Origin of the sequence: Albidovulum sediminicola (assembly GCF_025751575.1) — a bacterium.
In the GTDB taxonomy this organism is placed as follows: Bacteria; Pseudomonadota; Alphaproteobacteria; order Rhodobacterales; family Rhodobacteraceae; genus Albidovulum; species Albidovulum sediminicola.
Genome location: NZ_JAOWLA010000008.1, coordinates 1 through 56,293, shown reverse-complemented (window position 1 = coordinate 56,293; position 56,293 = coordinate 1). Strand labels below are relative to the sequence as shown.

Annotated in this window: 51 protein-coding genes, 1 tRNA gene, 5 pseudogenes and 2 riboswitches (1 of these 59 cut by a window edge); of the genes and pseudogenes, 18 read left to right on the top strand and 39 right to left on the bottom strand. The window is 63.7% G+C overall.

Annotation, left to right across the window (positions count from 1 at the left end; genetic code table 11):
• The 5 genes from OE647_RS09910 to OE647_RS09890 all read right to left on the bottom strand — a co-directional run.
• Positions 1–39: the start of an aldose epimerase family protein gene (locus OE647_RS09910; RefSeq protein ID WP_263721571.1), read on the bottom strand. 978 nt of this gene lie to the left of the window's left edge; the window shows 39 of its 1,017 coding nt (coding positions 1–39); it begins with the start codon at positions 37–39; its stop codon lies beyond the left edge, outside the window.
• A 90-nt stretch (positions 40–129) separates the two neighbouring features.
• Positions 130–1,485: a TRAP transporter large permease gene (locus OE647_RS09905; protein ID WP_263721570.1), complete on the bottom strand. Its 1,356-nt coding sequence runs from the start codon at positions 1,483–1,485 to the stop codon at positions 130–132.
• A 3-nt stretch (positions 1,486–1,488) separates the two neighbouring features.
• Entirely contained in the window at positions 1,489–2,814 is a 1,326-nt protein-coding gene (locus tag OE647_RS09900; RefSeq protein WP_263721569.1) for a TRAP transporter small permease subunit, read from the bottom strand.
• An 81-nt stretch (positions 2,815–2,895) separates the two neighbouring features.
• Positions 2,896–3,996 carry a TRAP transporter substrate-binding protein DctP gene (gene dctP, locus OE647_RS09895; RefSeq protein ID WP_263721568.1) on the bottom strand — a complete coding sequence of 367 codons (1,101 nt, stop codon included), beginning with the start codon at positions 3,994–3,996 and terminating at the stop codon, positions 2,896–2,898.
• A gap of 269 nt (positions 3,997–4,265) precedes the next feature.
• A complete protein-coding gene (locus OE647_RS09890) occupies positions 4,266–4,874 on the bottom strand; it encodes a response regulator transcription factor (RefSeq protein ID WP_263721567.1) in 609 nt (202 codons plus the stop codon).
• 207 nt (positions 4,875–5,081) lie between these two features.
• Between OE647_RS09890 and OE647_RS09885 the strand changes: the two genes are divergently transcribed.
• The 4 genes and pseudogenes from OE647_RS09885 to OE647_RS09870 form a co-directional block, all read left to right on the top strand.
• Entirely contained in the window at positions 5,082–5,606 is a 525-nt protein-coding gene (locus OE647_RS09885) for a putative pterin-binding protein (protein WP_263721566.1), read from the top strand.
• A gap of 56 nt (positions 5,607–5,662) precedes the next feature.
• The gene (locus OE647_RS09880) at positions 5,663–8,326 is read left to right on the top strand and encodes a hybrid sensor histidine kinase/response regulator (protein ID WP_263721565.1); all 2,664 of its coding nucleotides are present in this window, start codon (positions 5,663–5,665) and stop codon (positions 8,324–8,326) included.
• A gap of 147 nt (positions 8,327–8,473) precedes the next feature.
• Positions 8,474–8,740 (top strand): annotated as a pseudogene (locus OE647_RS09875) (IS3 family transposase); the annotation flags it as partial.
• 284 nt (positions 8,741–9,024) lie between these two features.
• Positions 9,025–9,288 (top strand): annotated as a pseudogene (locus OE647_RS09870) (integrase core domain-containing protein); the annotation flags it as partial.
• Between the two features lie 179 nt (positions 9,289–9,467).
• Here the strand turns inward: OE647_RS09870 and OE647_RS09865 are convergent.
• The 4 genes and pseudogenes from OE647_RS09865 to OE647_RS09850 all read right to left on the bottom strand — a co-directional run bounded on the left by OE647_RS09865 (position 9,468) and on the right by OE647_RS09850 (position 14,376).
• Positions 9,468–11,315, bottom strand: coding sequence for a heavy metal translocating P-type ATPase (locus OE647_RS09865; protein ID WP_263721564.1), 1,848 nt, complete (start codon positions 11,313–11,315; stop codon positions 9,468–9,470).
• A gap of 108 nt (positions 11,316–11,423) precedes the next feature.
• Entirely contained in the window at positions 11,424–12,170 is a 747-nt protein-coding gene (locus OE647_RS09860) for a maleate cis-trans isomerase family protein (protein ID WP_263721563.1), read from the bottom strand.
• Positions 12,167–13,337: pseudogene (locus OE647_RS09855) on the bottom strand (M24 family metallopeptidase). Before OE647_RS09855 ends, OE647_RS09860 begins: the two are co-directional and overlap by 4 nt.
• A complete protein-coding gene (locus tag OE647_RS09850) occupies positions 13,330–14,376 on the bottom strand; it encodes a pyridoxal-phosphate dependent enzyme (RefSeq protein WP_263721562.1) in 1,047 nt (348 codons plus the stop codon). The pseudogene OE647_RS09855 and the gene OE647_RS09850 overlap by 8 nt, the downstream one beginning before the upstream one ends.
• A 174-nt stretch (positions 14,377–14,550) precedes the next feature.
• On the opposite strand from OE647_RS09850, the gene OE647_RS09845 reads away from it, so the two are divergent.
• Positions 14,551–15,015, top strand: coding sequence for an Lrp/AsnC family transcriptional regulator (locus tag OE647_RS09845; RefSeq protein ID WP_263721561.1), 465 nt, complete (start codon positions 14,551–14,553; stop codon positions 15,013–15,015).
• 15 nt (positions 15,016–15,030) lie between these two features.
• Here OE647_RS09845 and metG read toward each other — a convergent pair whose 3' ends face one another.
• The 8 genes from metG to OE647_RS09805 form a co-directional block, all read right to left on the bottom strand.
• Entirely contained in the window at positions 15,031–16,749 is a 1,719-nt protein-coding gene (gene metG / locus OE647_RS09840; RefSeq protein WP_263721560.1) for a methionine--tRNA ligase, read from the bottom strand.
• Positions 16,750–16,912: 163 nt separating this feature from the next.
• Complete coding sequence (locus OE647_RS09835; protein WP_263721559.1) at positions 16,913–18,136, bottom strand: MFS transporter; 1,224 nt, start codon at positions 18,134–18,136, stop codon at positions 16,913–16,915.
• A 78-nt stretch (positions 18,137–18,214) separates the two neighbouring features.
• Positions 18,215–18,838, bottom strand: a complete 624-nt coding sequence (locus OE647_RS09830; RefSeq protein WP_263721558.1) for a YceI family protein — start codon at positions 18,836–18,838, stop codon at positions 18,215–18,217.
• A 5-nt stretch (positions 18,839–18,843) separates the two neighbouring features.
• Positions 18,844–19,788, bottom strand: coding sequence for a 1-phosphofructokinase family hexose kinase (locus OE647_RS09825; protein ID WP_263721557.1), 945 nt, complete (start codon positions 19,786–19,788; stop codon positions 18,844–18,846).
• Positions 19,789–19,860: 72 nt separating this feature from the next.
• Positions 19,861–20,790 (bottom strand): MBL fold metallo-hydrolase, encoded by a 930-nt coding sequence (locus tag OE647_RS09820; protein ID WP_263721556.1) that lies wholly within the window; start codon positions 20,788–20,790, stop codon positions 19,861–19,863.
• A gap of 86 nt (positions 20,791–20,876) precedes the next feature.
• Positions 20,877–21,593, bottom strand: a complete 717-nt coding sequence (locus OE647_RS09815) for an LrgB family protein (protein WP_263721555.1) — start codon at positions 21,591–21,593, stop codon at positions 20,877–20,879.
• A complete protein-coding gene (locus OE647_RS09810) occupies positions 21,586–21,939 on the bottom strand; it encodes a CidA/LrgA family protein (protein WP_263721554.1) in 354 nt (117 codons plus the stop codon). Before OE647_RS09810 ends, OE647_RS09815 begins: the two co-directional genes overlap by 8 nt.
• Positions 21,940–22,000: 61 nt before the next feature.
• Positions 22,001–22,408 carry a metallopeptidase family protein gene (locus tag OE647_RS09805; RefSeq protein WP_263721553.1) on the bottom strand — a complete coding sequence of 136 codons (408 nt, stop codon included), beginning with the start codon at positions 22,406–22,408 and terminating at the stop codon, positions 22,001–22,003.
• Between the two features lie 78 nt (positions 22,409–22,486).
• On the opposite strand from OE647_RS09805, the gene gltX reads away from it, so the two are divergent.
• A complete protein-coding gene (gene gltX, locus OE647_RS09800) occupies positions 22,487–23,809 on the top strand; it encodes a glutamate--tRNA ligase (RefSeq protein ID WP_263721552.1) in 1,323 nt (440 codons plus the stop codon).
• 16 nt (positions 23,810–23,825) lie between these two features.
• Here the strand turns inward: gltX and OE647_RS09795 are convergent, their stop codons facing one another.
• Positions 23,826–24,779: a LysR family transcriptional regulator gene (locus OE647_RS09795; protein ID WP_263721551.1), complete on the bottom strand. Its 954-nt coding sequence runs from the start codon at positions 24,777–24,779 to the stop codon at positions 23,826–23,828.
• Between the two features lie 125 nt (positions 24,780–24,904).
• Between OE647_RS09795 and OE647_RS09790 the strand changes: the two genes are divergently transcribed.
• Positions 24,905–25,192, top strand: a complete 288-nt coding sequence (locus OE647_RS09790; RefSeq protein ID WP_263721550.1) for a YdhR family protein — start codon at positions 24,905–24,907, stop codon at positions 25,190–25,192.
• 7 nt (positions 25,193–25,199) lie between these two features.
• On the opposite strand, the gene OE647_RS09785 is transcribed toward OE647_RS09790, so the two are convergent.
• The gene (locus tag OE647_RS09785; protein ID WP_412174944.1) at positions 25,200–25,766 is read right to left on the bottom strand and encodes a gamma-glutamylcyclotransferase family protein; all 567 of its coding nucleotides are present in this window, start codon (positions 25,764–25,766) and stop codon (positions 25,200–25,202) included.
• A 125-nt stretch (positions 25,767–25,891) separates the two neighbouring features.
• Positions 25,892–25,990: riboswitch (glycine riboswitch) on the top strand.
• Positions 25,991–26,138: 148 nt separating this feature from the next.
• Here OE647_RS09785 and gcvT point away from each other — a divergent pair.
• From gcvT to OE647_RS09755, 6 genes are all read left to right on the top strand, one after another.
• A complete protein-coding gene (gene gcvT / locus OE647_RS09780; protein WP_263721548.1) occupies positions 26,139–27,266 on the top strand; it encodes a glycine cleavage system aminomethyltransferase GcvT in 1,128 nt (375 codons plus the stop codon).
• Between the two features lie 18 nt (positions 27,267–27,284).
• Entirely contained in the window at positions 27,285–27,644 is a 360-nt protein-coding gene (gene gcvH, locus OE647_RS09775; protein ID WP_263721547.1) for a glycine cleavage system protein GcvH, read from the top strand.
• A 12-nt stretch (positions 27,645–27,656) separates the two neighbouring features.
• Positions 27,657–30,506: an aminomethyl-transferring glycine dehydrogenase gene (gcvP, locus tag OE647_RS09770; protein WP_263721546.1), complete on the top strand. Its 2,850-nt coding sequence runs from the start codon at positions 27,657–27,659 to the stop codon at positions 30,504–30,506.
• 225 nt (positions 30,507–30,731) lie between these two features.
• Complete coding sequence (locus OE647_RS09765; protein WP_263721545.1) at positions 30,732–31,049, top strand: DUF3775 domain-containing protein; 318 nt, start codon at positions 30,732–30,734, stop codon at positions 31,047–31,049.
• Between the two features lie 62 nt (positions 31,050–31,111).
• Positions 31,112–31,558 carry a thioredoxin TrxC gene (gene trxC, locus OE647_RS09760; protein WP_263721544.1) on the top strand — a complete coding sequence of 149 codons (447 nt, stop codon included), beginning with the start codon at positions 31,112–31,114 and terminating at the stop codon, positions 31,556–31,558.
• Between the two features lie 73 nt (positions 31,559–31,631).
• Positions 31,632–31,707: transfer RNA gene (locus OE647_RS09755), tRNA-Ala, on the top strand.
• A 339-nt stretch (positions 31,708–32,046) separates the two neighbouring features.
• On the opposite strand, the gene OE647_RS09750 is transcribed toward OE647_RS09755, so the two are convergent.
• On the bottom strand, positions 32,047–33,831 hold the full coding sequence (locus OE647_RS09750; RefSeq protein WP_263721543.1) for a hypothetical protein: 1,785 nt from the start codon (positions 33,829–33,831) through the stop codon (positions 32,047–32,049).
• Positions 33,832–34,005: 174 nt separating this feature from the next.
• Between OE647_RS09750 and OE647_RS09745 the strand changes: the two genes are divergently transcribed.
• The gene (locus OE647_RS09745) at positions 34,006–34,215 is read left to right on the top strand and encodes a hypothetical protein (protein WP_263721542.1); all 210 of its coding nucleotides are present in this window, start codon (positions 34,006–34,008) and stop codon (positions 34,213–34,215) included.
• Between the two features lie 335 nt (positions 34,216–34,550).
• Here OE647_RS09745 and OE647_RS20240 read toward each other — a convergent pair.
• The 15 genes and pseudogenes from OE647_RS20240 to OE647_RS09675 form a co-directional block, all read right to left on the bottom strand.
• A pseudogene (locus OE647_RS20240) lies at positions 34,551–34,652 on the bottom strand (IS481 family transposase); the annotation flags it as partial.
• Positions 34,653–34,709: 57 nt separating this feature from the next.
• Positions 34,710–35,417 carry a hypothetical protein gene (locus tag OE647_RS09740; protein WP_263721541.1) on the bottom strand — a complete coding sequence of 236 codons (708 nt, stop codon included), beginning with the start codon at positions 35,415–35,417 and terminating at the stop codon, positions 34,710–34,712.
• An 810-nt stretch (positions 35,418–36,227) separates the two neighbouring features.
• On the bottom strand, positions 36,228–39,359 hold the full coding sequence (locus OE647_RS09735; protein ID WP_263721540.1) for a type I restriction endonuclease subunit R: 3,132 nt from the start codon (positions 39,357–39,359) through the stop codon (positions 36,228–36,230).
• Positions 39,360–39,368: 9 nt separating this feature from the next.
• Positions 39,369–39,995 (bottom strand): NYN domain-containing protein, encoded by a 627-nt coding sequence (locus tag OE647_RS09730; protein WP_263721539.1) that lies wholly within the window; start codon positions 39,993–39,995, stop codon positions 39,369–39,371.
• 157 nt (positions 39,996–40,152) lie between these two features.
• Positions 40,153–40,308, bottom strand: coding sequence for a hypothetical protein (locus tag OE647_RS09725; protein WP_263721538.1), 156 nt, complete (start codon positions 40,306–40,308; stop codon positions 40,153–40,155).
• Positions 40,305–41,201: a DUF6615 family protein gene (locus tag OE647_RS09720; protein ID WP_263721537.1), complete on the bottom strand. Its 897-nt coding sequence runs from the start codon at positions 41,199–41,201 to the stop codon at positions 40,305–40,307. Before OE647_RS09720 ends, OE647_RS09725 begins: the two co-directional genes overlap by 4 nt.
• Before the next feature lie 2 nt (positions 41,202–41,203).
• Complete coding sequence (locus OE647_RS09715) at positions 41,204–41,605, bottom strand: hypothetical protein (protein ID WP_263721536.1); 402 nt, start codon at positions 41,603–41,605, stop codon at positions 41,204–41,206.
• Complete coding sequence (locus OE647_RS09710; RefSeq protein WP_263721535.1) at positions 41,602–42,891, bottom strand: restriction endonuclease subunit S; 1,290 nt, start codon at positions 42,889–42,891, stop codon at positions 41,602–41,604. Before OE647_RS09710 ends, OE647_RS09715 begins: the two co-directional genes overlap by 4 nt.
• Positions 42,884–44,425 carry a class I SAM-dependent DNA methyltransferase gene (locus OE647_RS09705; RefSeq protein WP_263721534.1) on the bottom strand — a complete coding sequence of 514 codons (1,542 nt, stop codon included), beginning with the start codon at positions 44,423–44,425 and terminating at the stop codon, positions 42,884–42,886. The genes OE647_RS09710 and OE647_RS09705 overlap by 8 nt, the downstream gene beginning before the upstream one ends.
• A gap of 586 nt (positions 44,426–45,011) precedes the next feature.
• Positions 45,012–45,167, bottom strand: a complete 156-nt coding sequence (locus OE647_RS09700) for a hypothetical protein (protein WP_263721533.1) — start codon at positions 45,165–45,167, stop codon at positions 45,012–45,014.
• Complete coding sequence (locus tag OE647_RS09695; RefSeq protein WP_263721532.1) at positions 45,168–45,500, bottom strand: hypothetical protein; 333 nt, start codon at positions 45,498–45,500, stop codon at positions 45,168–45,170. It abuts the gene before it with no gap.
• A gap of 88 nt (positions 45,501–45,588) precedes the next feature.
• Complete coding sequence (locus tag OE647_RS09690; RefSeq protein ID WP_263721531.1) at positions 45,589–46,461, bottom strand: hypothetical protein; 873 nt, start codon at positions 46,459–46,461, stop codon at positions 45,589–45,591.
• Positions 46,454–47,170, bottom strand: coding sequence for a hypothetical protein (locus tag OE647_RS09685; RefSeq protein WP_263721530.1), 717 nt, complete (start codon positions 47,168–47,170; stop codon positions 46,454–46,456). The genes OE647_RS09690 and OE647_RS09685 overlap by 8 nt, the downstream gene beginning before the upstream one ends.
• 11 nt (positions 47,171–47,181) lie before the next feature.
• The gene (locus tag OE647_RS09680; RefSeq protein ID WP_318527943.1) at positions 47,182–47,418 is read right to left on the bottom strand and encodes a helix-turn-helix transcriptional regulator; all 237 of its coding nucleotides are present in this window, start codon (positions 47,416–47,418) and stop codon (positions 47,182–47,184) included.
• 534 nt (positions 47,419–47,952) lie between these two features.
• The gene (locus OE647_RS09675) at positions 47,953–49,149 is read right to left on the bottom strand and encodes a tyrosine-type recombinase/integrase (RefSeq protein WP_263721529.1); all 1,197 of its coding nucleotides are present in this window, start codon (positions 49,147–49,149) and stop codon (positions 47,953–47,955) included.
• A 257-nt stretch (positions 49,150–49,406) separates the two neighbouring features.
• Here OE647_RS09675 and OE647_RS20170 point away from each other — a divergent pair, with 257 nt between their 5' ends.
• A complete protein-coding gene (locus OE647_RS20170) occupies positions 49,407–49,736 on the top strand; it encodes a DUF6538 domain-containing protein (RefSeq protein ID WP_412174943.1) in 330 nt (109 codons plus the stop codon).
• Positions 49,737–49,888: 152 nt separating this feature from the next.
• Here OE647_RS20170 and OE647_RS09670 read toward each other — a convergent pair whose 3' ends face one another.
• The 4 genes from OE647_RS09670 to OE647_RS09655 all read right to left on the bottom strand — a co-directional run bounded on the left by OE647_RS09670 (position 49,889) and on the right by OE647_RS09655 (position 54,004).
• Complete coding sequence (locus OE647_RS09670) at positions 49,889–51,181, bottom strand: TRAP transporter large permease (RefSeq protein ID WP_263721528.1); 1,293 nt, start codon at positions 51,179–51,181, stop codon at positions 49,889–49,891.
• Positions 51,178–51,678, bottom strand: coding sequence for a TRAP transporter small permease (locus OE647_RS09665; protein ID WP_263721527.1), 501 nt, complete (start codon positions 51,676–51,678; stop codon positions 51,178–51,180). The genes OE647_RS09670 and OE647_RS09665 overlap by 4 nt, the downstream gene beginning before the upstream one ends.
• A gap of 66 nt (positions 51,679–51,744) precedes the next feature.
• Positions 51,745–52,782 carry a TRAP transporter substrate-binding protein gene (locus OE647_RS09660; protein WP_263721526.1) on the bottom strand — a complete coding sequence of 346 codons (1,038 nt, stop codon included), beginning with the start codon at positions 52,780–52,782 and terminating at the stop codon, positions 51,745–51,747.
• Between the two features lie 31 nt (positions 52,783–52,813).
• Positions 52,814–54,004 carry an amidohydrolase gene (locus OE647_RS09655; RefSeq protein WP_263721525.1) on the bottom strand — a complete coding sequence of 397 codons (1,191 nt, stop codon included), beginning with the start codon at positions 54,002–54,004 and terminating at the stop codon, positions 52,814–52,816.
• Between the two features lie 97 nt (positions 54,005–54,101).
• Between OE647_RS09655 and OE647_RS09650 the strand changes: the two genes are divergently transcribed.
• The 3 genes and pseudogenes from OE647_RS09650 to OE647_RS09640 all read left to right on the top strand — a co-directional run.
• Positions 54,102–54,641, top strand: a complete 540-nt coding sequence (locus OE647_RS09650; RefSeq protein WP_263721524.1) for a MarR family winged helix-turn-helix transcriptional regulator — start codon at positions 54,102–54,104, stop codon at positions 54,639–54,641.
• A 49-nt stretch (positions 54,642–54,690) separates the two neighbouring features.
• Positions 54,691–54,776: riboswitch (glycine riboswitch) on the top strand.
• Positions 54,777–54,877: 101 nt separating this feature from the next.
• Positions 54,878–56,161, top strand: coding sequence for a D-amino acid dehydrogenase (locus tag OE647_RS09645; RefSeq protein ID WP_263721523.1), 1,284 nt, complete (start codon positions 54,878–54,880; stop codon positions 56,159–56,161).
• Positions 56,161–56,293: pseudogene (locus OE647_RS09640) on the top strand (threonine/serine dehydratase); the annotation flags it as partial. The gene OE647_RS09645 and the pseudogene OE647_RS09640, both read left to right, overlap by 1 nt.

Here is a 56,293-nt window from a genome sequence, read left to right as displayed (position 1 = left end):
GCCGTCGGGCAGGGTCGCGAGCCGCTCGGTCATGCTCATTTTACGCGCCCCCTTGGCCCCTGAAACGAAAACCCCGGCGCAGGGTACTGCCTGCGCCGGGGGAATGTCGCCCGCATTCGTGCGCTGGGCCTAGCCGTAGACTAGGTTTGGCAGGAATGTGATGACCTGCGGGAAGAACATGCAGATCAGGAGCCCCAGGATCTGCAGGAGCAGGAAGGGGATCGCCGAGCGGAAGATGTCGCTCATCGGGATCGAGTCCGGGGCCACCCCGCGCAGGTAGAAGAGCGCATAGCCGAAGGGCGGCGACAGGAAGCTCATCTGCATGTTCACGAGGTAAAGCACCCCGAACCACAGCACCAGGTCGTCGGTGTTGTCGAAGCCGAAGGCGGCCGCGCCCAGCGACTTGATGATTGGCACGAAGATCGGCACGCAGAGCAGCAGGATCCCCACCCAGTCGAGGAACATGCCCAGCACGATCAGGATGATCTGCATCACGATCAGGATGCCCCAGGGGCCTAGGCCCATGCCCTGCATGGTCTCCTGCACGAACTCCTGCCCGCCTTCCAGCACGTAGAGCCCGACGAAGATGGTCGCGCCGAACATGATCCAGATCACCATGGCGCTGGCCTTGAGCGTGGTCAGGCAGGCCTCGCGGATGGTGGCCCAGTCAAGCCGGCGGTGGATGGCCGCGACGATGAAGGCGCCGAAGGTGCCGATGCCGGCGGCCTCCACGGGCGTCGCCACGCCCGAGAAGATCACCCCCAGCACCACGACGATCAGGCTGATCGGCGCCGACATCTTGCCCAGGAGGTGGAACTTCTCCCGCGTGCTGACCCGCTCCTCGATCGGGATCGGCGGGCCGAGGCGCGGGTTGATGTAGCTGCGGATGGTCACGTAGAGGATATAGAGCCCCGACAGCATCAGGCCGGGGATGACCGCGCCGATGAACAACTCGCCCACCGACTGCTCGGCCACGACCGCGTAGATGATGGCCAGGATCGAGGGCGGGATCAGGATGCCGAGCGTGCCGCCCGCCATGATCGCGCCCATGGCGATCTTGGGATCGTAACCGCGCTTGAGCATCGCCGGAAGCGCGATGATGCCCATGGTCACGACCGCCGCGCCGATCACGCCGACCATCGCGGCAAGGATCGTCGAGGCGAGGATCGTGGCGGAGGCCAGCCCCCCCTTCACGCCGCCAAGCACCTTGTAGATCACGTCGAACATGTCGTTGATGATCCCTGCTCGTTCGAGCATGGCGGCCATGAATATGAACAGGGGAATGGCCGAAAGCTGATAGTTCGTCATCAGCGGGAAGATCCGGCTTGGCACGATGTTCAGCGCGCGCGCGTCCCCCAGGATGAAGAGGAAGACGCAGGCCAGGCCGCCGGTGACGAAGGCAAGGGGCAGCCCCGCCATCAGCAGCACCAGCAGCGAGCCGAACATGATGAGCGTGAGGAGCTCGATTGAAATGTCCAGTCCCATGCCTCAGGCCCCTTTCGCGATCACGCGGATGTCTTTGGAAAGCTTGGAGACGCCCTGGAGGACCAGCAGAACGCCGCCCACGAACATCATCCATTTCATCGGCCAGAGCGGCACTTCCCATTCGTTGAAGCTGATTTCACCCCAGCGGATCGCCGGATCGGTCCAGTCGCGCAGCGACAACCCGCCCAGCATCTCGCCGAAGCCGATCTGGCCCCGCGCCCAGTCCGACACGACCGAGTTGCCCGAGGGTACCGCGATGGCGTCGAAGGCGAAGATGTAGGAGGTCACCAGAAGCGTACCGGCGAAGATGAAGAAGAAGATCGAGGTGAAGAGATCGGTCCAGGCCTTCCGGCGCGGCGACATCGGCGCATAGAAGATGTCGACCCGCACATGGCCCTCGGTCATCATCGCGTAGGACCCGGCGATCAGGTACTGCATCCCGAACATCAGGTACATCGATTCATGCGCCCAGTTCGTGGGGGAGTTGAAGACATAGCGGCTGATGACCTCGAAATAGTAGACGAAGACTGCGATCACCGCCCAGTAGCTGACGAACTCACCGGCATAGAGCGACAGCTTGTCGATCCAGTTTTCCGCCCACTCATGGTCGGGCTTGCGCGCGTCGGGGTCGATCTGCGCGGCCTTTGCGGCGGTCTCGGCGTCGATGATGGTTTCCTCGGGCAGTTCAAGGGCCACCGCTTCGTTGGCCTTGCGCACGAGACCGGGGATCAGCAGCGCGTCCAACGCCACGAAGGCGAGGATCAGGTAGAAGGTGTAGCGCGCCGCGTTGGCCCAGAAGGCCCGCTTGTCGGTCGCCGCCACGGCGATGGGCTGGGCCTCTGCCAGTTCTTCCTCTGCCGCGACGATCCGGTCGCGCCCGGTCGCAATCGCGTCCTCGGCCCGCTTCAGCCGGCGCTCGGCGCTTTTCTTGGCGAAGGAGTCGGGCTCCGCGGCCTCCACCTCGGCCTTCAGCGCGGCGATGTCGGCCTCCGCGGCCTCGACGCGAGGGGCTTCGCGCTCAATCACGCGCTCGGCGATGCGGACGTGGTTGGTCGCGTCCGACAGGGCCGCCCGCGCGTCGCGTTCGGCCGCGTTGCTCCACAGCACGAAGAGGAAGACGGGGATGAAGACAAGGCCGAGCAGGCTGCGCAGGTAGAACCTGTGTAACCCGAGGATGCCCCCGGTCACGAGGATCAGATAGGCCAGCGCGCTGCTGTAATTCTTCTGCGTTTGGCGGGTGCGCCGCGCCAGGATCATTCCCGCTATGGGGAAAAGGAGCAGCCCGAGCCAATAGGCCCAGTGGGGCAGGGTGAAGTCGATGTTGGGCATTGCGGTGTCCTGATGCTGGGCCGCCATATGGCAAGGCCGGGCCGCGGCGTTCCCGCCCGGCCCGGCCGCTATGCTTGGGGATCAGAGATCGAGCGTCAGGCCCTCGATCTGTTCCGGCGTGACGTAGCCGAGCGAGCCGGACATCATGTAGTCAAGCTGGATCTTAAAGACCCGGGCCGCGTCCTTGTCACGGTTGGCGTATTTGAACCAGATCGGCACGGCCACCTCGGTCAGAAGCTCCACGTCGTCCTGGGTCAGGCGCGTGACCTCGGTCCCGTCGGCGGCGAACTTCGCCCAGGCTTCCTGGTCGGCCTTCTGGATCGCGGCGTGATGCATGTCGGAGTAGACGTGGGTTTCCATCTCCACGAACTGCTGCATCGCGGGCGACAGCGCGTCCCAGGACGATTGCGACACGGTGATGTCCATGATGTCGACCGGCTGGTAGACCGACATGAAGCCCGGAGGCCCCATCGAGATGTATTTCGTCACCTGGCTGAAGCCGAGCGCGTAGTTCACCGCCGGGCCCACATAGTCGGCCACGTCGATCGTGCCCTTCTCCAGCGCGGGGAAGATCTCCGAGCCCGGAAGAACCGTGGTTTCTGCCCCGATCTCGGTAAAGACATCAGCAACCATGCCGCCCGGAAGGCGCATCTTGCGGCCGCGGAAGTCGTCGATCGAGCGGATCGGCACTTTCGAGTGAATGATGTTCGGCCCGTGGTGCACGGGGCCGACGAAATGCATGCCCTGCGCCTTGTAAAGCTCGCGCGCGATCTCAAGCCCGCCGAGCCCGTAGTAGAACACGTCGAATTCATGCGGATTGCGCAGGCCGAGCGGATAGGACGTCAGGAACGTCGCCGCCGGAATGATGCCCTGCGCGTAGATCGTGAAGGGGTTCACGGCGTCAAGCACGCCGTTCTTCACCGCGTCGTAAAGCTGGAAGTCGCCGACGACGTCGTTCGCGCCGAAGGGCTGGAATGCCAGCTCTCCCCCGGTCTTTTCGACGATGGTCGCGCACCAGTCCTTGAAGATCTGCAGACCCGCACCGCCAGGCCACGATGTCTGGATCTTCCAGGTCGTGCCGTTGGCTTGCGCCGAGGCGATGTGGGGTGCGGCCAGTGTCGAAGCGCCAGCCGCAGCGAAGGCCCGAAGCGCGCCTCTGCGAGTGGTGGTCTTGATGGTCATCCTCTTTCCTCCCGTTGTTGCCTTCAAGTTCTGTCGTGGTCGTCAAGGACTCCGGCTTGTGTCGCCCTCCGGTATTGGTAACATTACTTTACCATTTGTCTACCACTCAAATTCGGCATCCGGCATATTTTATCGCGTTGCGATGGTATGTCGCGCCGAGGCGGAGGCCGCCAAGAACTTGCCCTCGCCGCAGCTAAAGGGCGTCAGGACCCGTCCGGGCCGGATTGGAAAGGTTTGTGGGCGCCGGGACTGGCCCGGCGCATGACCGATCAGAAGGCGAAGAGGCCCCTGTCGCGGGCGATCATCGCCGCATGGGTGCGATTGTTGGCGTCAAGCTTGCGGCAGATGCTTTTCACATGCGCCTTGATGGTGACTTCCTGCACGCCGAGTTCCAGCGCGATGATCTTGTTCGGCTTGCCGTCGCACACGCATCTGAGAACGCTGAGTTCCCGTGGCGAGAAGATGTCGCTGCCAGCCTGGTTTTCCTGGGTCATGAAATCGAAGGGCGCATAGACCTCGCCCGCGGCCATGAACCGGATGGCTTGCACCAGGGATTTCGCGCTGAGCGTCTTGGGCACGAAGCCGGAGGCGCCCGAAGCGATCGCCGCTTCGACCGTATGGCGCGACACGTTGCCGGACATCAGCGCGACGGCGCCATCCCGGTTGGCCGCGATCACACGCTCCAGCCCCTCAAGCCCGTTCATGCCCGGCATGTTGTAGTCCAGCAGAACGCAATCGAAGGTCCCCTCGGTGGCGATCAACCCCAGCGCCGCTTCAAGGTCGCTGGCGGCGCGAACATCCATGTCGTCATGGCCGGCGATGAAGGCAGCAAGCGTCTCAAGGACAAGGGCGTGGTCGTCTGCAATAATGATCTTCATGACTTTTGCGCTTGCTGGCTCGGCGTGGGTGGTCGTTCGACTATTCGTTACAATGCGTTTGTTCTTATGCTGGATGCAAGCATGCGTCCGGATTGCCGCACCGTCAGTATCGATAAATACTATACTTAAGAGGTGTTGCTTTCACGAATGGAAAATGTTCCGCAGGGTAAACACCCAATTTCTCCAGCCTTGGAAGGAGAAACCGTCATGAACATGGCTGTTCCACGCTTGCTATGTTGTGGGTTTTTCGCGTTCGGCGCAGCTCAGATCGCCTCTGCGGACATCCCGGCGCCGCTGGAAGTGCCGACGGGTGAGGTGATTCTGGAGGTTTGCGGGAACATCACGGTACACAATCAGGGGGATTGCGCCGTCTTCGACGTGGAAACGCTGAAGGCCATCGGCCATGTGCACCTGGAAACCTCGACGATCTGGACCGAGGGCGTTCAGCGTTTCGACGGCGTGCGGCTGAAGGATCTGCTCCAGCGGGTGGGCGCGCAGGGCAAGTCCGTGTGGGCGAGCGCGGCCAACGATTATGGCGCCGACATTCCCGTGACCGACGCGACCGAGGATGGCCCGATCCTAGCCTATATGCTCAACAACGAGGAGATGTCGTTGCGTGACATGGGACCGCTCTGGGTGATCTATCCCTATGATCATGATAGCAAGTTCCGGTCCGACCTCATCTATTCCCGCAGCGTCTGGCAGCTTGTCAGCATGGAAGTGCGCGAATAGGCTCGTCCGGAAGCGACCGCGGGGGCCCCGTGAGGACCCAAGGGGCGAGGAAGCTGATGACACAGGGCGCCATGGACCAGAAACCATCACCGCCTCCTGTCCCGATGGGTTTCGTCTGGCGGATGGCCCGCTTCGTGCGCGCCTGTTTCCACAACGTCACGCTCTGGGCCGCCTCGGTGGTGATCCTTTGCGCGTTGGTCATCGCCTTCCTGATCCAGAGCGTCGTGCTGGACCTCGAACAGCACCGCTCCGCCGTGGAGGACCGCGTGCTGTGGAACATCTCGCAAAGCGAGGTGGAGATGACGACGCTTCAACTGGCGATCGCGAACAGCATGAAAACCCCCGACGCCGCCCGCCTGACGCAGCTGCGCCGGGCGTTCGACATCTTCTACGCACGGGTGTCGACGGTGGAGGAAGGGACGGGGTTTGCCGACCTGCGCAAGGACCCGCAGTTCGCGCTTGGGTTGGCGCAGGCCCGGAAATATGTCGCGACCGCTGTGCGGCTCATCGATTCCCCGAACGAGGATCTGATCGCGTCGCTGCCGGCGCTTGAGATAATGACCGAGGAGGTGCGACGCTATGTGCGGCAGATGTCGCTCGACACGGTGCGTAACCGCACGGTCTTTGCCGACGGCATTCGCGCGCAGCTGGTGACCACGCTGCTCCGGCTCGGGGGCTTCGCGGTGCTGCTGATCGCCGCGCTCCTGCTCAGCACATTGTTCGTGCTGCGGTTGTCGCGCAGTGCCGACCAGCGCGCGCAGCGCATCGGCGAGACGAACTCCCGCATCGAGGAGATCTTGTCGCGCACCAACCGGGCGGTCATCACGGTGGACAATCAGGGGGCGGTCCTCGACTTCAACCTCGCCGCCGAAGGAATGTTCGGCCTGCCGCGGGGCGAGGTCCTGGGCCGGGCCCTAGGCCAGGTTCCGCTTGACCCCGGGATCAAGCGTGCGATCGGGCGGCTCCTGTCAGGCTCGCCGGACCCCGACGAGACCGGCGAGGCGTTGGCCGAAAGCCTCAAATACGCGACCCGTGCCGATGGAAGCCAGTTCCCGGTCGAGGTGTCCATGTCCGTGATCGAGAGCCCGGCCGGGCGCAGCGTGCTGGTCTGGGTCACCGATATCACCCCGCGCTTACGCCGCGAGCAGCAATTGAACGAGGCGCTGGAACGGGCGGTTGCGGGCGAAACCGCCAAGGCCCGGATGCTCAATGTCATGAGCCATGAGGTCCGGACGCCGCTCAACGGCCTGATCGGGGCCCTGCAGGTTCTGGACGATACGATCCTGACCGCCCGCCAGCGCAAGATCGTCGGTACGATGAACACGTCCAGCGAGATCCTGCTCAACCACGTCAACTCGGTTCTCGAAATCTCCCAGATCGACGCGGGCAACCTGTCCTCGGCGCATGAACCCTTCGATCTGAAAGAGGTGGCGCAGCAGGTGGTGGAAAACCAGATCCACGCCGCAAGGAGCCGCGAGAACGTGCTGGTGATTGACGACATGTCCGGGATGACCATGCAGTTCCTGGGGGATGCCAAGCGTATTCGTCAGATCCTGATCAACCTCGTCAGCAATGCCAACAAGTTCACCCAGGCCGGCGAGATCAGGATCCGCCTGCGCACGGGGGAGGTGGGGGATGAAGCGGGGCTTGCCCGGATCGAGGTCTGCGATACCGGTATGGGCATTGCCGAGGAAAACCTCGAACGGATCTTCGAGGACTTCGTGACCATCGACACGAGCTATGAGCGGCGCACGGAAGGCACCGGGCTTGGTCTGGGGCTTTGCCGCCGCCTGGCGGCGATGATGGACGGTACCCTGACCGTCGAAAGCGAGATCGGCCAGGGAAGCGTCTTTCGCCTGACGCTGCCGCTGGTTCCGCTGGGGCCGGAAAGCGCCTCCCTGGGGGCGGTGCCGTCGCCCGAAGGTCCCGCCGCGCCGCAGGTTCTGCCCAGGTCGCTCAAGGTCCTTCTGGCGGAGGACAACCCGATCAACATGGAAATCCTGAGCGACATGCTCACCTCGGACGGCCATCGGGTCTATTGCGCAAGGGACGGACAGGAGGCGGTCGAGCGCGCGCAGGCGCGCGCCTTCGACGTCATCCTTATGGACATCAGCATGCCGCGTCAGAACGGGGTCGAGGCGACCAAGCTCATCCGCGAAGGCGACGGTCCCTGCAAGCAAGTCCCTATCCTGGCCGTGACCGCGCATGCGCAGCAGTCCGAGATCGACAAGTTCCTGCGGGCGGGGATGACGGCCACCATCGTCAAGCCGGTGTCGCGGGCGCGCCTGCGCCAGGCGCTGGCCAGTCCCGACATCCTCTCGGTGCCCGGCCCGAAGGACCGGGGCGCGCTTGTCGATCGGGATACGCTGACGGACCTGATCGATGCGCTTGGTCCCGAGCGTGTCACCCGGCTTGTGACCGAGGTTGACGCCGCCGTCGCGCGTTTCGCCGATGCCCTGGCCGGGCGGGCCACTGAACGCGCGGTCGCGGACGGCCTGTCGGAGGAGGCGCACAAGCTTGCCGGGGCGGTCGCGCTGGTGGGGGCGGCCGCCGTCAGGGAACATCTTGTCGCGCTGGAACATCTTCTGGCCGGGGCGGACGGCGGTGAGGCTGAATTGCACGCCCACGATCCCGCGCTCGTCGCGACCTGGCAGGCCACCAAGGCCGCGATCACCGAGACGCTGGGGCAGGCCGATCAACTCCGCGCGATGCGCGCCTGACACAACGCGCGCCCCGCAGGGTACGGGCGGCCACGCTGGATCAAAGCCCCAGGGCACTTTCGATGGCCGCAATCTGCGAGGGACGATCGACTGGAATGCCTCCTCCGAACTGGTCCGACGCTATGTTTGGGAAACGGAGGACTGAGAATGGCGAACAAGCGCCACAAGCCCGAGGGATACTCTCAGAATCTGCCCCAGGTCGATCTGCCTGTCGGCCAGGGGATGCAACGTGTGGATGCGATCCGAGCGGTTTGCAAAACCGAGCAGACCGATTGCCGGTGGCGCAAGCACAATGGCGGAAAGGGAATTGACCAACTGAAGGAACTCAAACGGCTGCAGAAGGAGAATGTGCGGCTTGGAAAGGCCGTCCCGGATCTGACGCTGAACAAGCTGATCCTCGCGGAGGCTGCCCGGGAAGCTGTAGGACGGCGTCAGCAAAACCTCTGAACCCCGCCCGTCGGCGTGCTTTTCCGGGAGCGCCGAGCAGAACCTCGTGCCGGTACTTCGAGATGTAGATGGCGACAAGAAGGGGCGGAACAGGGGTAGTTTTGGGGGCGGTCATGGCCGGTCTCCTTTGCCGCGCGGTTCGCAAAACCACTTTAGAGACCTGAGATCCGGCTATCGCCACCGGCCGCGCAAATTGGGGGCCGCCCAGGCAGCCAGAGCCTTCTGAAACCACCAGCTTCCTGACGTGCTATGGCCCCGCGTTCGCCGCTCAAGCGGCTCGGGACCGGATCGCAGCCGTCGGCGCCAGGACGGCCTTCATCGAGCGGGGGAGCCCGTGGGTGAATGGCTATGCCGAGAGCTTCAATGCCTGGCTGCGCGACGCGCTGCTGTACAGGGAAATCTTCTACTCGCTCAGGGCAGCACAGATCCTCATCGAGGGCTGGAGAAAGCGCTCCAACATCAAGCGACTCCACAGCGCCTTGGGGTACCGACCACCGGTGCCGGAAACTGTCGTCCAGATGGACCCCGCGCATGTCATGCACCAACAAACAGATCGGATCAGTCAGATCGGGCTACCCACATTTGCACATGCATATGTAGTGAAACCTCTGCAACCGGGTGAACACAAAGCGCCCGCTGGGCGCGGGTTGAGGCAATTGGCGCTGGAATGAGGGTGCGGCCAGAAGGCGCGGCGCTAGGCCACCCCGGCCGGAGAGATGCGCAGGGCCCGCAGGGCGTTCAGGATGACCGCGACGTCAATCACTTCCTGAAGCAGCGCGCCCTCGACCGGCGTCAGGTAGCCCAACGCGGCGGCGATCATGCCCAGGACCGACAGGCCAATCCCGGCGACGACGCTTTGAATGGCGATCAGCCGCGCCCGCCGGGCGATTTCGAGCCCCGGGCCCAGGCGGTCGATCCGATCGACCAGAAGCACCACGTCCGCGGCCTCGGCCGAGGCCGCGGCGCCGCGTGCGCCCATCGCGACGCCGACATCCGCTGCGGCCAGCGCCGGGGCGTCGTTGACTCCGTCGCCGACCATCATGACAGGACCGTTCTTGCGTTCGCTCAGCACCAGCAGCACCTTCTGATCCGGCGTCAGCCCCGCCCGCACCCCGTCGAGCCCAAGCCCCTGGGTCACGGTCTCCGCGACCTCCGCCCGGTCGCCGGTGGCCAGAAGGATGCGCCCGATCCCCTCGTGCCGAAGTCGCTGCAGCATGTCGGGCGCCTCGGCGCGCAGCGGGTCGGACATGATGAGATGCCCGGCCATCTGCCCGTCCAGCGCGACGGCGACAAGGACCGAACCCGCCGCGATATGCGGGTCGGTGCCCGGCATGCGCCCGACCCGGCGCGCCACGAAGTCGTCCCCCCCGACGATCACCTCGTGACCCGCGACCGTTCCGATGACGCCCTCGCCGGGAAGCTCTGCCACGCCTGTCGGGACGGGCAACGCCAGCCCCCGTTCCTGCGCGGCATTGACGATGGCCTGCGCCACAGGGTGCTTCGACGCCTGGTCAAGCGCCGCAGCCAGCCGCAGGACATCGGTCTGGGAAACCGTGCCATGGCTGTCGATCGCGACGATCCGTGGCCGTCCGTCCGTCAGCGTGCCGGTCTTGTCGAGGATCAGTGTCCGGATGCGCGCCATCGTCTCCAGCGGCCGGGCACCCTTGATCAGCACACCGTAATGGGCGGCCCTTGACAGGCCCGCGACCAGCGCCACGGGAACTGCCAGGATGAGCGGGCAGGGCGTCGCCACCACCAGCACCGCCACCGCGCGGATCGGATCGCCGGTCTGCCACCACGCCGCCAGCGCGATGGCGATTGTTACCCCCAGAAAGCCCAGCGACCAGCGGTCGGCCAGCCGTGACATCGGCGCCTTGGACCGTTGGGCGGCCTCAACCAGCCGGACGATCCCGGCATAGGTGCTGTCCTGCGCGATCCGCGTCGCGGCAAGATCGAAGGCCTCGCCCGCGTTGGTCGAGCCGCTGAGCGCCTCTGCCCCCCGGGCAAGCTTGACGGGAAGCGGCTCTCCGGTCAGCGCGGCGGTATCGAGGAAGGCGGAGGCCGACAGGATGCGCCCGTCCACCGGCACCGTGTCCCCCTGCCGGATCAGCAGCCGGTCCCCGGGGGCGATCGCGTCAAGCGGCACCTCCTCCAGCGCGCCGTCGCGATGGCGTGTGGCGGTGCGGGGGACGCGCGACAGCAATTCGTGCATCTCGCGCCGCGCGCGGCCCTCGGCGAAGCTTTCCAGGAAGGTGCCGCCGGAATACATGACCGCGACCACGGCGGCGGCCAATGTCTCGCCGAAGGTCAGCGCCGCGGACATCGAGAGCGCCGCGACGATGTCAAGCCCGACTTCCCCCCGGCGCAGGCTTTGCACGATCTCTGCCGCCAGCGCGAAGAGCACGGGCAATACGCCGAGCGTCCAAACCAGACCGGCCGCATCCCCGCGCCCGGCGATCCAGAGGGCAAGACCCGTCACCAGGCCCGTCAGGCCCACCAGCAGGAAAAGCGTCTTGAAGCGATCGCCGTTCGTTCGGTCCACCGGATCGGTCCCCTTGGCGGGCCCTTGGTTCGTCTGGACCCGAGCGCGACTATGCACAGGACGGCGGCGGGCGCCACCGCCGAATCGCGGCCGCCAAGGGCCGGGCCGTCAGACCCGGAAGAGCCGCCCCGGCGCGTCGACGGCAAGGGGTGCACCGGTGCTGCGGGCCATATGCCAGGCCAGGACCTGGTTGCTGGACAGGACCGGGATGCCCAGTTCCGCCTCCAGATCGTCGATCAGGTCGAGCGTGCGCAGATTGGTGCAGGACAGGAACACCGCCTCCACCCCCGGGGCGGCGGCGACCGCGCGCGCGGCGGCGCGGATCGAGTCCGGGGCGATGCGGGCCACCCGCGCCTCGACCTCCTCCCCGAAGGTCACGGCGGCGGCGACGGGGAAGCCTGCGGCCTCGAACGCGTCGCGGACGGGGGCGGCGATCTCCTCGACATAGGGTGTGACGAGGCCGAGGCGTCCGACACCAAGCGCGGCAAGCGCGGCCAGCGCCGCGGTCAAGGGATCAGTGACGACCGGCGTTTCGACCCCGCGGCGCACCAGGCGCGCCACCGCCTCCGCCCCGATCAGCGTGGTGCCAGAGGTGCAGCCGTATCCCAGCGCGTCGAACCGTGCCGCACGCGGCAGAAGCCAGGCGCCGCGCGGCAATTCCGCCTCCATCGCGGCGATGGAATCGGTCGAAAGTTCCTCGCCCGAGGGGATTCGGCTGACGTAAAGCGCGACATCCCGGTCCTGGAAGAGCCGGCGGAAGTCCTGTTCCAGCGTCTCGTCCGCCTGAAGCACGACCAGCCCCAGCGTGGCCTTCTGTCCGATCGGGCCGATCAGGTCGAAGCTGACGGTCTTCATTCCAGGATCTCCGGCAGTTCGGCTGGCGCCCGGCGCGACAGAAGCTCCGGCCCGCTGGCGCGCAGGACGATGTTTTCATCGTGAACCATGATGCGGCCGGGAGCGATCTCCACCCCGGGTTCGAGCGTCAGCACCATGCCCTCGCGCAGTTCGGTCCTGTCCTTGGGGGTGAACGAGGGCCATTCCGTCAGCGTCAGACCCAGGCCATGGCCAAGCCGCCCGCCGCCGGGCGTGGCGTCTTCGCGGGCGAGCGCCTCGGTCAGCGTCCGGTGCAGATCACAGGCCAGCATGCATGCCCGGGCGCAGCCGGTCCAGCGCCACCTCTGTCGCCGCGTAAAGCGCGGCGTGGGCGCGCCGGGCGGCGTCCGAGGCGCGACCGATCGCGAAGTTGCGGTCGAAGTCGCAGAAATAGCCGTCCCGCACCGCACCGGTGTCCAGCATCAGGACATCGCCCGCACTCAGCGGGCGGTCGTCGGCGGGGGAGATTACGTCCCCGTAGCCCCCGGGCCCCGCGCCGCCCGCGACGTAGCTGACCCAGTCGGCGCCCTCTTGCAGCAGCGCCACCTGGAAGTCGCGGAAGACACGGGCCAGCGGCGCGCCGGGGCGGGCGAAGTCCGGCACGCGGTCGAAGGCCGCGTCGGCCACCGCGCAGCTGGCACGGATCTTGGCGATCTCGGCCTCGGACTTGATTTCGCGGACCCGCTGGACGGTCGCGGTGGCGTCGGTGAAGGCGCGGGGCGCAAGCCGTTCGTGCAGCCGGGCGAAGTCGGCCACCGGCATCCGCAGATGCGTCTCAAGCCCCATCGGCAGGCCGATCCGTCCGGTCTCGGCGACGAGGGAGGCCAGCGTCTCCGCCAGCAGGCTCACGCCGTCATCGGCCGGATCGGGCGCGTCCCAGGTGCGGATATCGTTAAGCCAGCAACGCCCCATCAACTCGGCGCCGATGGCCGGAATGACGGCCACGGGGTCGCCCTTGGCCGGGATCGCGATGAACCAGGGCCGCGCCGGGCTTTCCCAGAACCGCGTCAGGAAGCCCGTGACGTAGAACACATCGGGCGGCGTCGTGAGAAGAAGCGCATCCTGCCCGTGCTTGGCCATCTCCGCCTGAAGCGCTGCGACGCGGCGGCGGTATTCGTCCGCCGGAAAGATGAGCGAGGTTTCAGGCATCGGCCGGCCCCTCGCTCAGGATGCAAAGCACATGCGCATCCGGCCCGATCCCCGCGATCCCCGCCAGCAGGGCTGCCAGCCCTGCGCCACCCGAAGGCGTCGTCGCAAGCCCCGCGTCGGCCAGTTCGGCCGTACCTGCTGCGGCCTCTTCCTCCGACAGCGTGACGAAACGGTCCGCGTCGCAGGCCAGATCGGCCAGCGCGAGGTAGGAGGGCGTCTTGCAGTCGAGCCGCCCCATCGAAGATTCCGGGCCGCTGGTCGTGACCGGGCGTCCGGCGCGAATGCTCTCGAAAAGAGCGGGCGCCGCCTCGGGTTCGACGACGATCACTTGGGGCGCGGCACCCCAGGCCCGGCGCAGTTCGGCGGCAATGGCGGCAGCAAGACCGCCGACGCCGGCCTGAAGCAGGATATGCGAGGGCGGCTCCGGCATCTGCCCTGCGATTTCCGCCGCCATCTGGCGGTAGCCTTCCATCACCCGGAACGGCAGGTCCATGTAGCCCGGCCAGGAACTGTCCGACAGCAGCGTCCAGCCGTTGTCCTCCGCCGCCCGGGCCGCGGCCTGCATGCTGGCCTCGTAATCCGCGCCGGCCCGGACGACCTGCGCGCCGCGCGCGGCCAGCCGTTCGGCAAAGGACTCCGGCACGGCATGCGACAGGTAGACAACGGCCCGGGCGCCGAAGACTCGTGCCCCCGCGGCGACCGACAGGCCGTGATTGCCCGCGCTGGCGGTGACAAAGGTCCGGCCTTCCAGCGCCGTCGCCAGGTCCTGTGCCCCGGTCAGCGACGCCTCGCGGGCGATGGCATAGGCCGCGCCAAGCGCCTTGAAGCTGCCCAGCCCCATGCGGGCGCGCTCATCCTTGATGGAAAGCGCCGCGATGCCCGCGCGCCGGGCGAGGTCGGGGCGCTCAATGAGCGGCGTGACCGCATGTGCCGGACATTGGGCCAACAGGGCGGCCACGGCCTTCGCATCGGCCCCAGGAGTGCGCGGCAGGTCGGGCAGCCCCGCCCCACGGAACGGATTGTCGATTGCCTGTGTCATGTGCCCTCCCGGCCGGCTTCCGTCTGAATCTACCCGCTATGGCCGTCGGACTTCCCGGACAACTTTGCGCCCGCTTGGCTGATTTTCGGAGTAGGATGGCTTCTATGAGCGGAAATTCGGCCCGTTAGAACTCTTTCGCTGTGACTCAGGCCGATTTTCCGCCAGAAACGGGGCATGGACAGATTCGACGCCCTCATCCTTGACGCCATCCAGACCAACAACCGCCTGACGGCCGAGGCGCTGTCGCAGCAGGTCAACCTGTCGCCCGACGCCTGCCGCAAGCGGCTGGCCCGGCTGCGCGCCGAGGGCTATGTGGAGGCCGATGTCGCGATCCTTGACCCGCAGAAGGCGGGCCGCGGCCTGATCCTGATTGTCGAGGTCACGCTGAACTCGGAACGTCCGGCCGAACTGGACCTGTTCCGCGCCCGGATGCGCGCGGCGTCCGAGGTGATGCAGTGCTACTACGTCACCGGGAACAGCGATTTCATCATGATCCTGTCGGCCGTGGACATGGCGGATTACGAACGCTTCACGCGCCGTCATTTCTTCGCCGAGGACAACATCACCCGGTTTCGCACCAGCGTCGTGATGGATCGGGTGAAGGTCGGCTTCGCCGTCCCCCTGGCGGCCGGGGACTAAGGCCACCCGCCGGGCTCAGCTTCTGACGCCTGCGAAACGCGCTTGCCAGTCCTCGCGCTCCTCGTCCGCGATCTTGCGGAACAGGACATCCGGCGTCTGGAACGCGTGGCCCGCCGGCAGCACGGCCAGGGCCTCCGCGATGGGGCCGGGCCAGGTGCGGTCCTTCGTTCCCAATGCGGCAAGCATGGTTTCGGCGGCGTCCGGGATGAACGGCTCCGACAGGACCGCGTAAAGCCGGATCAGGTTCAGCCCCAGCCGCACCATCGCCGCCGCCTGCGCGGGGTCCTCCTTGAAGACCGACCAGGGGGCCGCCGCCTGAAGGTACTCATTCCCCGCAACCCAGATCGCGCGCAGCTCCGTTGCGGCCTTGCGGACATCCATGGCCTCCATGTGGCCTTCGTAGGCGCGCACGCGGGTCTCAAGCTCCGCGACCAGCGCGTCGGCACGCTCCCCCGCGATGCCGCCCTCGGGCACCACCTCGCCGAATTTCGACCGACAGAACTTGGTGATGCGGCTGACGAAGTTGCCCAGCACATCGGCCAGGTCCTTGTTCACACTCGCCTGGAAGTTTTCCCAGGTGAACTCGCTGTCGGAGTTCTCGGGCGCATGGCTGAGCAACCACCAGCGCCAGTAATCCGCCGGAAGGATCGACAGGGCCTGGTCCATGAAGACCCCACGCCCCTGGCTGGTCGAAAACTGCCCGCCGTCATAGTTCAGGTAGTTGAAGGACTTGATGTAATCCACCAGCTTCCACGGCTCGCCCGAGCCGATGATCGTGGCCGGGAAAGAAAGCGTGTGGAAGGGCACGTTGTCCTTGCCCATGAACTGGACATAGGTCACGTCATCCGCGCCCTTGTCGGTCCGCCACCAGCGTTCCCAGGCAGCGTCGTCCAAGCCGTTGGCATCGGCCCATTCGGCAGTCCCGGCGATATATTCGATCGGCGCGTCGAACCAGACGTAGAAGACCTTGCCCTCCATGCCCCTCCAGGGCGCGCCCTCGAACTGCGCCGGCACGCCCCAGGCCAGGTCGCGCGTGATCCCGCGATCCTGGAGCCCTTCGCCGTCGTTCAGCCATTTCTTCGCGATGGAGGTCGTCAGCACCGGCCAACCGGCCTTGCTGTCGATCCACGCGCCCAGCTTGTCCTTGAGGGTTCTCTGCCGCAGGTAAAGGTGCTTGGTCTCGCGCACCTCCAGCTCGGTCGAGCCGGAAACGGCGGAGCGCGGGTTGATCAGGTCGGTCGGATCAAGCTGCTTGGTGCAGTTCTCGCACTGGTCGCCGCGGGCCTTCTCGTACCCGCAGTTGGGGCAGGTGCCCTCGATGTAGCGGTCGGGCAGGAAGCGGTTGTCGGCGACCGAGAAAACCTGTTTCTCGACGACCTCGGCGATCAGGCCGTTCTCGCCCAGCTTGCGCGCCATGTGCTGGGTCAGCGCATGGTTGCGCGCCGAGGACGACCGGCCGAAATGGTCGAAGGACAGACGGAAGCCGCGCGCGATCCCGGACTGGACCTCGTGCATCTCGGCGCAATATTCCGCCACCGGCTTGCCCGCCTTGGCGGCGGCCAGTTCGGCCGGCGTCCCGTGCTCGTCGGTCGCGCAGATGAACATGACCTCGTTCCCGCGCATCCGGTTGTAGCGGGCGTATAGATCGGCCGGCAGTTGCGAGCCGACCAGATTCCCGAGGTGCTTGATCCCGTTGATATAGGGAATCGCGGAGGTGATGAGAATCCGGGCCATGCGCGCGCCTCTGCCTTGTGTCCCGGCCCGTTTAGCGCCTGCGCGCGCGAAGGGCCAGAGGGCACGGGACCGTGCCCACCACCCCCTCTTCTTCTTTTCGCAAATATCCTCGGGGGGTGCGGGGGGCAGACGGCCCCCCGGCACGGGTCGCGGCGGGCGCGTGCTAGCCGTCCCGCCGCGACCGCCGGAACAGGCGCCCCGCGATGAAGGAGGTGCGCGGCGTGAAGATGTAGGGGGTGCGCGGGCCGACCGAGGGGCGCGCGCGCATCCTGACGACGCCGAAGCCGATCAGGAGCAGATGGATCACCGAAAGGAAGATGAACATCGCCGAGGGCCCATGTGCCTCGATGAGCCAGGAGGCCGCCAGGGGCGAAGCGATGGCGCCGACCGCATAAAGGAACATGAGCGCCGCGGAAAGCTCCACCCGCTCGTCGTCCTGTCCGAAGTCATGCGCATGCGCGGTCGAAAGTGAATAGATCGGCAGGGTTGTCGCACCAAAGAAGGCGGCGGCGGCGAAGACCGCGGCATCGCCCAGCCCCTCGACCCCGATCGTGACCCCGCAGGACAGGATCGCAGCGGCGGAGAGGCCGATCAGGACATGGCGGCGGTCGTAGCGGTCCGCCAGCCAGCCCAGCGGAAACTGCACCACCACACCGCCGATCACGAAGGCCGCAAGAAAGATCGCGATCGTGTCCTGGGTCAGCCCCACCTCGATCCCGTAAACCGGCCCCACCATCCGGAACGCGGCCGAGGTCACGCCCGAGACGACAACCCCCAGCGCGCCCAGCGGCGACCGCTGCCAGGCCAGCCATGGCCGCAGACGCGGGGCGGCGTTCATGGCCGGCTCCTCCGCCTTCGACACCAGCATCGGAAAAAGCGCCGCGCAGCACAGCAGCGCCAGCATGTTGTAGGAAAAATAGGCCGCGGGCGTCAGCACGCCGATCACCAGTTGGGCGGCGAGCGACCCGCCGGTATCAACAACCCGGTAGACACCCATCGCCCGTCCACGCGTCGCGTTGGTCACCTTGGCCTGAAGCCAGGCCTCGATCACCGTATAGGCCCCGGCGACGCAAAGACCCGAAAGCATCCTCAGCCCGGCCCAGGCGACCGGATCGACGATCATCATATGGGCGATGACCCCGATCGTCCCCGAGGCGGTGAAGGCCGCGAAGGCGCGCGAATGCCCGACCGCCCCCATGAGCCGCGGCGCCCACCAGCAGCCGATGAAGAAGCCCAGGAAATGGGCCGAACCCATCGTCCCGATCTCGGACTTCGTGAACCCCAGTTGCACACCGGAAATCGCGTCCAAGGGGGCAACCGACCCGGTGCCGAGCTGCAGCAGGAAGACGGAGAGGAAGAGGGCGGCGAAAGAGATCAGAAGGCGCATCGTCGGGGCTCTGGCAAACGCCGACACCTTGTCGCCTGCCGCAAGGAAAGCCCAGAGCAAAAACGGCCGCCGCTGAAACTAGGGCCCCAGGACCAGACGGGCGAGGATCTTCAGCCGCACCTCGTCGCCCACCTGGTCGGCAAAACCTGTGGCCCCGAAGTCCGACCGTCTCAGCGTGCCGGTGAGCTGTACCGCGAGGCGGTCCCGGTAGCCCGCCGGCGTGCCCTGCGGGCGGAAGATCTGCGCGGCAAGCGTCATTGGCCGGCTCTGGCCGCGCAGCGTGACGGTTCCGGTGACGCTCGCGGCATCGCCGTCGCGGCGAAACTGCGCGCCTTGGAAGGTGATCGTCGGGAACTCGGCGGTGTCGAGCACGTTGCCGCTTTTCATCGCCAGTGTCGCGAAGGGCAGGTTCGCCCGCGCGCCCGAGGCGTCCAGCACCACCTCGGCGTGGCTGTTCGCGGCATTTTCGAAATCGAGCGTGATCTCGGCCGCTGCGACCGGCATCGTGCCGCGGATAAGCCCCTCGTTCATGGTCACCTCGAAGCCGACCACCGACCCTTCGGCATCGAGCCGGTAGTCGAGCGGCGCCGCAAGGGCAGGGGCCGATCCGAGGCCAAGGATCAGAACGGCTGCAAGGCACCGGGACCGGCCAGGCCGAGGCGGCTCCGGAGCGCGATGGATGATGTGGATACGTCCCGCCATCGCCGTCACACCGGCTGGACCGGGCAATCCCGGATCAGGCGTCGGGCCTCGCGCGCGCGGCAAAGCTCTGTGGCGTCGGTCATGACGGCAGCGCAGGCGGCGGCGGTGCCTTCTTGAAGCGCGCGTTCGGGCCGCAGGCCGCGCGCCAGGGCAAGCACCATCGCCCCCATGAAACTGTCGCCGGCGCCGATGCGGCTCTTGACCGGCACCTCCGCCGCGCGGGCGAGGAAGCGCCCTTCGGGACTGGCCAGCACCGACCCTTCCGCGCCGCGCGCCACGATCACCAGCCGCGCCACACCCCGGTGCACAAGTGCCTGCGCAAAGTCGGCGCTGTCCGCCGCTAGGGGCAGCGGATGGCCGGCAAGCTCTTCGGCCTCCGCCCCGTTCATCCTGAGAAGGTCAAGCCCCGATGGCCCCCCGGCAAGCTCCGCCAGCGCGGCACCGGAAGTGTCGGCGCCCATGCGCCCGCCCGCCCGCGCGATCCGGCGTGCAAGGCGCGCTGCGACATCGGCCGGGACGCCCGGCGGCAGGCTTCCCGACATGACGAGGAACTGCCCGCGCGCCACGGCCTGAACGGTACTCCGCAGCGCGCTGGCGACATCGCTGGCGCGCCACTTGGGGCCGGGCAGGGCGAAGCGGTACTGCTCGCCCGTGCTCCGCTCCGTGACCGTCAGGCCTTCGCGGGTCTCGCCCGGCGAGGGCAGGGGGCGGAACGGCACATTCTCGGTCGCAAGTGCGGCACAAAGCCGGGCGCCGTTGCCGCCGCCCACCGCGACCAGGGCAAGCGTCTCGCCCCCCAGTCGGGCCACGACGCGGGATACATTGACCCCGCCGCCACCGGGATCGATGCGCGGCGCGGTGCAGCGCAGCTTCGGCCCGGGCAGGACGCGCCTGGTCTCCACCGCAAGGTCGAGGGCCGGGTTCAGGGTCAGCGTCACGATTGGCGTCAAGGGCGGGACTCCGAGGAACCGCTGCCAGTGTGCCGCGAACATGCGGCCCGGCCAAGGGTGGCCGGGCGCACTTCAGCCCAGCATCAGCTGGTAGGAGGTGGGTACATAACGAAAACCCTCGCCCGCCGCCTCGATGAAGCCTGTGGCGGGGAAGGGCATGTGGTAACCGATGAAGGGCAGTCGATCGGCGGCGATCATGCCGAAAAGGCTCTTGCGGGTGGCCGCCGCCATGGCCTTGTCCATGTCGAACTTCACCTCCCAGTCGGGGCGGGCCAGCGACCAGACGGGGTGGTTTGCCGCGTCCGCGATCACGATCAGCGCCTTGCCGCCGCTTTCGATGCGATAGGCCATGTGCCCGGGCGTATGGCCATGCGCCGCGAGCGCGGTCACGCCGGGGGCGACCTGGCCGCCGTCGTCGAGGAAGCTGAAACGCTCGTTCAGCGGGCGGACCTTGGCGTCGAAGGTTTCATTGCCCGCGCCCATCCAGTGGTTGTGCTCGGTGGCCCCGGTCACAAAGGAAGCATTGGCGAAGGTCGCGCCGCCCTCGCCCATCAGCCCGCCGATATGGTCGCCATGCATGTGGGTGATCACGACCGTGTCGATCTGGTCGGGGCTATGGCCCGCGGCGGCAAGGGCGGTGGTGATGCCCTCCGGGTTCAGGCCGGTATCGAACAGGATCAGCGATCCGCCCGTGTTCACCAGCGTGGGCGTGAAGAAGAATTGCACGACATCGGACGGAAGGAAGGCCGCGTCGGAGGCGGCGGCGAACTCCTCGGCGCCGACGTTCAGGCCGAAGATGTCATGGGGGTTTTCGACCGCGCGGGTTCCGGCCAGAAGCGTCGTTACCTCAAACTCGCCCAGCGTGAAGCGTTTGAAGGTCGGCACGCTCATCCCCTGCTTTTCGGCCCCGGCCGAGGCGCGGCCGGGAAGGGCGGCGGCCAGCGGCAGGGCCGCAGCGGAAAGCAGCGCCTGACGGCGGGACAGTCCGGTCCTGACGGTCATGTTTCTCTCCCCATGTTCTTCTGATCGGGGCAGTCTAGGGCGCTTGGTGGCGATGGCGGTTCACAATGCCGTGTCACGCCGGGGGATCAGAGGAACAGCCAAAGCACCAGGGGCGCGACGAAGGCCGTGGCGATGGCGTTCAGCGCCATGCCAAGCCCGGCGAAGGCGCCGGCCGTGGTGTTGACCTGAAAGGCGCGCGCGGTGCCGATCCCGTGGCTCGCGATGCCGACGGCCAGCCCCCGCGCCCGCCAGTCGCGGATGCCGAGCGCGTCGAGCAGGGGCGTTGCGGCCACCGCGCCCACGATCCCCGTCAGGATGACGAGCACGGCCGTCAGCGTCGGCGCGCCACCCACGCGCTCGGCGATGCCGATGGCGACGGGGGCGGTGGCCGATTTCGGCGCGATGGAGGCAAGCTGGGTCGGTCCCGCGCCCAGGGCCCAGGCAATGGCCACCGCGGAACCCGTGGCGGTGGCGGAGCCCGCGATCAGCGCCGCGACCACTGGCAGCGTCGCGCGCCGAAGCCGGTTGAGGTTGTCGAAAAGCGGCAGCGACAGGGCCACCGTCGCGGGGCCCAGCAGGAAGTGAACGAACTGCGCCCCCTCGAAATAGGTGCCGTAGGGGGTGCCCGTGCCCCAGAGGATCGCCGCCAGGATCGCGACCGCGATCAGGACGGAGTTGACCCAAGGCTTGCGCCCCGACCAGCGGAAACAGGCGTCGCCCACGACATAGGCCGCCAGCGTTAGCGCGAGCCAAAGGAGCGGGCCTTCGGACAGATAGCTCCAGAATGCGGCAAGCTCACTCATCCCCGGCCCCCGTCAGCCGCGCCACGGCCACGAAGACCCCGGCGCCCACCGCGATGGAGAGCACGGTCGAGACCACCACCGCGATCAGCAGCGATACCGCCTGCGCCCCAAGGGTTGAGATATGGCCGACCACGCCCACGCCCGCCGGCACGAAGAGCAGCGAAAGGTTCCCAAGGATGCCTTGCGTCGTGGGGCGCATGAATTCGGCGAACCGGGGCACGGCCAGGAACAGGCCCACCATCATGAGCATCCCGATCACCGGGCCGGGCAGGGGAACCGCCAGGGCGCGCCCGATCGCCTCTCCGGCAAGCTGGCAGGTCAGCAGGGCAAGAAGGGCGTGGATCATGGCGGCGCTCCGGTCACGTCGGGCAAAGACTAGGCCGAAGCGCCCCCCTGGCCAAGCGGCCCTATTCCCACCAGCGGTCGATTTCGGCGATCTCCTCGTCCGACCAGCCGAAATGGTGGGCCAGTTCGTGGATCATGACATGGGCCACCATCTGGCCCAGCGTGACGTCACCCCGTTCGGCCCATTCATCCAGGATGGGGCGTCGGAACAGCCAGATCGTGTCGGGCCGGTCCACGACATCCATCACCGACTTCTCGGTCATCGGGATGCCTTCATAAAGGCCGGTCAGTTCGAACGGGTCCTCGACCGACATCTCGTCCAGGATCTCCTCGGGCGCGAAGTCCTCAACCCGGATCAGCACGCCGCGCGCGGGCTCCGCGAACTGCGCGGGCAGATCGGCCACCGTGGCGTGGGCCATAAGTTCGATCGCCTCGAGGTCGGGCGCCGCGCGCCCCAGCCAGTCGTTCATGCCGCTCTCCTTCAACCGCCCTCATATGGACAAAATGCGCGTCCTGTGAAAGAGGGGGCGCCAACAGGAGGCTTTCCGATGACCGTCACCCGTTTCGCGCCCTCGCCGACCGGCTATATCCACGTGGGCAACCTGCGCACCGCGCTGATGAACTACCTGATCGCCCGCAAGACCGGCGGCAGCTTCATCCTGCGCCTGGACGACACCGACCGGGAACGGTCGAAGCAGGAATATGCCGACGGGATCAAGCAGGACCTGGAGTGGCTGGGCCTCACCTGGGACCGGGTCGAGCGGCAGTCCGACCGGCTGGACCGCTACGCCGCGGTGGCCGAGGAGCTGCGGGCGAAGGACGTGTTCTACGAATGCTTCGAGACGCCGACCGAACTGGACCTGAAGCGCAAGAAGCTTCTGAACATGGGCAAGCCCCCGGTCTACGACCGTGCGGCGCTGAAGCTGTCGGACGATGACAAGACCCGTCTTCGCGGCGAGCGTGAGGGTTACTGGCGCTTCCTGCTCGACCAGAAGCGGACCGAGTGGGAGGACGGGATCCTCGGCGCGGTGTCGATCGACACCGCCTCGGTCTCGGACCCGGTCCTGATCCGCGCCGACGGGCAGGTGCTTTATACCTTCGCCTCGTCGGTCGATGACGTGGACATGGGCATCACCCATATCGTGCGCGGCGCGGACCATGTGACCAACACCGCGACCCAGATCCAGATCATGCAGGCCATCGGCGGCACGCCGCCCGCCTTCGCGCACCACTCGCTGCTGACCGGCCCGCAGGGTGAGGGGCTGTCGAAACGCCTCGGCACGCTGTCCTTGCGCGACCTGCGTGCGCAGGGCGTCGCGAAAGAGGCGCTGTTGAGTCTGATGGCGCGGCTTGGATCGTCCCAGCCGGTCGAGTTGAAGATGTCGCTGGATGAAATCGCCGAGGGGTTCGACCTGTCGCAATTCGGCGCCGCGCCGACCAAGTTCGACGCCGAGGACCTCTGGCCACTGACCCGCGCCCGCAACCAGGCGCTGCCCTACGAGGCGGTCAAGGACCGGATTGCGGCCCTGGGCGTTCCGGCGGACAAGGCCGAACGCTTCTGGGCGGTGGCGTCGAAGAACATCACCAAGCTCGACGATCTGGCGGGATGGTGGGATCTGTGCCGCGACGGTGCGGAGCCTGTGATCGCCCCCGAGGACGCGGAGTTCGTCGCGCAAGCGATGGCGCTGCTGCCTGAACCGCCGTTCACCGAGGCGACCTGGGCCGAATGGACCGGCGCGGTCAAGGAAAAGACCGGGCGCAAGGGCAAGGGCCTTTTCATGCCGCTTCGCCTTGCCCTGACCGGACAGGCGCACGGGCCCGAGATGGCCGATCTGATGCCGCTTCTGCAAAAGATCCGCGCGCGGGGCTAGGCGGGGCTAGGCCGCCTCAGGCGCCGCGCCTGAGGTAGTTCACCTTGTGGGTCTGCTTCATGTCGCCGCCGAAATAGTAGGCGCGGGCGCTCAACTCCCCGTAAAGGTGGGTCATCAGCGCCCGCACCCGCGCGGTGTTGGTCAGGTCCCGGTGTGTCAGCACCCATAGGTCGAGGTCGAGCCAGGCGATCGGATCGGACACCCGCAGAAGCCGGTCGTCGGCATCGCCTACGTAGCAGGGCAGGAGGGTCAACCCCAGGCCCTCCGCCGCCGCGTTCTGAACCGCGCGCGACGCACGGCATTGGAACACGGTGCGCTGGTCGCCCTGCTCGGGCGTTTTCCACACCCGCGGCACGAGCCAGCCCATTGTCCCTTCGATCAGGCAGAAGTTGTGCTCTGGCAGGGTCTTGTGCCCCTCGCGCGCGAGGTAATCGGGGCTGGAATAGAGCGCGAAGCGAAATTCGCAGATCTTGCGGCCGAAGGCGCTGTCGGGTGCCGCGCGGGTCGCGCGTATCGCCACCTCGGCCTCGCGCCGGTTCAGGTCTGCAGCGCCATGGCCGGGGGCAAGGTCGATCTGGATGTCCGGGTGCTTGTGGCAGAACCGGGCGAGGATACCGGGGGCATGTTCCTCGGCGAAGGATTCGGGGCAGGTCATTCGGATGCGCCCGCTCAGGCTTTCGTCGCGCCCCAGGATCTCGCGGCCAAGCGCGTGTACCTCGTTCTCGATCCGCTCCGCATGGGCCATCGCGGCGCGGCCGGCGTCGGTCATGACGTAGCCGTGCGGGAAGCGGTCGAAGAAGCGCACCCCGGTGCGGGCCTCGGCGGCGTTGATCCGGCGGAAGATCGTCGAATGGGTCTGGCCAAGTATCCGCGCCGCGCCTGAAAGGCTTTCCGCCCGGCAGATCGCGAGGATCAGTTCTAGGTCGTTCCAGTCGAGCCGTGAAGAGGGCGCACCCGTGTCCGACGACATCTCACCTGTCCGTTTTTGCAAGTATATCTTTCAAGATTAGCGAATTTCATTGCGGAAATGAACAGGGCACTCTGAACCCAGATCGGATGACCCGATCCGGACCCCACCGCAGACAGGAGAAGAAGATGTTCGCTCAATTCGTCCAGTTCGAAACGACCCTCACCGAGCGCGAGGCCCTCCAGGTCGCACATGAGCGCGCCCCTGCGTTTCGCGCGCTGCCCTCGCTGGTGCAGAAGTTCTACCTGAAATCGACCAAGCCCAACCACTATGGCGGCTTTTACCTGTGGGACTCGGCCGAGGCGATCGCGGAGTTCCGCCAGAGCGAGATGGCGCGAACGATCCCCGCCGCCTACAAGGTCGTGGGCGCCCCGGATGTCCAGATCTACGAAATGATGTTCCCGCTGCGCGGCTAGGGGCCGCTCAGCCCGGCAGGCGTTGCACGCCCCATTCCTCCAGGCAGTCATCGACAAGGCGCCGTTCCGCCCCCGTCAGGACCTGATGGCGGGGGTAGAGCGGCGCCGCGCGATCGTCGTGGATCGCGCTCCAGCCCGCCGTCGTCGCGAAGAACCGGCGCGCGCCCTCTGCGCCGAACTGGTGCAGGAAGCCCTGCACCACCACGTCGAGATAGCTCAGCAGGATCGGATGCGCCACGTCGGGCGCGTGGTGGGCGGGGTCGATGGCGTAGATTTCCACCGTGTCGGCCCATTCCGGTACTGTGAGTGCGCCCGCGCCCAGCCGGTGGCGGCGGTAGGCGCCCTCGCGCGCGTCGAGCGCCGCCCAGTTCCGGCCTGGCACCGCGGCCACAATTCCGTCGATCGCGCCCGGGGCCGGCTCCGCCGACAGGAAGGCATAGGGCCGCAGCACCGTCTGGCGCCAAACCCGCCGCCAACCGTCGAGCCTGACCGGCGTATTGGGCGCGTGGTCGTGGGTGGCCAGGTTCACAAGCGATCCGTAGCCGAAAAAGGCGGGGTGGCGGTCGGTTCCCATGACCCGAGAGATGCGTGCCTTCCGGTCGGTGCGCAAGGGAATTTCGCCCGGACAGCGCGCCGCGCAACAAAGTATCCCGTTGCATACACACTTGCCAGCCCCCCCGTCGCCCGGCTATTGATATGCCGTCAGGATCGGGAGAATCCGGCAGGGGCTTGGCCCCGACCGGTGCCGAAGGAGCAACCGCCCCGGTAAACTCTCAGGCGCAAGGACCGTCCTGATGACCAAAGACTCTGGAGAGTCCCCCGCGAAAACGGGGGCGCCGAAGGGATAACGATCTCAGGCGAAAGGACAGAGGGGGCATCGCAAGGGTGGAATGGGTCCGCCCTGAACGGTGCCGGAACCTGCAAACCGGCGAGAGGGAGAGGCGGCATGGCCGACCTGCAACGCACGGTTCTCTATGATCTGCATATCGCGCTTGGCGGCAAGATGGTGCCCTTCGCGGGCTACGAGATGCCGGTGCAATACCCGATGGGTGTGCTGAAGGAACATCTCCATACCCGCGCGCAGGCCGGGCTTTTCGATGTCAGCCATATGGGCCAGGTGATCCTCAGGCCGAAGTCGGGCAACGTCGCCGACGCGGCGCTGGCCTTTGAGCAGTTGATGCCGGTCGATGTCCTGGGCCTTGCCGAGGGCAAGCAGCGCTACGGGCTTTTCACCAATGACGCGGGCGGGATCCTCGATGACCTGATGTTCGCCAACCGCGGCGATCACCTGTTCGTCGTCGTGAACGCCGCCTGCAAGGGCCAGGACGTGGCCCACATGCGCGCCCATCTGTCCGACGCCTGCGAGGTCGAGGAGATCACCGACCGCGCGCTGGTCGCCCTGCAAGGCCCGGCGGCGGAGGCGGCGCTGGCGCGGCTGGTGCCGGGGGCGGCAGGGATGAGCTTCATGCAGGTCGCGATCCTGCCCTGGGAGGGCAGCGAGCTTTGGATCTCGCGCTCGGGCTACACGGGTGAGGACGGCTACGAAATCTCGGTCCCCGATGCGCAGGCGCGAGCCTTCTGCGAGGCGCTTCTGGCGATGGAGGAGGTCGCGCCCATCGGCCTTGGCGCGCGCGATTCCCTCAGGCTTGAGGCGGGCATGTGCCTTTACGGGCATGACATCGATACCACGACCTCTCCTGTCGAGGCGAACCTGACCTGGGCGATCCAGAAGGCTCGGCGCGCCGGCGGCGCGCGGGCTGGCGGCTTCCCCGGGGCGGAGCGTATCCTGCGCGAACTGGCCGAAGGGCCGGCCCGCCGCCGCGTCGGGCTGAAGCCCGAGGGTCGCGCGCCGATGCGCGAGGGCACGCAGGTCTTTGCCGCGACCGAGGGGGGCGAGCCCATCGGGACCATCACCTCGGGCGGGTTCGGCCCGTCGATCGAGGGGCCGATGGCGATGGCCTACCTGCCTTCCAACCTCGCCGAGGGCGCGACCGTCTACGGCGATGTGCGCGGCAAGCGCCTTCCGGCCGCGATCGTGCCCATGCCTTTCCTTCCCAACCGTTACAAACGCTGACCAACAGGAGAAACCCCGATGAAATATACCGAAGATCACGAATGGCTGCGCGTCGATGGCGATGTGGTCGTTGTGGGCATCACGGCCCACGCCTCCGAGCAGCTGGGCGATGTCGTCTTCGTCGAACTGCCCGAACCTGGCACCTCGGTGTCGAAGGATGACGAGATCTGCGTGATCGAAAGCGTCAAGGCCGCCTCTGACATCCGCGCGCCGCTGGACGGGGAAATTGTCGAGGTCAACGCCGAGGTGGCCGACAACCCGGGCCTCGTGAACGAGGACCCGAGCGGAAAGGCCTGGTTTTTCAAGATGAAGGTGGCCGATCTGTCCGCGCTCGACGCGATGATGGACGAGGCCGCCTATAACGAGATGATCGGATAAGGACGCAAGGAAATGACCTTCACCCCCACCGACTACAGGCCCTATGACTTTGCCAACCGCCGCCACATCGGCCCCTCTCCGGCAGAGATGGAGGAGATGTTCCAGGTGTTGGGGGTGAAGGACCTCGACGAACTGATCGATCAGACCGTCCCGCAATCGCTGCGCCAGGAAACACCGCTCGACTTCGGTAAGCCCAAGTCCGAACGGGAACTCCTGTGGTTCATGCGGCAGGTCGCGAAGAAGAACAAGGTCTTCACCTCGATGATCGGGCAGGGGTTCTACGGCACCGTCTGCCCGCCCGCCATCCAGCGCAACATCCTGGAAAATCCTGCCTGGTACACCGCCTACACGCCCTACCAGCCGGAGATTTCCCAGGGCCGGCTTGAGGCGCTCTTGAACTACCAGACCATGGTCTGCGACATGACGGGGCTTGAAATTGCCAATGCCTCGCTTCTGGACGAGGCGACGGCGGCGGCGGAAGCCATGACCATGGCGCAGCGCGTGGCGAAGTCGAAGGCCCCGGCCTTCTTCATCGATGAAAACTGCCACCCGCAGAACATCGAGGTGATGAAGGTCCGTGCCGCGCCGATGGGGATCGAGATCATCGTCGGCGACCCGGAGGCGATCGATGCCGACAAGGTCTTCGGCGCGATCTTCCAGTATCCCGGCACCAATGGCCATCTGACCGATTTCGCGCCCCATATCGCGAAGCTGCACGCCGCGAACGCCGTCGGCATCGTGATCGCCGACATCATGGCGCTGACGATCATGAAAGAGCCGGGCGCGATGGGCGCCGATATCGCCGTGGGTTCGACCCAGCGTTTCGGCGTGCCGATGGGCTATGGCGGGCCGTCCGCCGCCTACATGGCCTGCAAGGACGCCCACAAGCGCCAGATGCCCGGCCGCATCGTCGGCGTCTCGATCGACGCGCAGGGTGGCAAGGCCTACCGGCTGTCCCTGCAGACGCGCGAACAGCACATCCGCCGCGAAAAGGCGACCTCCAACGTCTGCACGGCGCAGGCGCTTCTGGCCAACATGGCCTCCTTCTACGCGGTCTATCACGGGCCTGAGGGGTTGAAGGCCATCGGCCAGCGGATCCACCGCAAGGCCGTGCGCACCGTCGCGGGGCTGGAGCGCGCCGGCTACAAGGTCGAGCCGAAGCACTTCTTCGACACGTTCACGGTCGAGGTCGGTCCGATGCAGGGCATCATCCTCAAGGCCGCCCGGAAGGAGCGCATCAACCTGCGCAAGGTCGGCGCGACCAAGGTCGGCGTTGCCCTCGACGAAACCACCCGCTCCGAGACGATCGAGCGGCTCTGGCGCGCCTTCGGCATCGACCAGAAGGACGACCGCGTCACGCCGGGCTATCGCATCCCGGACGGCCTGTTGCGCGACAGCGATTACCTCGCCCACCCGGTCTTCCACATGAACCGGGCCGAGACCGAGATGATGCGCTACATGCGCCGCCTGGCCGACCGCGACCTGGCGCTGGACCGCGCGATGATCCCGCTGGGCTCTTGCACGATGAAGCTGAACGCCGCCGCCGAGATGATGCCGATCACCTGGCCGGAGTTCTGCAACCTCCATCCCTTCGCGCCCTCGGACCAGGCGCTGGGCTATGCCGAACTGTTCCGCGACCTGTCGGAGAAACTCTGCACCATCACCGGCTATGACGCGATGAGCCTTCAGCCCAACTCCGGCGCGCAGGGGGAATACGCGGGGCTTCTGACGATCCAGGCCTATCACCGCGCGCGCGGTGAGGGGCATCGCGACATCTGCCTGATCCCGGTTTCGGCGCATGGCACCAACCCGGCCTCCGCCCAGATGGCGGGTATGAAGGTCGTGGTGGTGAAGTCGGCGGAAAACGGCGACATCGACGTGGCGGATTTCCGCGCCAAGGCCGAGGCCGCGGGCGCGAACCTTGCCGCCTGCATGATCACCTACCCCTCCACCCACGGCGTCTTCGAGGAGACCGTGCGCGAGGTCTGCAAGATCACCCATGAGTACGGCGGCCAGGTCTATATCGACGGGGCCAACATGAACGCCATGGTGGGCCTTGTGCGGCCGGGTGATCTGGGGGGAGATGTCAGCCACCTCAACCTGCACAAGACCTTTTGCATTCCCCATGGCGGCGGCGGTCCGGGCATGGGGCCGATCGGGGTCAAGGCGCATCTGGCGCCGCATCTGCCCGGTCATCCCATGACGAACGGGTCGGAGGGGCCGGTCTCGGCCGCGCCCTGGGGTTCGGCCTCGATCCTGCCGATCAGCTGGGCCTATATCCTGATGATGGGCGGGCAGGGGCTGACCCAGGCAACCAAGGTGGCGATCCTGAACGCCAACTACATCGCCAAGCGCCTGGAAGGCGCCTACCCGATCCTCTTCAAGGGCAAGGCGGGCCGGGTTGCGCATGAATGCATCCTCGACACCCGCGCCTTCGCCGACACGGCGGGCATCACCGTGGATGACATCGCCAAGCGCCTGATCGACAACGGCTTCCACGCCCCCACGATGAGCTGGCCGGTTGCCGGGACGCTGATGGTGGAGCCGACGGAATCCGAGACCAAGGCCGAGCTGGACCGCTTCGTGACCGCGATGCTCTCGATCCGGGACGAGATCGCGGCCGTCGAGGCGGGCGAGATCGATCGCGAAAACAACCCGCTGAAGCACGCCCCCCACACGGTGAACGCGTTGATCGGCGACTGGGACCGCCCCTATTCGCGTGAACAGGGCTGCTTCCCGCCGGGTGCCTTCCGGGTCGACAAGTACTGGCCGCCGGTGGGCCGTGTCGACAACGTCTATGGGGACCGCCACCTGGTCTGCATCTGTCCGCCCGTCGAAAGCTACGCCGAGGCGGCCGAGTGACAGAAACCTGGTTTGCGCCATAACCAGTTGACCGTCCGGCCGCGATATCGCGGCCGGACGCGTGGCCTTGGCGTCCATCGTCTTTAGATAGTCCGCGATCGCCTTCGGTGCCACCTGACCGGGCGCGGCCGCATTTCGGCTGCTTTTGGTCGGAAGATTTGATTTCGGACAAGGTAGGATCAATCGTGGCATGATCACTGGACGCAGAACAGGAAAGGTCGCGCCATGAAAGAGCTAGCCCCCGCCACTGCCGTCCAGGTGGTCTTCCTTGCCCGCGAAGGCAACGTCGCCCGGGTGGAGCTGCATGAATTCATCGAAGGGTTGAACGCCGACGAAAAGGCGGAACTGACCGCTGTCGCCTGGATCGGGCGCGGCAGCTTCGACGCCGAGGACTTCGATGAGGCCGTGACAACCGCGATGACGGAGGCGACCATTCCGACCGAGGACTATCTGATGGGCATGCCGCATCTGGCCGAGAATCTCGAAGCGGGGCTGGAGGCGCTGGACATCGACGTGACCGGGGAAGAGGAAGATCTTCTCTGACCGGCTCTTGCGGCGATACCTGTCACGCACAATATATTCGAAATAACGAATTTGAGGGTGTGATGACCGAGAGCTTCAAACTCACCTGCGCCACCTGCGGCCAGACGAACCGCGTGCCCGCCGAGCGGATCGCGCAGAGCCCCAAATGCGGCACCTGCGGTGACCCGCTGGCGGGCGGCAAGGTTGCGGCACTGGACCCCGCAGTGCATGACAAGATGGTGCGCGGCGATACCTTGCCGTTACTGGTCGATTACTGGGCGCCGTGGTGCGGGCCTTGCCGGATGATGGCGCCGCAATTCGCTCAGGCCAGCATGGCGCTCAAGGGCCGTGCGCGGCTGGCCAAGATCAACACCGAGGACCATCCCCAGATCTCCCAGCGCCTTGGAATCCGGGGCATTCCGCTCCTGATCCTCTATGCGAAGGGGCGCGAGGTCGCGCGCCTTGCCGGTGCCCGCCCGGCCGCCGAGATCGAGGCTTTCGTGCGCCAGAACGCACCGGCGCCGGCCTGAAGAAAAATCTTGCCCGACGGCCGGCGGATCGCTTGACAACCTCCTGCGCTTCGGCCAAATACGCCCCCGGTGCGGGGCAGTAGCTCAGTTGGGAGAGCGCGTCGTTCGCAATGACGAGGTCAGGGGTTCGATCCCCCTCTGCTCCACCAATTTATTTCACTAAGAATTTGAAAAAATTACAATATTGTCATAGATAGATTTTCTAATCCCCCCAATTATCCCCCAATCAAAATTCGAAATAGCCGGAATCTCTGAGTTCCTCGCCTTCAGTCACATAACCTGAAGTTCGCTGCCTCAAGTCCTAGCGCCGAAACAAAAGTTTCGAAATGAATCAGAAAGTTACTACCCAACATAAGGCGTTGGGCATTCGGCGTTACCGTCTACATCGACGCCACATCAACACCGATCCAGAAGAACCGCAACGGCGTGCACAGGCAGGCAGTCACGCGCAACTGCTCCTACAACGCTAGCCGCCCAGTTGGAACGCCCTAGGGCAGGATCGGCTGCTGGCCGTGAAATCTCCATGACCAGTTCTCGACACCTCTTCCGTCGATAGTCCAGTCGCGGGTGGTCTTTCCTGCCAATGAAACCAGAATTCCGGCCGGGCCATCGCCAGCGGGCATCAATATCTGTTCCACGTTTCCGGTTTCGTCTTTCCAAAGCGCAACTGAGCGCGACGGATCGTACTTTCCGCTTTGGTTGGTTCGCTTGACCAGCCCCCAAGACGTAAACGTCAGAACGCTGCAACCAGGGTCGTCCGCGAGGCTGGAGGCATATCTTGCGCCCCAACGTCCGGGAAGTTGGGGACCATCCATCAACAGAGCGAACACAAGGTTTGGCCCTACCGAGCGAATAATTTCATGACAGGGGTCACTCCTCGCGAGGTCCTCACAGATCATCGTTACGAACGTGGAAGATTGCCTGAAGCGATGAAAGTACAATTCCGGGGTCCTGATCTGGTGGCTCTCCCACCAGCAGTCGACCGCAGGATTCAAGGCACTCGCTAGCGCGTAATCAGAAATCTGGCGCGCATCGAGGCGCCAGCGATGGTGCTTTCTTCGGCTCACAGCAGAAATCCAGGGCCGCGTGGTTGCGGTGGACGTCGCGCTGTCGTGACGAAGGGCGGTTAGAACGTGGTTGCCTTCGTGACCTTCGCAGTTCCTAGAGGAGCCAGCTATGATAAACTCCAACGAAGGGTCCGCGCTCCAAGCAGCCTTGCAGATGCGATCGAAACTTTCCCAGTCCAGTGCAAACTCGGGGAACATTATGGCATTCAGAGATCTGGTCTGCCTTTTGGCGGCTTCGATTAGCTTCTGCGTTGTTTCTTCGAGTTGAGACGCCTCTTTTAGCCAGCTTTGATGGAGAGAGAAATTTCCCCATGGGCGCCTACCCTTAGATTCGCCCCTGGAGGGCCGCTCCTGGAAGTCGACCCCATTGATCTCAAAAGGGGCCGGAATCAGCAAGATATCCAGTGTAGCCCGATCATCATCCCGAAGCTGCGCGACTGGCTCTGCCCACTGGCACCTAACAGACGCCCTTGGCGGCAACAGCGCGAGATTTGCAGAAAGGCTGCGCAGAGTACATCCGACCTGTGCCACCCTGCTCTTGGGAAGAACGCATGCCACGTCGGTATCAATTAGCGTCGTCATTGAGGCTGGATGCCGATGTCGGCGCTTGAGGGCGCTCCCAGCGATCGTAAGCTCAGTTTCGCCGTCCCTATCAGGTTTGTTCTTTGCTTTCAGCAGATCGCGCATGACGTTTGCGCTTTCCTCATCCTGTGGAAGCGGCCGAGCCAAGCCTTCAGCAGCAAGGTCGGCAACGACGAGGAGTTTCAAGGCTACCCTACACCATTCGAGTGAACCTTGGCGATTCTGAGACAGCAGCCTTGGTCGGAGGCAATCGGACCCGTGGTTGATGACGAGTGCAGTCCAAAGGTCTTGAATCGGCCCAGCGTCGTCGCCAGTTCGCCACTTGAAGGCCCAGTCCCTCAACAAAGCTCTTTCTTCCATGGTGATGTGTACAGACAAGGCAGGATCGTCACACTCTGGAGCAGGCTCGAACCAGCCCATCACACCACTTACCCGTAACAAGTGCGCGACTGCGCCGAAGACGTCTGTTGGCAAAGCCGGCAGCACATCCCATCTAGGTTCAGCTGACACATCACCGTCTGCGCTAATCAGGGGCTGAGTGCCGTGTGGTAGAACATTTTGAAGTTCGGCAAATACGGAGCGGTAGTTGTTAGTCTGCGGAGACTGCGCAGCTGATGTCTTCATGAAGGCAGACTCCGCCTTGAAAATTTTACAGAAGCCCGCTAGGGCAGCACGCGATGATAACCATGCCTCAATCTTTGATTGCAAGGGTGGTCCGAGAACCGAACGGGTCGTTCTGGCTTGACGTGGGAGCCGAGAAGTGCTGTCAGTTGGGTCCAGACCAAGGAAGGCTCTACTATGTCGAGTTATTACACCGAGGAGATGCTTGAGGCGACTTCTGTCGAAGCGGATGCCGCTCTTGAGCGTACCGTCGACTGGATGGCGCGCCAAAGCCTTAAGAATATGCTGCACGTTAACCCGAACGCAGCAGAGGTGTACGGTGGGAATGACAAGCTTCTCGCAAAACTGCGTGCGGGCTACGTGCAGTCATTGGCCATTGCTAGCTAACAGCTCTGCTAAGCAGTTCATTGATGCTCGGCCGCCGGCTAAGGCGGCCGATTGCACTTTGGAGGTCTAATTGCTCTGCTTGAACGACCGCTCTCGCCCCAGGGCCTGTCATCGGCACGCGCGCGCTCGGTCGCGCAGAACCGCGGAGTCGCTCAGCATCTTGACGATTGCGGCGCCTTCCGGCAGCGCCTCGACCTCGTCGGCTGCGCGGGCCTGCTCTCCGACGGTGTAGTCAACCAAGGGCGGCCAGGGCGGCGCAACTTCAGCGGGGGCATTACAGTCTTCGGGTTCGTCGGGGAAATGATCCACTGGATCGGTTACTGATCCTTGTCACTGCCCAACTCGCGTCTCAGCGCCGCGGTCGAAGCTTTCGATCCCAGTATTGCCGCTCTGACGGCGCACGTAGTCGTGGCGCAGCCGTGACGTATCTGTCCCATACGGGTTCCTTCCATTCCTGCGAAAGGATCGCACCATCAAACCATGGGATCAAACACCTAGTTATCGGCGTCTAAGTAGTATTCTGAGAGTTCTGGGCAGGCGGGAGTTCCAACCATCGGCAGGCCGTTACTGTCAAAGAATCCTTCAAAATTTGGATAAATTTCTATTCTCTGATCATTGGCGAGTCGAATACTTACGAGTGAGTATCCGGGCTCACCCTCAAAAACTTCCCGGATTGCCCGCTCTATCGGCATACCTTCTCGATAGCACTCCATATCAGATTTTAGTGCAGAAAGGTAAAGATCGTTCAATTTGAGTGGCCCCGCGTCCGACAAGGAGGCCGCGTACTTCCCAATTCCTACAGCAAGCCAAGAGAAACGCGCCGAGTGATCAACTTCGAAGATCACGTGGATCTCCATGGCTGATAGCGCGTTTAGGATAGGGGGGTTATCAAAGAAATCTGCATTATTTGCGATTTGATGCCGCCGAGTATCATCTACGGTTCTTGGGTTGTCGTTTCCTGAGTACCATATCGGAATGGTTGTTATGTCAATAACGCCAATGTCGAATCTCTCAGCATTAATTAGTCTGCATGTGCCCTCAATATAGAGGCTTCCTGCCCCGGCAAGGCCGCCGGCGCCGCCGATAACACGGCTCTCCGGTGTAACGGGTGAGCATTCCGATATTACAGTGAAGTCATCGTCGAATATTATAGGCGCAACAGCCACCACGGCGGTGATCAGAGAAGTAATTGCTGCGAACATTCCCAAAGGTTCTCTTGCAAATGCTTTCCGAAATACATTCATTGCCGCGTGCCTCTCTCGCCTTTAGCATGCCAGTCAAGGCTATGCGCAGGCGACATGATCACGCAACCAAGATGTGACTGCGGCTCCGTCGTTGCTGCTCTGAGTTTTACACTTTGGATCCAAGGATGACGGATTTGCCGACGGAAACGTCAGCTTACTTTATCGACATGAAGAAGTCGCCGGTACCGCCTTACTCCCCGTCGCCAACTACCACCGGCGCACGGCAACGTCGCAATAGACCGGGTCCAGTGGCACCGCGCCGCAGCGCTGCCCCCGCCCGCATACGTTCGGGGGCAGAGAGGAACCACGCCGAAGGGGGGGGGCTCCTGTTGGTGCGACCGTCTATTGTGTTCGGCAAGCATCAGTTTGAAATACCTCGTTTCCACTCCAGTATTCCATCCGCAGATAGGGTCGCAGCGAAAGCCTGACAGTGGGGCCATCATTCATAGTCAGTGCCACCACCACATGTCGCGCCTCTGTTTCCTCCACCGCGAGGACGCGATAGAGCGTGGTTCCCTCCGGTACATCCAGATGGATGTTTGTATCGCCATCGCTGAATCGCACCAGGTATTCTTGGCGAGAGTTTTCGCAGACCAACTGGTACGTCTCGGCCGTAGCGGGGCCCGCCAATGCGGCAACGGCGAGAAGAGCGGTTGAAAGGAAAGCACGGGGAACGCACTGGAATAGGCTTCGACCGTTTGAGATTTGTTCTTGATTGTGGACCACCTCAACTACCCGCCTTTCCGAATCCTCGTGGACAATCCCACGTCACAGCACCGTCTCGGAGAGCATCGCTTCTGCCTGTGCCAGAACGCCTCGCACTGCCGCTTCCTCAAGGTCCGGGGGATAGCCGTACTTCCGAAGGATACGCTTGACGAGGACCCTCAGACGCGCCCTGGCGCTGTCGCGGTGCGCCCAGTCGATGCTGACGTTGGCCTTGAGTCCTGTCAGTAGTTCATGGGCGATGACTTTCAACTGGTCGTTGCCGAGCACGTCAACCGCGCTCCGGTTGTCGGCCAGCGCGTCGTAGAAGGCGATCTCTTCGGGTGTCAGGCCAGTCTCTTCACCGCGGCTTCGTGCGTCGCGAACGTCTTTGGCCAGTGCGATTAACTCCTGAAGAACCTCAACAGTGCTGATGGCATTGGTGTGGTAGCGCGCGATGGCTTCTTCGAGCCGCTCCGAGAACTTTCGGGTCTCGATAACATTCGACCTACTGCGCGACCGGATCTCGTCGTTGAGCAGTTTCCTGAGTGCCTCTAGGGCGAGATTCTTCTTTTCCATTTTGTCGACTTCGGCCAAGAAATCGTCTGACAGGATGGAAATATCGGGCGACGACAGTCCGGCTGCCGACAATATGTCGACGATTTCGGTCGAGGCGACGGCATCATTCACAATCTGACGAATGGCAAGATCGCGGTCCGCGGCCGACCGACCGGACGTGTCGGCAGTCTTTACCATGGCTGCGCGCACCGTCTGGAAGAAGCCGACCTCGTCGCGGACATCGCGGGCAGTGTCGCTGGCTGAGCAAAGTGCGAACGCTTTTGAGAGGGCGAGAACCGCATCCGTGTATCGGCGATGCGCCGCCTTCTTGGCCTCTCTGTCGGTTTCGCGCTGCGCTGCTTCGTCCTGTCTAGCCAGAACCCAGTTCAGCGCCTCTGCCAGCGCGACAAGTCGTTGGTGCGGGGTGCCAGTCAATCCGGCCGAGTAGTCGAAGCCGTGGAACAAGGCGCGCACGACATCTAGGCGTTCCAAAAGAACTGCGACGGCTTCGCCCTCGTCGATCCCTGCCTGTTCCTGGTCCGCCTTGGAATATTGGCCTAGGGCCGACTTCAGGTTCTGTGCAATTCCGATATAGTCGACGATCAGCCCGGCAGGTTTGTCGCGGAACACCCGGTTCACCCGGGCGATGGCCTGCATCAGCCCATGACCGCGCATCGGCTTGTCGATGTACATCGTGTGCATGGAGGGACTGTCGAAGCCGGTCAGCCACATGTCCCGAACGATCACCAGTTTAAGGTGGTCCTTCGGATCCTTCGCCCGTTTGGCCAGCAGATCGCGGCGGGCCTTGCCGCCGATATGGGGCTGCCAGGCCTCGGGGTCCGAGGCTGATCCTGTCATCACGATTTTTACCAGACCGGCGCTGTCGTCGTCGGAATGCCAGTCGGGACGCAGCGCGACGATCTGGTTGTAGAGGTCGACGCAGATCCGGCGGCTCATGCAGACCACCATGGCCTTGCCGTCCATCGCCTGCACCCGGGCCTCGAAATGGGCGACGAGGTCCTCGGCAACCATGCGCAGCCGCTTTTCGGCACCGACAAGCGCCTCAACGGTGGACCACTTCCGCTTCAGCCGTTCCTGTTCGCTGACCGCCTCATCCTCGGTCAGCTCTTCGATCTCGGCATCGACCTTTGGCTTTTCCTCATTTGGCAGCTCGATCCGCGCGAGGCGGCTTTCGTAATAGATCGGCACCGTCGCCCCATCTTCAACCGCGCGGCTGATGTCGTAGATGTCGATGTAATGGCCGAACACAGCGGGCGTATTCACGTCGTCCTGTTCAATCGGCGTGCCCGTGAAGCCGATGAAGGAGGCGTTCGGCAGGGCGTCGCGCAGGTGCTTGGCGAAGCCGTAGGCGATATCGCCGGTCTTCTCGACGCGGGCCTTGAACCCGTATTGGCTGCGGTGTGCCTCATCAGCGATCACCACGACGTTTCGCCTATCCGTGAGCAGCGGATAGGCCCCGCCCTTCTCCGGTGCGAATTTCTGGATAGTGCTGAACACCACCCCGCCCGAGGCGCGCGACAAAGCCTTCCGAAGATCCTCGCGACTGTCGGCCTGAATCGGCGCCTGGCGGATCAGGTCGCGGCACATCGAGAAGGTGCCGAATAGCTGGTCGTCCAAGTCGTTACGGTCGGTGATGACGACGATGGTCGGGTTTTCCATCGCCGGTTCGCGCACAAGCTGCCCCGCGTAGAATGCCATGAGGAGGCTCTTGCCCGAACCCTGCGTGTGCCAGATCACCCCGGCTTTGCGGTCGCCCTCCGACCGGCTTGCCTCGACCGTTCTGGCCACCGCCCGCTTCACGGCGTGGAACTGATGATAGCCCGCGATGATTTTGGCGATGCCGCCGGAGGTGTCGCCGAAGACCGTGAAATCCCGCATCAGCGACAAAAGGCGCGACCGCGCGAATACGCCCTCGACCAACACCGGCATTTCCGGCGCGCCCTTGGGCGCTACTTCGGCTCCATCGGTGGTGCGCCAGGGCATGAAGCGTTCCAGATCAGCGGTGAGCGAGCCCACCCGGGCCTGGATGCCATCGGTTGTGACCAGCACGGCATTTGCGCGGAAGAGAGACGGGACTTGCGCCTTGTAGGTCTGCAACTGGTTGAAGGCCGCGCTAAGCGTTGCGGTCTCGGCCCCCGGCTTCTTCACCTCGATAACGCCCACCGGAAGACCGTTCAAGAACACCACCACATCCGGGCGGCGGTTGGCCCCGTTCTCGATTACGGTGAACTGCGAGATGGCCAGCCAGTCGTTCTGCTGGTCCTCAGAGTCCACAAACCGCACGGCATCGCCCCGGATTGTGCCGTCGTCAGCACGATACTCCACCGGCACGCCTTCGCCCATGAACCGATGCAGGCGGCGGTTCTCCTCGATCAGGGAGGGGCGGTCGCTGGCCAACACGCGGCGCAGCGCATCCTCGCGCACATCCTCGGGGATCTGCGGGTTCAGCCGGGCCATCGCCTCGCGCAGGCGCCCCGCAAGGATCGTGTCCGAATAGGCTTCGCGCTCAGGTGACGAACCATCGGGGCCCGAAACCGCATCGTTCAGACAGGCATAGCCAAGCGCGCCCAACTGATCGAGCAGGACAGCTTCGACTTCGGCTTCGCTCAGTGTTGCCATTCCCGACTCCTACCACCGCGCCGGTTTGTGAAACTGGCCCCTGCCGTCGTGCATTACGGCCGGAAACTGCGCGTTCGCCAAGGCGCCTGGCCGGATCGGCTTGATGAAATGCGCCAGCGGTTGCAGGGCGCGGCTGACCTTGGCTTGGGGGTTGAGAATCCCGATTGTCTTGCCGAACCGGTTGCGAACCACCGAGATAGGTTCCTTGAGGTCACTGTCGTTGCTGACGATCACGGCCACGTCGAACGCATCATCGAAGGCGTCGATCAACAGATGCGTGGCGATGTTGACGTCCGAGCCCTTCTCCTCGGTCTTCATCACCCGCCGCGGGGTGTATCTTCCGCGCTGCCAGTCGGCGGCGTCGGGCATGCTGACCTCGTGGGTCAGGAAATGGCCGAGGTGGATGCTGACCTGCGGCAAGGTGCGCAGAGCCCGGAAATAGGTCTGCTGGCGGGTCGGCTGGTCGGGATCATGCGGGGTGCCGCTGACCTGCGCGGTGAAATAGCGGATGGCACGGATGTCGTTCTGCGGCATCAGCGCGCTACAAAGCGCGTGCAGATTCAACCACTTGTGCGGAGTCTTCTTGAGGCAACCAAAGTAGAGGTTGTAACCGTCGACATAGACATGGGTTCTCATGCGAACCCCCGAAAAAGCAGCAGCGGCCACTGGGGCCGCCGCGCGCCCCGGCACCGAAGCACCGAGGGAGATATGAACGCATAAGTGGACATTTTCTCCACCAGGTCAAGAGTCCAGTTGCGAAAAACGCAACGCATCGGGGTTAGGGGCGGGCGGGTCACAACACCGCCTCCGACATCTGTCTGGCCTTGGTCATCGGCTCAGGTGTCGTGCCATCTAGGCCTGAACCCACGTCACTTATGCAGCAGTAACCCAGCGCAGCAAGTGGATCGAGGAGGACTGCTTCAACTTTGCCTTCTGGCAATGTGGTCATCCGCGCCTCCTGCTCGGTTCATCCTTTACATTGAGGATCAGGAATCGAGGAGCATCAACTCCGTCCCGACGATCCCGAGTGCGAACGCGCTCCAGCTCCTCGGGGTTAGTTTCTCTGACGCCGACCATGTCCTTGTCGATTGCCATCTCGCCGTTAAGTTGTTCGATGGTTGGAAAGCCATTTGTTGGCGACTTGCGGTCATCAGTAAGGTCAGGCGAAACTGCCATGACACCTTCTGACATCAAGAAACCCAAGGTGCCGTCGCTACCTTCGGCCCATTCTGCAAAAAAGTACCGGGTCTTGAAGCCTATCGGCGCAAAGAAGATGTGCCATGGAACTGATACGTCTTCGACATCCTGAATCGTCTTGATGCTGGTCTTCTTCTTGATATCGGTCGCGTCTGCAATGAGGCACCCATATTCGTAAGGGCGCCAAGGGGTTTTTCCTCCAGCAGACTTCCAGAGCTTTCGCTCCGAGTTCTTCGAATAGAAGCAATACACAGGCTTCCAGGTTATTTCGTCAGGAGTGGCTGCAGGACAGTTGTTTATGAGAATGTCGATCTGCTCTTGGATATTGGGTGCCTTGCCGACTTTGTGCTTGATCGTCAAGCGATCGTTTTTCTTCGTGCGCTTGGCTTGCACACGCATGAAAAGGCTGTATTTCCGCCCGACGACTACCCACTCCCAATCGGCGCCGATCTTGGCTTCCTGACCTTTTGAGATGGCAGTCAATTGTGTGCCGCGATCGGAGTGCCAACGCAGGATTTCCAGCAGATTGGTTTCTGTTACGGTCTCTTCGCCATAGCTTATCTTGCCGTCATTGGCATGTGCGAAGGCCAGGTTCCGCGATACCGCGTCCCCGAGCTCCAGGAATGTGTGAAGCAAGGTCCGCAATTTCAGACCTCACTATCTGCAGACGTGAACGCCACGCCCGACCAATCCTGTTCGAGAACATCTTTCCGGTATTGCATGACGTTCTTGGCGTTGATGCCGTGCCAATCATGCTTGCCAGCGCCATAGGCGATTTCACCACTTTTCGGACGGACAAACATGGTCAGGCCGCGCATCTTTTCCGGCACGCCGGGCGCGTGCACCGCCTGCATCGCCTCGTCGAGCGGATTTCCGATGCCCATCATCGCCAGCCGCGCCCCAGTCTGTTCGACCAATTGGGTGTAGGTCAGATAAGGACTCGTCGGCAGCTTGCCGTGTTTCTTGAGATAGTCCTGCAACCGACGGACATGGGCGATCAGGCCGTTACCCAGCAGCATGGCGTTCTTGGAGTGCACTGTGAGATTCATGCGATACCCTTTGGGTTGGATGCGCTGATTTTGGCCACCAGCAACTCCCCTGACATCAGGCGCGGCAGAAGGAGGTCGCGAGTCTGGGCGAGGGTGCGGGATTCGTGGATGTTGGCCTTGATCCGCTCAAACATCGCAGAGACGGTATCGTTGAATGCTTGGGCTAGCGCGGCGGGCGGCAGTGTCACGGGATACTTGGCCATGATCGACCAGCTTGTCCGGGGCATTTTCGTGCCTGTGGAGGTCTTGTCGGTATAGGCGACAAACTCCTCGTCCGAAATACAAGCGAGGACGAATCCGGCCCAAGCCGCAGATTTCGGGCGCGCAACGACAATGTCAGTGGAGCAGATACCTGCGACCGGGGCGATACCGACCTTATGAAAGTAGGGGCGCAACTTGCCAAACAGGAAATCTCCTGCGGCAAAAGCGGCCTTGTTTGAGGAAACCTTACCCGCTCCTTCCCAGTCGGCCAACGCGATTGACCCACGCGGCATGTGCTCAAGGCCGATGTAGGGCGTGTCGGGGCTGATCGCCGAGGGGTCGACTCCCTCGTTCCGCGCTGTGGCGACAGCACCCAGGGTTCCAGCCGCCCACCCCTCCGGCTTGCCCTCGGCGTCGAGGCGGGCGGGGAAGAGGGGCCAGAGGTCGGGGGAGAGGTAGGGGGGGCGGCCTTCGGCCTTGGCGCGGGTGGGGCCGAAATCGACGAACCAGTCGCGGAACAGCGCCCGCGCCATGGCCTCCAGCGTGGCGTTCATCTTCCGGTTCAACTCGATCTTGTCATCCAGCGCCCCGAGGGTGGCAGCAATGGCGCGTTGCTCGGGGAGGGGCAGGTTCGGGATTCTGAAGCGGCCAATATCAGCGAGGTTCACATTTGGCTGTGCTGATTGTGCTACCCCGCCGAGAACGGATTGAACGAAGCTCGGGTTGCGAAGGCAGAGACTAACAAAGCGGCTCGAAGCGCGCCGCTCATCAACGCGAATAATTGCTACAGCTTGATTGGTGTTTGCGGGCAAGTATTCCGAGCGGGCGATCCCGCATTTTCCGAGGTTCGCGCCAGCAATCGAGTAAAGAATATCTCCATCCTGAATGATGGACCGCTTCAATCGTTGGTTCGTTTCCTCAGAGATGAACGCAAACTTGGTGGCATCAATCGAGCCGTCATAAGAAAGGCTTTCGGACTTGATATAGTTAATTCCGCTGTCGGCAAAGCCGCCGTCCTTCGCATTCGGCGTCGTGCCTTTCGTGATCTTCAGGCACAGGTCAGCCAAGGGAACGAAATCACTCACACCCGACCCCCGCCAGTCGCGCCCGGATGGTCGCCGTCAATTCCTCGGCCTCGGCGAACTGCGCCTCCAGTTGCTCCTGCAAACCGGCGAAACGCTCGGCAAAGGGCGTCTCGTCCTCCGCCGCCGCCTCGGCCCCGACATAGCGGCCCGGCGTCAGGACGTGGCCGTGGGACCGGATCTCTTCCAGGCTCGCCGACTTGCAGAAGCCCGGAATGTCGGTGTAGCTCTCACCCAGCCGCCAGGCGTGGTAGGTCTCGGCGATCTGGGCGATGTCGGCGTCGGAAAACTCTTTCCGGGTGCGGTCCACCATGAAGCCTAGTTTGCGGGCATCGATGAACAGCACCTCGCCGCGCCGGTCGCGCAGCTTGCGGTTCCGCGCGATGCCGTTCGACTTGTCTTTCGCCAGAAACCACAGGCAGGCCGGAATCTGGGTGGAATAGAAGAGCTGCCCCGGCAGGGAGATCATGCAATCGACCACCTCACCCTCGATCATCGCGCGGCGCATCTCGCCCTCGCCCGACTGGGTGGAAGACATCGAGCCATTGGCCAGCACCACCCCCGCCGTGCCGGTGGGCGACAGGTGGTGCAGGATGTGCTGCAGCCAGGCAAAGTTGGCGTTGCCCGCGGGCGGGATGCCGTATTTCCAGCGCCCATCCTCGCGCAACCGCTCCCCGCCCCAGTCCGAGATGTTGAAGGGCGGGTTGGCCAGGATCACATCGGCGCGCAGGTCGGGCAGTTCGTTCTTGTGGAAGGTGCCTTCGCTGTTCCACTTGATGTCGGCGTCGATCCCGCGGACGGCGAGGTTCATCTTGCACAGCCGCCAGGTGGTGTAGTTCGACTCCTGCCCGTAGATGGCGATGTCGCCCAGACGGCCACCGTGCGCCTCGACGAACTTCTCCGACTGCACGAACATGCCGCCCGATCCGCAGCAGGGGTCGTAGACGCGGCCTTTGAAGGGTTCCAGCATCTCGACCATGGTGCGGACGACCGAACGGGGGGTGTAGAACTCGCCACCCCGCTTGCCCTCGGAGCCTGCGAATTGGCCGAGGAAGTATTCGTAGACACGGCCCAGCAGGTCGCGCGCCTTGTCTTTTCCTTCGCCCAGCGCGATGCCGGAGATCAGGTCGATCAACTCGCCCAGCATGACGGCGTTGAGCGCGGGACGGCCGTAGTCCTTGGGCAGGACGCCCTTGAGGGACGGGTTGACCTTTTCGATGGCAATCATCGCCTCGTCAATCAGGCGGCCGATGGTGGGCTGCTTGGCGCTGGCCTGCAGATGCGACCAGCGCGCCTCTTGCGGCACCCAGAAGATATTGTCGGCGAGGTATTCGTCGGGATCCTCGGCGCCCTCGGGGTATTCGGCCTGAAGTTCGGCGCGCTTTGCCTCGAACCCGTCCGAGATGTGCTTGAGGAAGATCAGGCCAAGGGCGACATGTTTGTAATCCGACGGCTCCATATTGCCGCGCAGCTTGTCGGCGGCTTTGAAAAGCGCGCCTTCAATGCCGAGGTCAGAGCCGTTGTCGATTGAAGCCATTGGTGAATCTGCCCCCCGAAAAATCTTTTTGAAACGGTATTGCAGCCGCAGGGTGAAATCCAGCCGTTAACAGCGGCTTGGTGGGGTTCGTTCACACGACCGCACCCTCGGTTTGACCTCTGTCACCGCGACCTCGCTAGCATCCCGCATTCGATGAGCCCGTCTCGCAACCAACCCAGCGATTGGCGCCAGTCATCGCAGGCTCGTCGGGCAGACTCGATCTGCTGTGGGTGAGGGGAGAATGTCACCGGGCACACGAGAATTTCGATGGTCGTCCAAACGCCGCGCGTGGTCGGGCCTCGAACCCGGATGCGGTCGGTGCCCACGACGATAGTGCCCGAATGTGTTCTATGTTGGTTCTGCTTAACGATGGTCGGCGCGCCCCGCTCAACACCTTCGCCTCTCTGCTGTTCTCCGGTCACGGCTAGACACCAATAAAGCCCTAGGTGTTCGGATGTGAAAAATAGGTCAAAAGGGCGCAAAATGTCTTCTCCAAGCACGCTTCCATTGCCGAGGCATGCCGGACCAAATCAATCAGATCTTGGTCGTTCCCAGTATTCATGCCTTGCGCCAATCGCGGTGTTGCTTACAGCTGCGCGCCCAAGAGGTGCGACCGGGCGGCGGCGACACGGCGAGCGCTCTTCGACGCATGGTAGACGCAAATCTGCCCCGGCACGGCGGCCTTCAGCCATTGGCAGAGGCCGTCCGTGTTGAAGATCGCATGCTGGAAGCGCGGGTTCACTTAGACGTCTCCATCCGGCTTGTCGGTCTTGGCGGCCGCGACCTCGCGCAGTATCTCCTTGGCGCGCTCGTAGGTCGGCAGGGAGGCGCGGCGCTCGGCTTCAGCCTGCGCCTCCTCGGTCTTGATGCTCTCCATCATCTTTCGGTACTCGGCCTCGCGTGCTGGGGCTCGGTTGCGCTCGATGATCTGGTAAAGCGCGCCAGGATCGGGCTTGTAGAGGACGCCGCGGGCCGAACGGGGGCCGCTGCGCTGGTACTCCGCCCAGGCCCGCCTGATCTCCTCGTCGGAATAGACTTCGAGGACATCGAGCCAGCATTCGAGGTCGATGGCCAAGATGGCGTCTGGTGTCTCTTGCCTCGACCAGAACGGGCCCAGCATGGACATGAGGCGAGGATTCAGGCGGTTGCGCCGCTCCTCTTTCCTACGTCGTGCCTCTTGCAGCCGCTTCAGCAATGCGTCTGAGACGTTCGTGATTTGGGTGGGGGGTTCCTGCTGGTCTGCCATGGCTGTATCCTATCTGCTGGATGGGTTCGAGCTTCGGAAGGGATTTGGTGGACGAGCAGATCTGCATCGCCCGATCGAACGCCTTTGGCCCTGATGGCGGTTCGGCGTGGTTGCGGCGCTGGTTGCGGACGATCTCGACGATCTCGTCGTCGAAGAGGCCGAGATCGCGCCAGCGGGCGACATGATAGATCGCAGTGGGAGGCATCCAGTACGTCGGGATGGTACCCACCTGCAGGCCGGCGGCGGCCACGACGCGATCATAGAGGTTGGTTATGTCGTCATCGACGGATTGCGGCGCAACCGATTCTGCCAGCCCCTGCTCCTCGCGCGCGCTAGGGCTGCTGCTACTAATATTCTGGTATCTGGCTTCTGGCTTCTGGGTGTTATCGCCAGTGTTATCCAAGTCCTTAATCGGCCGTAGATTTTCTGTTTTATTTCTGAGTGTTGGGTTGCCCCCCTTACGACCATTATTGCGAGCGGTTGCCGCCTTCTTCGCCATGCGTGTCAATCTGCGCGAGTAGATGACACCCTGTCTCGTGCGGGAGAACACGCCAGCGGATTCCAGTTCACCCAGCAATGCTGTGATCTGATCCGGTGTCGTTCCTACCTGTACGGCGAGTTGCGCATCAGTCGGGCGTTGGCCGCTGACGAGAAGATGGCCGTAAGGGGTTGCCTCGTGCATGATGCAGATCATCTCGATCCACAAGCCGCGCGCGGCGATCCCACACATCCGCAGGCGCGGGTCTGAGCGCCAGTCGGAGGTGTAGAATTTGAGCCAGGGGTCAGCCATTACCCTCTACCCGATCAGCTTCGAGATGGCGGAGACGCGCTCCAGCGAGCAGGCTTGCAGCGCATTGGCCTTGATGAGGCAAGGAAGTCGGCCGCGCGATCCCGCCCAGCCAGGCTAGTAGGCCTGCTAGTTCGGCCCTATGCTCGCGCCCACAACAGAACATCCTGCCCCGCATGCCCTCGACCACGCCCAGCGCGTTGAGGATCCCGCCGAGATCGGCTGGAGGGAGGTGGCTTGGCTCCATTGCGGGGCGCTGGGTGATCGGCTCGAAACCAACGAACATTAACTTCACGAGCGGTTCCGCCTTGGGAATGACCGTAGGGCGGGCCGGCGTCAGGGCGGCCCGCTTATCTTTCGGCTCCTGGCTGGCATCCTCGACGTCGCTAGTTTCCTGGAATTCCTCGGACTCCTCATCCTCGTGGCAGCGGCCTTCCGGCTCCTCACTCTCGATTCCAGAATTCAGAATAGCGCAAACTGTTGGAATATAAGCGTTACGTCTTTTCACCCCGACGCAAAGCACGGGGCTGATCGCGCTGTTGTCGTGGCGCGTCAATTCGCAATATGCGAAAAGCGACGGCATCGTCGAAGAGATGATCGCCCAGTCAACGCGCGCCCGGTCGGCGCTGTTCCTGCAACTGGCGCGCGCCGTGCGACCGCCATCGCCGAGACAGGCATTGTTGAAGCGCTGAAGTGCCGGAAGCTGTGCCATTCCCGGATTGCTCACGCGGACGTGCGCGCGGCCAGCCACGCGACGATCGAGCTTTCAGGCCATGCAACGGCCTTGGCGGTGAGGCGAACTGGCCGCGGGAATTGCCCCTTGGCCATCAAATCGTAGATTGTCGATCGGGAAAGCCCGGTCAGTTGTTCGACGGCAGAGCGGCGAAGGTGCCTGTCCGCAACTAGTTTGATCGGCGCCTTATAATATTCCTGGCGCGTGGCGTTGAGATCACTGGCCATGTCGTTTCCTCTCGGAATGCTTCGGGACATGGCAGCACGATGAACGAAGACGCCGGCCGGGTAACTTGCGGAAAAATCCCCGCGAATATTTCGCAACGCGGGAGAGTCAGGATCTCAAAAAAGTCGCCCTTAGCTTCCTCAGCTCCTGCATTCCTCTACTTATGGAGGACGCCAGGTTTCCATGGGGAAACAGTTGCGCTTCGCTTTCACCCAGATCGCCCGAATGTGCCAGTCTTTGCAGCGACGCAACAACCTGATTTCTGGAATGCGTTCGCCCGAGTCCCCTAAATAGAGACATGTATTTTTCCACAACAATGGCGCGGCGCAGGTCGATCGATAGGGGCACGGCCGGACGCCCTCGCGCGCGCTTCGGACGAGGCCCGCCTCCCATTGCCCAAAGGAGTTCTTCGTAAGCACGACTCATATGAGTCTCCTTCGCATACGAGCTTTCGGAGTTCGTCTGGCACTCATCTTCTTTCGGTAGTGACGGGCCGATCTCCCAAGGAGGTCTGGCCAGGAACCATCCCCATTTCATCATCGTATCCTCACTACCTTGCTCGCCTCGCCATCGAGAAACGCGTCCCATGCCCCCATCATCTTCCGGCGCTTGTCAAAGACATCCGATCGAGCGTAAGCCCGTTCGACTGCATCGCCGGAAAGATGGGCCAAAGCCGCTTCGGCCACCTCGCGGGGAAAAGTGCTGCGTTCCTGGGCCCATGTGCGGAAGGACGTGCGAAAGCCGTGGACGTCGGCCTTGAAGCCGAGTTCCTTGACCAGTTTGGACAGAGTCATGTCGGACAGTGGTCGGCCCGGCTTCGTGCCCGGAAACACGAGACCTGATCCGCCGCTAAGAGCCATGGCTTCGGCAAGAATGGCCATCGCGCGCGGCGACAGAGGGACGCGATGCGGGCGCTTCATCTTCATGCGCGCGGCCGGAACCTCCCAAACCCTGTCGTTCAAATCGATTTCATCCCAGCGTGCTTCCCGCACCTCACCGGATCTGGCGGCGGTCAGGATCAGGAACTCGATGGCAAGCTTGGTCGAGATCCCCGCTCCGGAGGCCCACACGGCAGCGATGCAGCCCGACACCTCTTCGTAGGGCAGGGCCTTGCGATGTTCAGGCCTCTTCGCCACCCTTGGGAGCGCCTGCGATATGTTTTCGGCTGGATTATCCTGACGCCATCCCTGCGCGATTGTCCACTTCATGACTGTGCCGATCCGTTGCCGCACTCGGCGTGCAGTCTCGGCCTTCTCGGTCCAGATTGGCATGAGGACAGCCAGAACATCGGCTGTGGCCACGTCTGTCGATCTCAGTCTTCCCAACTTGGGAAACGCGTAGGTTTCCAGCGAAGCGATGAAGTCCTGCGCGTGCTTCTTGTTCCGCCAAGTCGGCCTGTGAAGTTCGTGGACCTTTCGGGCGGCCTCCTCGAAGGTCAGGATTGCGGCCGCCTCGTGCCGTGCCCTCAATGGATCGCCGCCGGCGCGGGCAAGCTTGCGATTGGTTAGGGCAAGTTCCCTCGCCTCGGCCAGCGACACGAGATCCGCATTGCCAAGCCCCAGTTCGCACCGCTTCCCCCGGATCACGATCCGCTGAACCCAGTAGCGCGATCCATTCTCTGCCACCCGCAGATAAAGCCCGTGCCCGTCGAAATGCTTACCTGGCTTGGTCGCCGTCTTCACGAATTGGGCCGTGAGGGCCTTCGCTGGACGACGATTAAGGCTCTGGGTCATTTTGTCCCCCAAGATATCCCCCAATTAATAGGAGAACAGATCGGAACAAGCAAGAATATTGAGGAATCGTGACTGTGAATTACCTATTTGATACAACGGCGCACTGGACAATCTCAGATGATGACGGAACGTGGCTTGGCAGACCTCTGCTCCACCAAATCCCCCTAAGTACTTGCATTCTCAGTAAATGCCTGTCTTCATTGGGGTGTTTCGTCAGGATGTTACGGTAAGGTGTTACAGTGTCGGCTCTGGAAAAGATGCCTGGGCACACTCGACTCTACCGCCGTGGCGCTACCTACTACCACCGCGCTGCCGTCCCCAAAGACATCGTTAAGACCTACGGTAGGGTTGAAGAGACCTTCTCGCTCCGCACGAAGGACCGTGCCGAGGGGCTGATCCGCGTGAGGATCGAGGCGGTTCGCGTCTGCTCTGAGCCCCGACCTTGGATCTCTGGAAGCTGGAATTTCCCGGCTGCCTCACGACGACGGACACACTCCGTCCTACTCAGGACGTGGAGCCTCCGGCAAACCCGGTGCGGTTCATTCCTTCCGCCGCGACCCGCATCGAAAGTCCTTCACCAAAACTGACCATGCAGATCTTGTCAGGTGCTGTGACGCGGCTCTCCCAAAGCCGACGATCGGTTGAAACTTGGCAATTAGGACCAGATCAAACGCCCCACCAACCGCTTTCCAGGTGAGGTCGCACGCGGAGCCCGGGCGCTTCGCGTGCGACGCGCGCTTCAACCCACGGTGCTTCCCAACCAAAGCGTGATGGCAGGAAACGCAATCAGGATGGCTAACCGGACGATATCGACCCCGATGAAGGGGATGAGCCCCTTGAATATCCGAACGACCGGCACATCCGGAAGAACCGCCTTCAGCACGAAGACGTTCATGCCGACCGGCGGCGTGATCAGTGCGATCTCGGTCACGACGATCACGATGATGCCGAACCAGACCAGATCGAATCCCTGCGCGACGACGATGGGCGCGAAGAGCGGCACGAAGATCAGGATGATCGCCATCGAGTCCATGACGCAGCCCAGGACAAGGAAGACGCACATGATCGCCAGGATCAGGGCCGTTCCCTCCAGACCGGTGGACTGAACCAGCGACAAGACCCCCGCCGCCAGGCCGGAGAGTGTCAACAGCTTTGACAGCATCAATGCGCCGAACAGCACAGTGTAAAGCGACACCGACGTGTAGGCGGTATCGACGACGATCGTGCGCAGGACGGACCAGTTCAGTTTTCCGTGGAAGGTGGCAATGAGGATCGCGAGGCCCGCGCCCATGCCGGCGGCCTCAGTCGGGGTGAAGAGCTTGGCGTAAAGCCCGCCGATGATCAGTCCGAAGAGCAGCAGGAACGGCCAGACGCCGGCAAGCGTCTTGAGCTTCTCCGCCCAGGGGGTCCTCTCGCCCTGCGGCGCATGGCTGGGATCAAGGGCCGCCACGAGGCGAATGGCCAGCATGTAGAACCCCAGCCCCAGAAGACCGGGAACGACACCCGCGATGAACAGATCTCCGATGTTCGTTTGGGTCAGGATGCCGTAGACCACCATGATGATCGACGGCGGGATCAGAATGCCCAGGGTGCCGCCCGCCGCGATGGTGCCCGCGGCCAATTCGTCGGAGTAGTGGTACTTCCGCATGCTGGGGTAGGCGACCTTGGCCATCGTCGCCGCTGTCGCGTAGCTTGACCCGCAAACCGCCGAGAAGCCGGAACAGGCGACCATGGTGGACAGGGCCAGCCCGCCGCGTACGTGTCCGACAAAGGCGTAGGCGGCGCGGAACAGGTCGGCCGCGATCCCGGTTTTCGAGATTACGTTCCCCATCAGGATGAACATCGGCACAACCGCCAGGTCGTAGGACAGGACGGCATCCGATATCGTCAGCGGAAGCAGCTGGAAGGCGATATTCCAGTTGATGGCAAAGCCGATGCCGGCGACCGAGACGGCCAGCAGCGCGAAGGCGAGTGGAACGCGCAAGAAGGCAAGCAGGATGGCCACGGCCATCGCGATTGAACCGGTGATCATAGCGCGTCCTCCTCATGTGTGTCGTTCGGATCGACCATTGGGCCGGTGAAGGCGATGGCCAGCGCAGCGAGCGCCGAAAGCGCGCAACTGAAGGCCATGAAGAAATAAAGCGGCCCGCGCGGCACGCGCAGCGCCTGGCTGACCTCAGAGATGCGCGCCGCGTTCAGTCCGTGCTTGACGAAGAGCCAGGCGATCACGCCAAGAACGACGACCACAGTCGCCGACACCAGAACCCGCCACCAGGCCATCCAGGATTGGCCGACCAGCTTGTCCAGGAGGTCGATCGTCAGGTGTGCGGCCGCTGCGGTGACCAGCGGCAGGCCCGCGAAGACCACCAGGGCCATCAAGTGTTCGGTGATGTCGTTCGAGCCGTATATCGGCTTGCCGATAAGGCGCCGCCCGATGACATCAGCAAAGGTCAGCGCCACCATCGCCAAGAGGAACAGTGCCATGACTGTTTCGACCCCGCGGCGGATTTTCCATGCCATGGACAGCATGATCTTGTCTCCTCCCTGATAAACCGGGGGAGCGGACGGCCGCCCCCCTGCGCGACGGCGCGGTGGCTATTCGCCGGCCAGCGAATTGTAGGTCTCTTTGTAGAAATCGAGCATGGCTTGCGGGTCCGAGACGCCGGCCCCCTTGGCGGCCTCGATCCAGTCGGCGACCATGGCGCCATAGATCCGGTCCACTTCCGCGATCAGTTCAGGCGAGGCTTCAACGACCTCGTGCCCGCTGGCGGTCAGCTTTTCCACCGCTGCCACGCTCTGATCGTCGAAGTTCTTGCCCCATGCGGCAGAGAGTCCTTCGCCGATGACGCCCTCGATCGCGGTCTTGTCGGCGTCGCTCAGCCCATCCCACCTGGCACCGTTCATGGCCACGAAGAAGGTGGCGTCATAAAGGCCGTTCGGGAACACGGTGTGATGCTTCAGCACATCCTCAAGCCGAAAGTTGACGACCGACTCCATCGTGTGCAGCGATCCATCGACCACGCCGCTTTCCAGCATCTCGTAGGCCTTGGTCGCGGGGGCTGCGACGGGAACGGAACCCAGCGCTGTCAGCAGCTTTTCCTGGATCGGGCCGCCCATGCGGAATTTCTGGTTTGCAATGTCGGCGGGCGAAGTCACGGCCTTCGCGCCATGATGCAGCTGGCCGCCGCCAAACATGCCGACCGCCAGCATCTTGACGCCGTCGAAGGCGGAATTGTCGGCCAGGAACTGCTCATAGGTCTGCCACAGGGCGCGGCTTTGCGCCTCTGCCTTGGTGCCGGCGTTCGGGAACTCAGCGAACCACATCGACACGAAGCGCTCCGGTTCATAGGTGAAGTTGCCCCAGGTGATGTCGGCGACGCCGGTGCGGGCAAGTTCCCAGTGCTGGGGCGGGCTGGCGAGGGGCGCGGGCAGGATCGTGACCGTGACGCGGCCTTCGGTCGCTTCGGCGATCTTCTCGGTCAGCGGCACCAGGAAGTCGGTATGGATGAAATGGGTCGGTGGAACCCAGGACGACATGGTCAGCACATCTGCGCTGGCCATTTGAAGGGTTCCGGCCATCATGGCCGCCGCGGCGACGGCGCCATTGAGAAAGGTCTTGGTAAAGGTGATCATCTGGATCCTCCCGTGGATGATGTCTGGTTGTTCAGTTGAGATGGAAAGAGTCGAGCGCCTCGCGCGTGCGGCGCTTCGCGAGGTCGACGAAGATGGCGGCCCCCACCGGGATGATGCCCATGTCGAAGACATATTCGGGGTGGTGTGGCATGCGGCCGTCCTGACCGACGAAGAAGTAGGCACCGGGAACGCGGCGTGAGAGTTCGGAGAAATCCTCGGACGCCATGATGCTGCGGGCGTTCTCGATGATGTTCTCCTCGCCGATCATCCGGGCGGCCGATGCGACGACGGCGGCGACACAGGCAGGATGGTTCAGCGTGACCGGGGCAACCTTGGTGATGTCGATCTCGATCCGGACGCCGAACAGAAGCTCGGTGGCACGCGCGCTGCTTTCCAGAAGGTCTGCCAGGCGATCGCGGACGGCCTCCGCGGTCGTGCGAATGGTGCCCTCGATCCGAACCGTGTCGGGCAGGATGTTGCGCGCGGTTCCCCCCTGGATCAGCCCGAACGAGATCACGCCCGCGTCGCGCGCATCCGTAACCCGCGTGGCGGCCTGTTGCACTGATGAGATGAAATGGGCCGCCGCGGCTACAGCGTCTTCTCCGGTATGGGGCATCGACCCGTGCGCGCCATTGGCGTGGATCGTGACGTCGATATTGTCGGCGGAGGACAGGGCGGCGGTCTGCGGAACGCCCACCTTTCCGGCAGGCAAACCGGGGAGGTTATGCAAGGCGTAGATTTCGTCACAGGGGAAACGATCGAAGAGACCGTCCGCAATCATTGCCCGTGCGCCTGTCAGCAGTTCTTCCGCTGGCTGAAAGATGAAGCGTACGGTGCCCTCGAAGTCGCGGCTCTGAGCCAGGTAGGCGGCTGCGGTGAGGGCGGTGACGCTGTGCCCGTCGTGACCACAGCCATGGAAGCGCTCGGGATTTTCCGATGCATAGGGCAGGCCTGCTTTTTCGGTCATCGGCAGGGCATCAAGCTCGGCCCGAAAGGCAATGCAGCGTCCGGGACGATCCTGGCTGGCGTTCTTGCCGCGCAGGGTTCCGACCACGCCCGTCCCGCCGATGCCGGTATCTACGTGGTACCCGAGCGCGCGTAGCGTTTCGGCAACGAACGACGCCGTGCGCACCTCTTCGAAACCCGTTTCCGGGTGTCGATGCAGATCCCTCAGCCAGGCTTCCGAGGTGGGGCGCTGTCCTTCATACCACTTTGCGAACATCGTCGAGTTGCTCCATCATGTATCATCGTAAGATAGTTGCAGAGTGATACTTGTTTGGCAAGATGATTTCTGATTAAGATTATTTCTTGAGTAAATCATGGTATCAGGTGATACTTTTTTGCGCGAAGCGGGCGAAAGGCGAGCGGCGAAGATGTCGGACAAAACATTCAAGAACGAACGCCTGACCTACAGGCTGAACATCGTTGCGCAGGAAGCGATTGCGGCCAACGACGAGATCTTCCTGCGGGAGACCGGCTGCCGAATCAGAGACCTCCGTGTCTTGCGCCTGATCGACGACACCCCGGGGACAACCTTCGCAGAAATCGCAAAAATCACAGGTTTTGATCGGAGTTTGACCTCTCGCATCATTCAGAATCTGATTTCTGCCGGCCTGATAACGCGCGAGAATTCGACTGAAGATGCGCGGGTGTTTCTGCTGTCGACGACCGAAAGGGGCAAGGAAACGCGTCAGGTCGCACGGCGTCTTTCCGACCGCTTGGAGATCATCCTGACGGACCCCTTGTCGGTGCAGGAGTTGCAGGCCCTGAACGAGATCCTCGCGCGCCTGGGCAAGTGGGTCACCTCCAGCGAGTACCGCCAGGCATTGGTCGATGACGACGCCATTCGGGAAAATTAAAATAGTCTTTACATAAGAATATTTCTTGTGTAGATAAATATCAGCCTACCAAGCCGTCACAGGAGAGGCCGACACCCTCGGCGCCGAAGGAGCAACCCCCCGGAACCTCTCAGGCAAAAGGACTGTGAAAGGCGCGGGCGTCTGAAGCGTGTTGCGGGTTGAAATCCGCATCCTGCGACAGAGGGGATTGGACCTGCCATCCGGCAGGACGAAACCTTGGGTCGCGGGAGGAAACCATGACCAGAATTGCCGTTATCGGCGCCGGGATCACCGGCGTTACCACTGCGTCAAGCTTGATGGACCGGGGCTATGAGGTCACCCTGTTCGACCGCAACCGCTACGCGGCGATGCAGACCTCTTTCGCCAATGGCGGGCAGCTGTCAGCCTCGAATGCCGAGACGTGGAACCGTTGGTCGACGGTGTTCAAGGGGATGAAGTGGATGATGACCCGCGGCGCGCCACTGCTGGTCAATCCCAAGCCCAGTTGGCACAAATATAGCTGGATGGCCGAGTTCGTGGCCTCGATCCCGCAATATCGGACCAACACGGTTCAGACGACGCGCATGGCGATTGCCGCGCGCGGCCTGCTGAAAGAGAAGGCCGCGCGCCACGGGTTCGACTTCGATTGTGAGGACCGTGGCATCCTCCACATCTACACGAACAAGGCGGAATTCGATCACGCCGCCGAGGTCAACAAGCTGTTGGCGGAGGGCGGTCTGGAACGCCGCGCCGTGGCCCCCGAAGAAGTCCGCCAGATCGAGCCCGCCCTCAGCGGGGATTTCTACGGCGGCTTCTACACCGAGAGCGACTTCACCGGCGACATTCACCGCTACACCACCGGCCTGGCCAAATCCATCGAGAAGGGCGGCGCGGTGCTCCGATTCGGAACTGATGTCGAGGCGCTGGAGGTCGACAGGAACGCGGTGCGTGTGACCTGGAGCCGAAACAACGAAAGCCAGGTCGAAAGCTTTGATGCCATCGTCGTGTGTGCCGGCGTCGAAAGCCGGGCGATCGGGGCGAGGCTGGGCGACCGGGTGAACGTCTATCCGGTGAAAGGGTACTCGATCACCGTGCGGCTCGATGACGAGGAGAGCCAGCGCGCGGCGCCCTGGATCAGCCTGCTTGACGACGAGGCCAAGGTCGTGACCAGCCGTCTGGGCAAGGACCGGTTCCGGATCGCCGGGACGGCCGAATTCAACGGCTACAACCTCGACATCCGCGACGACCGGGTGCGCCCCCTGGTCAAGTGGTGCGAGCGCTTCTTTCCGGGTGTCAGCACCGAACACGCCATCCCATGGGCAGGCTTGCGCCCGATGATGCCGAACATGATGCCCAAGGTCGGGCAAGGCGCGCGCGACCGCGTCTTCTACAACACCGGTCACGGGCACCTGGGCTGGACCTTGTCGGCGGTCACCGCCGAAATGGTCGCCGAGGCCATTGCCGGGTCCAAGGCGGTCAACACCAACAGCAGGGAATCGGTGCGCGCACCTTCTGCCCTCGAGCCGCAGGGGGCGATGTGATGCACATCCCGAGCTATGAGGACATGCTTTTGGCGCATGATCGGATTGTGCCGCACATTCGTCGGACGCCGGTTCGGACGTCGGATTATCTGAACGAGCTGGCGGGCTGTCAGCTGTTCTTCAAGTGCGAGA

Excerpts from the sequence above, each read along its gene's own strand:
- dctP (WP_263721568.1), bottom strand. The coding sequence starts at position 3,996 with ATGACCATCAAGACCACCACTCGCAGAGGCGCGCTTCGGGCCTTCGCT.
- OE647_RS09740 (WP_263721541.1), bottom strand. The coding sequence starts at position 35,417 with ATGTTCGCAGCAATTACTTCTCTGATCACCGCCGTGGTGGCTGTTGCG.
- OE647_RS09650 (WP_263721524.1), top strand. The coding sequence starts at position 54,102 with ATGGTATCAGGTGATACTTTTTTGCGCGAAGCGGGCGAAAGGCGAGCG.
- OE647_RS20170 (WP_412174943.1), top strand. The coding sequence starts at position 49,407 with ATGCCTGGGCACACTCGACTCTACCGCCGTGGCGCTACCTACTACCAC.
- gcvP (WP_263721546.1), top strand. The coding sequence starts at position 27,657 with ATGACCTTCACCCCCACCGACTACAGGCCCTATGACTTTGCCAACCGC.
- OE647_RS09810 (WP_263721554.1), bottom strand. The coding sequence starts at position 21,939 with ATGATCCACGCCCTTCTTGCCCTGCTGACCTGCCAGCTTGCCGGAGAG.
- OE647_RS09725 (WP_263721538.1), bottom strand. The coding sequence starts at position 40,308 with ATGACCACATTGCCAGAAGGCAAAGTTGAAGCAGTCCTCCTCGATCCA.
- OE647_RS09670 (WP_263721528.1), bottom strand. The coding sequence starts at position 51,181 with ATGATCACCGGTTCAATCGCGATGGCCGTGGCCATCCTGCTTGCCTTC.
- metG (WP_263721560.1), bottom strand. The coding sequence starts at position 16,749 with ATGGCCCGGATTCTCATCACCTCCGCGATTCCCTATATCAACGGGATC.
- OE647_RS09900 (WP_263721569.1), bottom strand. The coding sequence starts at position 2,814 with ATGCCCAACATCGACTTCACCCTGCCCCACTGGGCCTATTGGCTCGGG.
- OE647_RS09880 (WP_263721565.1), top strand. The coding sequence starts at position 5,663 with ATGACACAGGGCGCCATGGACCAGAAACCATCACCGCCTCCTGTCCCG.
- OE647_RS09715 (WP_263721536.1), bottom strand. The coding sequence starts at position 41,605 with ATGAATCTCACAGTGCACTCCAAGAACGCCATGCTGCTGGGTAACGGC.
- OE647_RS09655 (WP_263721525.1), bottom strand. The coding sequence starts at position 54,004 with ATGTTCGCAAAGTGGTATGAAGGACAGCGCCCCACCTCGGAAGCCTGG.
- OE647_RS09890 (WP_263721567.1), bottom strand. The coding sequence starts at position 4,874 with ATGAAGATCATTATTGCAGACGACCACGCCCTTGTCCTTGAGACGCTT.
- OE647_RS09660 (WP_263721526.1), bottom strand. The coding sequence starts at position 52,782 with ATGATCACCTTTACCAAGACCTTTCTCAATGGCGCCGTCGCCGCGGCG.
- OE647_RS09665 (WP_263721527.1), bottom strand. The coding sequence starts at position 51,678 with ATGCTGTCCATGGCATGGAAAATCCGCCGCGGGGTCGAAACAGTCATG.
- OE647_RS09850 (WP_263721562.1), bottom strand. The coding sequence starts at position 14,376 with ATGACACAGGCAATCGACAATCCGTTCCGTGGGGCGGGGCTGCCCGAC.
- OE647_RS09750 (WP_263721543.1), bottom strand. The coding sequence starts at position 33,831 with ATGAAGACATCAGCTGCGCAGTCTCCGCAGACTAACAACTACCGCTCC.
- OE647_RS09675 (WP_263721529.1), bottom strand. The coding sequence starts at position 49,149 with ATGACCCAGAGCCTTAATCGTCGTCCAGCGAAGGCCCTCACGGCCCAA.
- OE647_RS09905 (WP_263721570.1), bottom strand. The coding sequence starts at position 1,485 with ATGGGACTGGACATTTCAATCGAGCTCCTCACGCTCATCATGTTCGGC.
- OE647_RS09860 (WP_263721563.1), bottom strand. The coding sequence starts at position 12,170 with ATGAAGACCGTCAGCTTCGACCTGATCGGCCCGATCGGACAGAAGGCC.
- OE647_RS09745 (WP_263721542.1), top strand. The coding sequence starts at position 34,006 with ATGTCGAGTTATTACACCGAGGAGATGCTTGAGGCGACTTCTGTCGAA.
- OE647_RS09705 (WP_263721534.1), bottom strand. The coding sequence starts at position 44,425 with ATGGCTTCAATCGACAACGGCTCTGACCTCGGCATTGAAGGCGCGCTT.
- OE647_RS09790 (WP_263721550.1), top strand. The coding sequence starts at position 24,905 with ATGTTCGCTCAATTCGTCCAGTTCGAAACGACCCTCACCGAGCGCGAG.
- OE647_RS09785 (WP_412174944.1), bottom strand. The coding sequence starts at position 25,766 with ATGGGAACCGACCGCCACCCCGCCTTTTTCGGCTACGGATCGCTTGTG.
- trxC (WP_263721544.1), top strand. The coding sequence starts at position 31,112 with ATGACCGAGAGCTTCAAACTCACCTGCGCCACCTGCGGCCAGACGAAC.
- OE647_RS09845 (WP_263721561.1), top strand. The coding sequence starts at position 14,551 with ATGGACAGATTCGACGCCCTCATCCTTGACGCCATCCAGACCAACAAC.
- OE647_RS09680 (WP_318527943.1), bottom strand. The coding sequence starts at position 47,418 with ATGGCCAGTGATCTCAACGCCACGCGCCAGGAATATTATAAGGCGCCG.
- OE647_RS09885 (WP_263721566.1), top strand. The coding sequence starts at position 5,082 with ATGAACATGGCTGTTCCACGCTTGCTATGTTGTGGGTTTTTCGCGTTC.
- OE647_RS09735 (WP_263721540.1), bottom strand. The coding sequence starts at position 39,359 with ATGGCAACACTGAGCGAAGCCGAAGTCGAAGCTGTCCTGCTCGATCAG.
- OE647_RS09765 (WP_263721545.1), top strand. The coding sequence starts at position 30,732 with ATGAAAGAGCTAGCCCCCGCCACTGCCGTCCAGGTGGTCTTCCTTGCC.
- OE647_RS09830 (WP_263721558.1), bottom strand. The coding sequence starts at position 18,838 with ATGGCGGGACGTATCCACATCATCCATCGCGCTCCGGAGCCGCCTCGG.
- OE647_RS09820 (WP_263721556.1), bottom strand. The coding sequence starts at position 20,790 with ATGACCGTCAGGACCGGACTGTCCCGCCGTCAGGCGCTGCTTTCCGCT.
- OE647_RS09795 (WP_263721551.1), bottom strand. The coding sequence starts at position 24,779 with ATGTCGTCGGACACGGGTGCGCCCTCTTCACGGCTCGACTGGAACGAC.
- OE647_RS09835 (WP_263721559.1), bottom strand. The coding sequence starts at position 18,136 with ATGCGCCTTCTGATCTCTTTCGCCGCCCTCTTCCTCTCCGTCTTCCTG.
- OE647_RS09805 (WP_263721553.1), bottom strand. The coding sequence starts at position 22,408 with ATGAACGACTGGCTGGGGCGCGCGGCGCCCGACCTCGAGGCGATCGAA.
- OE647_RS09685 (WP_263721530.1), bottom strand. The coding sequence starts at position 47,170 with ATGGCACAGCTTCCGGCACTTCAGCGCTTCAACAATGCCTGTCTCGGC.
- OE647_RS09730 (WP_263721539.1), bottom strand. The coding sequence starts at position 39,995 with ATGAGAACCCATGTCTATGTCGACGGTTACAACCTCTACTTTGGTTGC.
- gcvT (WP_263721548.1), top strand. The coding sequence starts at position 26,139 with ATGGCCGACCTGCAACGCACGGTTCTCTATGATCTGCATATCGCGCTT.
- gltX (WP_263721552.1), top strand. The coding sequence starts at position 22,487 with ATGACCGTCACCCGTTTCGCGCCCTCGCCGACCGGCTATATCCACGTG.
- OE647_RS09645 (WP_263721523.1), top strand. The coding sequence starts at position 54,878 with ATGACCAGAATTGCCGTTATCGGCGCCGGGATCACCGGCGTTACCACT.
- OE647_RS09690 (WP_263721531.1), bottom strand. The coding sequence starts at position 46,461 with ATGGCTGACCCCTGGCTCAAATTCTACACCTCCGACTGGCGCTCAGAC.
- OE647_RS09815 (WP_263721555.1), bottom strand. The coding sequence starts at position 21,593 with ATGAGTGAGCTTGCCGCATTCTGGAGCTATCTGTCCGAAGGCCCGCTC.
- gcvH (WP_263721547.1), top strand. The coding sequence starts at position 27,285 with ATGAAATATACCGAAGATCACGAATGGCTGCGCGTCGATGGCGATGTG.